Source organism: Collinsella aerofaciens, from assembly GCF_002736145.1.
GTDB classification, from domain to species: Bacteria; Actinomycetota; Coriobacteriia; order Coriobacteriales; family Coriobacteriaceae; genus Collinsella; species Collinsella aerofaciens_A.
Window position 1 is genome coordinate 1786962 of record NZ_CP024160.1, and the last position, 57671, is coordinate 1844632.

47 protein-coding genes, 1 tRNA gene and 1 pseudogene (1 of these 49 only partly in view) are annotated in these 57671 nt (G+C 61.0%); 40 read left to right on the forward strand and 9 right to left on the reverse strand.

Features of this window, described 5'->3' with window-relative positions:
- Positions 1-81 precede the first annotated feature (81 nt).
- From CSV91_RS07805 to CSV91_RS07840, 8 genes are all read left to right on the forward strand, one after another.
- The gene (locus CSV91_RS07805) at positions 82-1374 is read left to right on the forward strand and encodes a PTS sugar transporter subunit IIC (protein WP_089572595.1); all 1293 of its coding nucleotides are present in this window, start codon (positions 82-84) and stop codon (positions 1372-1374) included.
- A 48-nt stretch (positions 1375-1422) separates the two neighbouring features.
- A complete protein-coding gene (locus tag CSV91_RS07810) occupies positions 1423-1719 on the forward strand; it encodes a PTS sugar transporter subunit IIB (protein WP_089572594.1) in 297 nt (98 codons plus the stop codon).
- Between the two features lie 2 nt (positions 1720-1721).
- Positions 1722-2063, forward strand: coding sequence for a PTS lactose/cellobiose transporter subunit IIA (locus CSV91_RS07815; protein WP_089572593.1), 342 nt, complete (start codon positions 1722-1724; stop codon positions 2061-2063).
- A gap of 85 nt (positions 2064-2148) precedes the next feature.
- Complete coding sequence (locus tag CSV91_RS07820; protein WP_099432428.1) at positions 2149-3636, forward strand: glycoside hydrolase family 1 protein; 1488 nt, start codon at positions 2149-2151, stop codon at positions 3634-3636.
- 24 nt (positions 3637-3660) lie between these two features.
- Positions 3661-4569: an ROK family protein gene (locus tag CSV91_RS07825; RefSeq protein WP_089572591.1), complete on the forward strand. Its 909-nt coding sequence runs from the start codon at positions 3661-3663 to the stop codon at positions 4567-4569.
- A 615-nt stretch (positions 4570-5184) separates the two neighbouring features.
- The gene (purE, locus tag CSV91_RS07830) at positions 5185-5649 is read left to right on the forward strand and encodes a 5-(carboxyamino)imidazole ribonucleotide mutase (protein WP_006235810.1); all 465 of its coding nucleotides are present in this window, start codon (positions 5185-5187) and stop codon (positions 5647-5649) included.
- 35 nt (positions 5650-5684) lie between these two features.
- Positions 5685-6683 (forward strand): class B sortase, encoded by a 999-nt coding sequence (locus tag CSV91_RS07835; RefSeq protein WP_099432429.1) that lies wholly within the window; start codon positions 5685-5687, stop codon positions 6681-6683.
- 42 nt (positions 6684-6725) lie between these two features.
- Positions 6726-7142, forward strand: coding sequence for a molybdenum cofactor biosynthesis protein MoaE (locus CSV91_RS07840; protein ID WP_099432828.1), 417 nt, complete (start codon positions 6726-6728; stop codon positions 7140-7142).
- 90 nt (positions 7143-7232) lie between these two features.
- On the opposite strand, the gene CSV91_RS07845 is transcribed toward CSV91_RS07840, so the two are convergent.
- Positions 7233-8462 carry a putative ABC transporter permease gene (locus CSV91_RS07845; protein ID WP_099432430.1) on the reverse strand — a complete coding sequence of 410 codons (1230 nt, stop codon included), beginning with the start codon at positions 8460-8462 and terminating at the stop codon, positions 7233-7235.
- 284 nt (positions 8463-8746) lie between these two features.
- Between CSV91_RS07845 and CSV91_RS07850 the strand changes: the two genes are divergently transcribed.
- The 11 genes from CSV91_RS07850 (at position 8747) to CSV91_RS07900 (ending at position 18947) form a co-directional block, all read left to right on the forward strand.
- Positions 8747-10417: an amidophosphoribosyltransferase gene (locus CSV91_RS07850; RefSeq protein ID WP_099432431.1), complete on the forward strand. Its 1671-nt coding sequence runs from the start codon at positions 8747-8749 to the stop codon at positions 10415-10417.
- 157 nt (positions 10418-10574) lie between these two features.
- The gene (gene purM, locus CSV91_RS07855) at positions 10575-11678 is read left to right on the forward strand and encodes a phosphoribosylformylglycinamidine cyclo-ligase (RefSeq protein WP_099432432.1); all 1104 of its coding nucleotides are present in this window, start codon (positions 10575-10577) and stop codon (positions 11676-11678) included.
- On the forward strand, positions 11668-12369 hold the full coding sequence (purN, locus tag CSV91_RS07860) for a phosphoribosylglycinamide formyltransferase (RefSeq protein ID WP_099432433.1): 702 nt from the start codon (positions 11668-11670) through the stop codon (positions 12367-12369). Before purM ends, purN begins: the two co-directional genes overlap by 11 nt.
- Positions 12370-12521: 152 nt before the next feature.
- The gene (locus CSV91_RS07865; RefSeq protein ID WP_099432434.1) at positions 12522-12986 is read left to right on the forward strand and encodes a PTS sugar transporter subunit IIA; all 465 of its coding nucleotides are present in this window, start codon (positions 12522-12524) and stop codon (positions 12984-12986) included.
- A gap of 170 nt (positions 12987-13156) precedes the next feature.
- Positions 13157-14377, forward strand: a complete 1221-nt coding sequence (locus tag CSV91_RS07870; RefSeq protein WP_099432435.1) for a peptidylprolyl isomerase — start codon at positions 13157-13159, stop codon at positions 14375-14377.
- A 54-nt stretch (positions 14378-14431) separates the two neighbouring features.
- Positions 14432-14875, forward strand: coding sequence for a GatB/YqeY domain-containing protein (locus CSV91_RS07875; RefSeq protein WP_006235801.1), 444 nt, complete (start codon positions 14432-14434; stop codon positions 14873-14875).
- Between the two features lie 247 nt (positions 14876-15122).
- Positions 15123-15854: an amino acid ABC transporter ATP-binding protein gene (locus CSV91_RS07880; RefSeq protein ID WP_055251548.1), complete on the forward strand. Its 732-nt coding sequence runs from the start codon at positions 15123-15125 to the stop codon at positions 15852-15854.
- Positions 15855-15862: 8 nt separating this feature from the next.
- Complete coding sequence (locus tag CSV91_RS07885; RefSeq protein WP_099432436.1) at positions 15863-16738, forward strand: transporter substrate-binding domain-containing protein; 876 nt, start codon at positions 15863-15865, stop codon at positions 16736-16738.
- 25 nt (positions 16739-16763) lie between these two features.
- The gene (locus CSV91_RS07890) at positions 16764-17510 is read left to right on the forward strand and encodes an amino acid ABC transporter permease (protein ID WP_099432437.1); all 747 of its coding nucleotides are present in this window, start codon (positions 16764-16766) and stop codon (positions 17508-17510) included.
- A 3-nt stretch (positions 17511-17513) separates the two neighbouring features.
- On the forward strand, positions 17514-18152 hold the full coding sequence (locus CSV91_RS07895; RefSeq protein ID WP_055285379.1) for an amino acid ABC transporter permease: 639 nt from the start codon (positions 17514-17516) through the stop codon (positions 18150-18152).
- A 171-nt stretch (positions 18153-18323) separates the two neighbouring features.
- Entirely contained in the window at positions 18324-18947 is a 624-nt protein-coding gene (locus tag CSV91_RS07900) for a cytidylate kinase-like family protein (RefSeq protein WP_055251542.1), read from the forward strand.
- Between the two features lie 461 nt (positions 18948-19408).
- Here CSV91_RS07900 and gltA read toward each other — a convergent pair whose 3' ends face one another.
- The 5 genes from gltA to glmU all read right to left on the reverse strand — a co-directional run bounded on the left by gltA (position 19409) and on the right by glmU (position 25478).
- Positions 19409-20818: an NADPH-dependent glutamate synthase gene (gene gltA / locus CSV91_RS07905; protein ID WP_022094914.1), complete on the reverse strand. Its 1410-nt coding sequence runs from the start codon at positions 20816-20818 to the stop codon at positions 19409-19411.
- Entirely contained in the window at positions 20809-21648 is an 840-nt protein-coding gene (locus CSV91_RS07910) for a sulfide/dihydroorotate dehydrogenase-like FAD/NAD-binding protein (protein WP_006235793.1), read from the reverse strand. Before CSV91_RS07910 ends, gltA begins: the two co-directional genes overlap by 10 nt.
- A 383-nt stretch (positions 21649-22031) precedes the next feature.
- Complete coding sequence (pth, locus tag CSV91_RS07915; protein WP_172622468.1) at positions 22032-22661, reverse strand: aminoacyl-tRNA hydrolase; 630 nt, start codon at positions 22659-22661, stop codon at positions 22032-22034.
- A 224-nt stretch (positions 22662-22885) separates the two neighbouring features.
- Positions 22886-23872 carry a ribose-phosphate diphosphokinase gene (locus CSV91_RS07920; protein WP_089573682.1) on the reverse strand — a complete coding sequence of 329 codons (987 nt, stop codon included), beginning with the start codon at positions 23870-23872 and terminating at the stop codon, positions 22886-22888.
- Positions 23873-24065: 193 nt separating this feature from the next.
- The gene (glmU, locus tag CSV91_RS07925; RefSeq protein WP_099432438.1) at positions 24066-25478 is read right to left on the reverse strand and encodes a bifunctional UDP-N-acetylglucosamine diphosphorylase/glucosamine-1-phosphate N-acetyltransferase GlmU; all 1413 of its coding nucleotides are present in this window, start codon (positions 25476-25478) and stop codon (positions 24066-24068) included.
- 96 nt (positions 25479-25574) lie between these two features.
- Between glmU and CSV91_RS07930 the strand changes: the two genes are divergently transcribed.
- Positions 25575-26561: an energy-coupling factor transporter transmembrane component T gene (locus CSV91_RS07930; RefSeq protein ID WP_232049590.1), complete on the forward strand. Its 987-nt coding sequence runs from the start codon at positions 25575-25577 to the stop codon at positions 26559-26561.
- Entirely contained in the window at positions 26561-28072 is a 1512-nt protein-coding gene (locus CSV91_RS07935) for an ABC transporter ATP-binding protein (protein WP_099432439.1), read from the forward strand. The genes CSV91_RS07930 and CSV91_RS07935 overlap by 1 nt, the downstream gene beginning before the upstream one ends.
- A 26-nt stretch (positions 28073-28098) precedes the next feature.
- On the opposite strand, the gene CSV91_RS07940 is transcribed toward CSV91_RS07935, so the two are convergent.
- Positions 28099-28881 (reverse strand): helix-turn-helix transcriptional regulator, encoded by a 783-nt coding sequence (locus CSV91_RS07940; RefSeq protein ID WP_099432440.1) that lies wholly within the window; start codon positions 28879-28881, stop codon positions 28099-28101.
- A 200-nt stretch (positions 28882-29081) separates the two neighbouring features.
- Here CSV91_RS07940 and CSV91_RS07945 point away from each other — a divergent pair, with 200 nt between their 5' ends.
- From CSV91_RS07945 to CSV91_RS07965, 5 genes are all read left to right on the forward strand, one after another.
- Complete coding sequence (locus CSV91_RS07945) at positions 29082-30293, forward strand: MFS transporter (protein ID WP_157758014.1); 1212 nt, start codon at positions 29082-29084, stop codon at positions 30291-30293.
- A 2-nt stretch (positions 30294-30295) separates the two neighbouring features.
- Entirely contained in the window at positions 30296-31942 is a 1647-nt protein-coding gene (locus CSV91_RS07950; protein ID WP_099432442.1) for an amidohydrolase, read from the forward strand.
- Positions 31943-31956: 14 nt separating this feature from the next.
- The gene (locus CSV91_RS07955; protein WP_147579399.1) at positions 31957-33138 is read left to right on the forward strand and encodes an MFS transporter; all 1182 of its coding nucleotides are present in this window, start codon (positions 31957-31959) and stop codon (positions 33136-33138) included.
- Between the two features lie 55 nt (positions 33139-33193).
- Positions 33194-33655 carry a hypothetical protein gene (locus CSV91_RS07960; RefSeq protein ID WP_147579400.1) on the forward strand — a complete coding sequence of 154 codons (462 nt, stop codon included), beginning with the start codon at positions 33194-33196 and terminating at the stop codon, positions 33653-33655.
- 125 nt (positions 33656-33780) lie between these two features.
- Positions 33781-34479, forward strand: coding sequence for a DUF6580 family putative transport protein (locus CSV91_RS07965; RefSeq protein ID WP_232049591.1), 699 nt, complete (start codon positions 33781-33783; stop codon positions 34477-34479).
- A 286-nt stretch (positions 34480-34765) separates the two neighbouring features.
- On the opposite strand, the gene CSV91_RS07970 is transcribed toward CSV91_RS07965, so the two are convergent.
- A complete protein-coding gene (locus tag CSV91_RS07970; RefSeq protein WP_099432446.1) occupies positions 34766-35584 on the reverse strand; it encodes an exodeoxyribonuclease III in 819 nt (272 codons plus the stop codon).
- Positions 35585-35719: 135 nt separating this feature from the next.
- Here CSV91_RS07970 and CSV91_RS07975 point away from each other — a divergent pair, with 135 nt between their 5' ends.
- The 4 genes from CSV91_RS07975 (at position 35720) to CSV91_RS07990 (ending at position 40461) form a co-directional block, all read left to right on the forward strand.
- The gene (locus tag CSV91_RS07975) at positions 35720-36472 is read left to right on the forward strand and encodes an NAD-dependent protein deacylase (RefSeq protein WP_099432447.1); all 753 of its coding nucleotides are present in this window, start codon (positions 35720-35722) and stop codon (positions 36470-36472) included.
- Positions 36473-36567: 95 nt separating this feature from the next.
- Positions 36568-38310, forward strand: a complete 1743-nt coding sequence (folP, locus tag CSV91_RS07980; protein ID WP_099432448.1) for a dihydropteroate synthase — start codon at positions 36568-36570, stop codon at positions 38308-38310.
- Entirely contained in the window at positions 38311-39012 is a 702-nt protein-coding gene (locus CSV91_RS07985) for a hypothetical protein (RefSeq protein WP_099432449.1), read from the forward strand.
- A 252-nt stretch (positions 39013-39264) separates the two neighbouring features.
- Positions 39265-40461, forward strand: coding sequence for an ATP-binding protein (locus CSV91_RS07990; RefSeq protein WP_099432450.1), 1197 nt, complete (start codon positions 39265-39267; stop codon positions 40459-40461).
- A gap of 99 nt (positions 40462-40560) precedes the next feature.
- Here CSV91_RS07990 and CSV91_RS07995 read toward each other — a convergent pair whose 3' ends face one another.
- Positions 40561-41334 (reverse strand): type III pantothenate kinase, encoded by a 774-nt coding sequence (locus CSV91_RS07995; protein ID WP_157758015.1) that lies wholly within the window; start codon positions 41332-41334, stop codon positions 40561-40563.
- 196 nt (positions 41335-41530) lie between these two features.
- Here CSV91_RS07995 and CSV91_RS08000 point away from each other — a divergent pair.
- The 10 genes and pseudogenes from CSV91_RS08000 to CSV91_RS08045 form a co-directional block, all read left to right on the forward strand.
- A tRNA-Met gene (locus CSV91_RS08000) sits at positions 41531-41607 on the forward strand.
- Between the two features lie 314 nt (positions 41608-41921).
- Positions 41922-43039 (forward strand): annotated as a pseudogene (locus CSV91_RS08005) (IS1249 family transposase).
- 296 nt (positions 43040-43335) lie between these two features.
- Positions 43336-45366, forward strand: a complete 2031-nt coding sequence (gene bilR, locus CSV91_RS08010) for a bilirubin reductase, long form (RefSeq protein ID WP_232049592.1) — start codon at positions 43336-43338, stop codon at positions 45364-45366.
- A 449-nt stretch (positions 45367-45815) separates the two neighbouring features.
- Complete coding sequence (locus tag CSV91_RS08015) at positions 45816-46211, forward strand: helix-turn-helix domain-containing protein (RefSeq protein ID WP_089573462.1); 396 nt, start codon at positions 45816-45818, stop codon at positions 46209-46211.
- Positions 46212-46498: 287 nt separating this feature from the next.
- Positions 46499-49381, forward strand: a complete 2883-nt coding sequence (locus CSV91_RS08020; protein WP_099432454.1) for a proton-conducting transporter transmembrane domain-containing protein — start codon at positions 46499-46501, stop codon at positions 49379-49381.
- Between the two features lie 12 nt (positions 49382-49393).
- Positions 49394-49984: an NADH-quinone oxidoreductase subunit B family protein gene (locus tag CSV91_RS08025; RefSeq protein ID WP_099432455.1), complete on the forward strand. Its 591-nt coding sequence runs from the start codon at positions 49394-49396 to the stop codon at positions 49982-49984.
- A complete protein-coding gene (locus CSV91_RS08030) occupies positions 49984-50700 on the forward strand; it encodes an NADH-quinone oxidoreductase subunit C (protein WP_099432456.1) in 717 nt (238 codons plus the stop codon). Before CSV91_RS08025 ends, CSV91_RS08030 begins: the two co-directional genes overlap by 1 nt.
- 5 nt (positions 50701-50705) lie before the next feature.
- Complete coding sequence (locus tag CSV91_RS08035) at positions 50706-51794, forward strand: hydrogenase large subunit (protein WP_099432457.1); 1089 nt, start codon at positions 50706-50708, stop codon at positions 51792-51794.
- 7 nt (positions 51795-51801) lie between these two features.
- Positions 51802-52143, forward strand: a complete 342-nt coding sequence (locus tag CSV91_RS08040) for a 4Fe-4S dicluster domain-containing protein (RefSeq protein WP_099432458.1) — start codon at positions 51802-51804, stop codon at positions 52141-52143.
- A gap of 477 nt (positions 52144-52620) precedes the next feature.
- Positions 52621-57671: the 5' portion of a Spy0128 family protein gene (locus CSV91_RS08045; protein ID WP_099432459.1), read on the forward strand. It continues 1519 nt past the right edge of the window; only the first 5051 of its 6570 coding nucleotides appear in the window; the start codon lies at positions 52621-52623; its stop codon lies beyond the right edge, outside the window.

A 57671-nucleotide genomic window follows, 5' to 3' on the forward strand; every position in this document is an offset into this window, starting at 1 on the left:
GAGAGGTGGATGCGCTATCTAGAGGGGAAGATGCCGCACACGGGCATCGATAGAGTTCACTGCAAAGATTGGAGCTGAAACATGGCGGTATTCGACAAGATCCAAAACATAATGGATAAGACAATCGCACCTGTGGCAAGTAAGGTTGCTGACAGCAAGATGCTCGACGCCCTCATGGGCGGCATGATGTGCACGCTGCCCATGACCCTTGGCGTCTCGGTTATCGCGATTCTCATCAACTTCCCCATTCCGGGGTTCTCCGATTGGGTGGTTTCGAGCGGTCTCATGGCGACCGGCAACTCCATCCTCACCGTTACCATGAACATGATGGGTATATACATCTCCTTCTTCATCGGTTTGAGGTGGGGTAAGGTATGCGGCCTTAGCGGTTATACCGGTGGCATCGTGAGCGGCGCGGTGTTTTTGGCATTCATGCCGCAGCAATCGTTCGAGGATATTCCCATGGCGAGTTTCATCAACACGTCGTACATGGGATCGAACGGCATCTTCGTCGCCATTCTGCTTGGCCTGATCGTGCCGAAGGTGACAGCCATTTTGATGAGCAAGCTTGAAATCAAGCTCCCCGATATGGTTCCGCCCATGGTTGCAGACTCGCTGTCGCCGATGTTTGCCGCCATCGTGCTATTCACTGCGGTGTGGTTCGCCAAGTGGGGTCTTTCTTTCACCCCGTGGGGCAACCTGTTCGATATGATCAACACCTTGATCGGCACGCCGGTCACGATGGTCGGTGCCTCTCCTTTGGCCTATATCATCGTGTGCTCGCTGCAGTCGATCTTCTGGTTCTTCGGTGTCCACCCCAACGTGATGCTCAACTTCTACGCTCCGGTAATCATGGCTTGCAGCGCTGCTAACACCGAGGCCATCATCGCGGGCGAGGCACTGCCCTATGGCGCTTGGGCCGTCGTCGCGCTCGGCACCGCCATCGGTGGCCAGGCTAACGCCCTGGGCATCAGCATCTCGCTGCTCTTCACCAAGTCCGAGCGCTTCAAGGCGATTCGCGGCATCGCGCTTGTTCCGTCGCTTTTCAATATCTCCGAGCCGCTCATGTTCGGTCTGCCGGTCGTGCTGAATCCCACGTACTTCATCCCGTTCGTGCTGAACATCCCGGTCTGCGCCATCGTGGTCCAGGCGCTTTACGCCCTCGGTCTTGGGGCTGCGTTCAATCCCACGATTCAGCTTCCCTGGGTGCTTCCCCAGCCGGTCATCGCATTCATGCAGGGCGGCATCGGGTGCCTGGTGATCTCGGTTGCGGTTTTGGCGGTGTCGGTGCTCATGTATACCCCCTTCACCCTTATGGCTGATCGCCAGGCGTTGCGAGAGGAGCAGGCCGCTCTCGAGGAATCGGCCGCATAGGGATTTTCATATTCACACCATCATTTTCCATGAGGTTGGGAGCGTAGGATGAAACATATCGTACTTATGTGCGCCGCGGGTGCTTCGACGAGCATGCTGGTACAGCGCATGCAACAGGCGGCTGAAAAAGACGGTTTCGTGTGCACCATCGAGGCGCACCCTGTCAACCAAGCGGCGGAATATGCGGATAGCGACGTTATCCTGCTGGGACCGCAGGTTCGCTTTGAACTCAACAAGGTGAAGAATCAAGTGAACTGTCCGGTGGAGCCGATTGATATGACAGCGTATGGGACAATGAACGGCGAGGCCGTGCTCAAACAGGCTCGAAAGTTGCTGGGGGCATAGCCATGTCAGAGATCAAACAAGAAGCGATCGATCAGTTTGAAATGACGTGCTTCTCTATCGTCGCTCAGGTGGGGAGCGCGCGCAGCTGCTACCTCGAAGCGATAACCTGTGCCGAGAATGGTGATTTTGAGGCCGCCCGGAAACTTATCGACGAGGGCAACGTGGTGTTCAACGCAGGCCACGACGCTCACATGAAACTGCTTCAGCAAGAGGCCAGCGGCGAGGAGCTGCCGTTTCGCATCATCTTGCTGCATGCGGAGGATCAGCTCATGAGCGCTGAGGGCTTCCGTATCCTTGCCGAGCGCTTCATCACGGTCTATCAACGCATGGGTGCAAGCGCCTAACTGATTATCTGACGGGAAGCCGGGACTGCCATGCAGCCCATCTTCCCGTTTCATGAAGATGTTTTCACGATCGAGGAGGTACCCAATGGCATTTCCGGAAGGTTTCCTGTGGGGTGGCGCCACCGCCGCCAACCAGTATGAGGGCGGCTGGGAAAAGGGCGGCAAAGGACCGAACACCTCGGACGCCATGACCAGCGGTAGCCATACGGTGTCACGGCAGATAACGTGGCGTAATACCGCGACAGGGGAAACCGGCGCGCTTCCCGTGTATGCGGTTTGCGAGGAGGGACTTCCTGAAGGGCTGGAGGTGGCGGTGGTTGATGGCTACTACTATCCCAGCCACACGGCCACCGACTTCTACCACCACTACGCCGAGGACATCGCCCTCATGGGCGAGATGGGCTTCAAGTGCTTCCGCCTGTCCATGAACTGGGCGCGCATCTTCCCCACGGGCGAGGAGGCTGAGCCCAACACCGAGGGTCTAGCGTTCTACGACGCCGTGTTTGACGAGTGCACTAAGTACGGCATCGAACCGCTCGTGACGCTCTCGCACTACGAGACCCCGCTCGCGCTCGTGAACAAGTACGGCGGTTGGAAGAGCCGTGAGCTCATCGACCTGTTCGTGCGCTACGCCACCTGCGTCATGAAGCACTATCAGGGCAAGGTGAAGTACTGGCTCACCTTCAACGAGATCAACATGATGAGCATGGGGAGCTTCATGGCGGGCGGGCTTACGGATGGGAGCCCCCATGCGAAGGCCCAGGCGGCGCACAACCAGTTCGTGGCGTCTGCCCTTACGGTTCGGTCGGCGCACCAAATCTCCCCTAAGATCATGGTGGGTCAGATGCTCGCGTACAACCCCATCTACTCCTATTCCGCCGACCCCGCCGATCATCTGCTCGCCATGGAACGCGAGCGTGACGCGCTATGGTATGCCGACGTGCAGGTGGGCGGCCACTATCCCGCCTATCGCTTGAGGGAGATGGAGCGCGCGGGCATCAAGCTGGAAATGGGCGAGAACGACCTCGAGCTTCTCGCAACCTATCCGGCAGATTTCCTGTCGTTCTCGTGCTACGGAGGCTCGACGGTATCGTTGCGCCAGAAGGAGCTCGAGGTCGCGTCCGGCAATCTCGCTTTCGGCATGGTGAAAAACCCCTACCTCGAGACCAACGCCTGGGGCTGGGCGACCGATCCGTACTGCCTGCGCATCGCCTTGAACGAGCTCTACGACCGCTATCACAAGCCGCTTTGGATCGTGGAGAACGGTATCGGCTGGAGCGACGAGGTGAAGGCCGACGGCTCCATCCATGACGGCTACCGCATCGACTACCTGCGCAAGAACATCCAGAGCATGGAGGATGCCGTGGAACTCGACGGCGTGGACCTCATGGGCTACACCATGTGGGGCTGCATCGACCTGGTCAGCGCCGGCACGGGCGAGATGCGCAAGCGCTACGGCTTCGTCTACGTCGACCGCGACGACGAGGGCAAGGGCACGCTCGCGCGCAGCCGCAAGGACAGCTTCTATTGGTACAAGAAGGTCATCGAGAGCAACGGCGAGGACCTGGACTAACCCTATGGGACAGGGGATAAGATTATGGACTGCTATTTCGGTATAGATGCGGGCGGCACTCAGGTGAAATGGGCGGTGGTGAACGCCGACTACCACATTGAGGAGCACGGAAGTATCCCAACATGCACCTCGCCCGCCGACCAGGTTATCGAAACGTTCCGCTCGGTGATCGAGCCCCATCGCGCCCGGGTGAGGGGTGTGGGAATAAGTATGCCCGGAGTCTTTTCCGAAGGCGATTCCGATGGCGTGGTTGGGGGAGGCGGCGCCCTTCACTGTTTGGACGGATATCCGCTCGGTCGCATCTTGCGCGAGAGCACGGGGCTTCCCGTAACCATCGAGAACGATGCGATGTGCGCGGCACTGGGAGAATATGCCGTCGGCGCGCTGAAGGGGGTCTCCCTGGGGTTGATGGTGGTGATCGGTACGGGTCTCGGCGGTGCCATCGTTGTTGACGGTCACATCTTGCGAGGCGCGCACAATCTCGCCGGCACCGTGTGCTTTGTGAGCAACGATGTGCGCAAGCCCGTGACCTTTGGGTCGGTGTACGGTGATGTCACCAGCTGGCGGGCGCTCCGAGACCAGGTGTGTGCGGCGAAGGGGATTGATCCGACCGATGATATCGACGGATATCGGATTTTCTCTTGGATTGAAGAGGGGGATGAGGACGCTCGTCGCGGTCTGGATGCATACGCGTTGGTCTTCGACAATATGCTGATGGGGTTGCAGTCGGTCATCGACCCTGAGGTCATCGTGGTCGGCGGCGGAATCAGCGCCCGTCCCGAGCTGTTTGAGGCATTTGAGCGCATGATGGATCAGGCTCACGTTCTTCCCATCATACCGAGGCCCTGCATCAAGCCAGCACAGAACGGCAACGATGCCAATTTGCTTGGCGCTGTGCGCACGCTGCGCCGCTCGCTTGGCGAGTGCGATTGATTGGCGGCTGGTGGCCCGACTCGCGGCCTCCTGTCCTAAAAAAAAGAGTATGGGCTCCTTCGTTCATTCGAACGAAGGAGCCCACGTTTTGTAAGGGGCCTCCTGGCGAATTTTCATTCGCCAGGAGGCCTTTTGCTGTTGATCGAGAATGTCGCTGGACAGTTAGTTCAGATACGTATTTTTCAGAGGGTGTGTAAAGGCCGACCTGAGCCCGATTAGGCTGAATTTGACTTTCTGAACCGGTGGAGACGCTCATATAAGGGGGGAGAAAGGTTGTCATGGGGCTCAAAGTGACTTCAAACCACTCTATTAGCGCCAAGAAGCACGGCCAAAAAATACGTATCTGAACTAACTGTCCACAACCCTCCGCAAACCTTTCATTCCAACCCAAATCAGCCAACGTACGTCATGGCAATCCCCGGTAGGTCGAAGGTGCTCTGCGGCGGCCCGGCGTTTTCATCTGAACGACTTTGCGTAGCAACCGGAGTGAAGATGAAAACACCGGGCCGCCGCAGAGCACCCACAGACCGCGGGGACGGGAGCGGCTATACTACTCTCAGTAGTTAAGGGTCGCGGATCCGCCGCGTCGCCGCTCTCAACAGGAGGTCTTTGTTTATGGCAGATCAAAAGCCGGTTGTCGGGATCATCATGGGTTCCAAGTCCGATCTGGGCGTTATGGAAGGCTGCACCGCCGAGCTCGAGGCACTGGGTGTGCCCTATGAGCTCGTGATCGCGAGCGCGCACCGCACGCCGGCGAAGGTCCACGAGTGGGCTTCGACTGCCGCCGATCGCGGTATCAAAGTGATTATCGCCGCCGCCGGCAAGGCCGCCCACTTGGGCGGTGTCGTGGCTGCCTTTACGCCGCTGCCGGTTATCGGCGTGCCTATGAAGACGAGTGACCTGGGCGGTATGGATTCGCTGCTGTCGATGGTGCAGATGCCTTCGGGCGTGCCCGTGGCCTGCGTTGCCATCAACGGCGCCAAGAACGCCGCTATCTATGCCACGCAGATTCTGGGTGCTTGCGACCCCGAGTACCGCAAGGTTATCGAGAAGATGAAGCAGGAGATGGCTGACGCCTAGGCGTTCCGCCGTTTCACCGCAGTATAAGGAGAGCCATGTCCGATTATCAGGGAAAACGATTCAAGGCTTCTCAGATTCCCGATCCGTCGAAGCCGGGTGCCGCCCATGCGGCGCAGCAGGGTCGGACATCCTCTCCTCAGCAGCCGCGCGCGCCGCGCCCCGTGACACCGGCGACGCATCGTCGACAGGACGCGCCGGCCGCATATCGTCCTTCGTCTTATAGCTCCGCTAAGAAGCCGCCCCGGTCTTCATCGCATGCCGCGCCGTCGGATTACACCGAGCCGCCGCGCAAAAAGCGCCGCTCCATTATTCCCATTCTGCTCATCATCATCGGTATCGGCCTGATTGTCGCCGCCGCCGCTATCTTTATTAATGCCCAGATTGGCTATAAGCAGGCGAGCGATTCGTATCAGAAAATCGAGAAGCAATATGTAAGCGATAAGGACGCCAGCGGCGTGCCGATTATCGACTTTGATGCGCTTGCTCAGACGAACCCCGAGATTGTGGGTTGGATTTACGTGCCGGGAACCAACATCAACTATCCCGTGGTGCAGACCAACAACAACTCCAAATACCTCAACACGCTGTTCGACGGAACGGCTAACGCGTCCGGTGCCATTTTCCTGGATAGCGATGACACCGCGCCGGGAATGGTCGACCAGCAGACCACGATCTACGGCCACCATATGAACGATGGGTCGATGTTCAACGTGATTTCGGACACCACTGATCAGGCGACGTTCGATAGCATTGAATATGTGTACTACATCACGCGCGATGCGACGTATAAGCTGCGTCCGCTGGCGACCAAGGTGGTCGAGGACACGTATGCCAAGGCGCGCACGACCAATTTTGAGGGCGACGACGGACTCAAGAACTACCTGTCCGAGATGCTTGACGGTGCCTCTGCCGTGGCGAGCGATGCCACCGATCGTGCCGCTTCGGCAACCAAGGTCGTAACGCTTGTGACCTGTCGTTCGTTATCGCTGAGCAACACGCGCGCCGTTATGGTGCTCACGCCCGTTGATGAATAAATTGCCCGAGAGTAGCTAATTTGGGACGGTAAGGGAGAAATGATGCTCGAGAGTGGCAAATTGATGCCTTCGATTGATGCTTGGCTGCGCGAGGCCAAGGCCGATGCTTCGGCGGCAGGCTGCGGGATGTATCTGACGCATAACGGCGTGGTGCGCGCAACGCCCAAGGCCGAGGTGCGCGGAGTCGAGACCGATGGCGTGGCACCAGGCCACAGGGTGGGCGGCATGGTCTTTGACTACGACGCCGAAAAGGTACGGTCTGCTATCGAGACCACGCGCGCGATGCCGGGTATCGGCTATGTGCGCGTGTGGCTGGCAAGCGGCGAGCTTGCCGTAGGTGACGACATCATGCTCGTGCTCATCGGCGGGGACATTCGCCCGCACGTGGTCGATGCACTGCAGGCGCTCGTTGGCACCATCAAGAACGAATGCGTGAGTGAGGTCGAGCGCGAGGCGTAGAGGCTTGCGTCGATAGAAGGATCGTTTATAAAAATGCCCGCCGGTACGTGTGACACCGGCGGGCATTTTGCGTTTTGGGCGCGGTGGGCGCTACACGCGCGTCGCATCCTTGGGGCTCATGGTCATGCTCTGGAAGCGGTTTTCCATGTATTCGTTATCGAAGTGCTCTCCGTAGAACTGTGCGACGGGAATGTCCGGCTCCGTGCCGTTAACGCGCTGGTACCAGTAGTCGAGCGACTGCAGCGTCATGATGCCGTCGACCAGCATGATAACGGTAAAGATGACGGTGGCCGAGTAGCGGCTCTTCCAGGGGATCTTGTTGATAAGCTTAAGCAGCCTCGGCAGCAGCAGCTTGATCCAGATGAGGCCGCCCAGGCCCCACAGGCAGGCGAAGCCCGTGCAGGTGCGTCCGCCCGTGAGGACCACGAGCGGATCGGGCAAACCGAACAGCGTTATGTGCGAGTAGCTCCACGAGACCACGCCAAACGCGGTCTGCATAAACCAGCCCACGAACACCTCAAAGCTGGCGCCGAGCAGGGCGCTCACCAGGAAAATGATGATGGGGTTCTTTTTGTAGAAGCGGTTAAGCACCATGGTCATGAGCACGGCGCCAAATCCGTAGATGGGGCTGAAGGGGCCAAACAGCATGCCGGCGCGGTTCTGGTAGACGCCCGGGTCGCCGACCGTCATGTGCCAGATGTCCTCGGCGATCAGGCCGAGCACGCAGCAGACAAAGAATACCCAGAACAAGTTGAAATAATTGAGTTTGATGTAGCCCTCGCCGGTTTCATCGCGGCCGAGCATGCCCTCTGCCGCGGCGTCGCGGTCGAGCATCTCCTGCAGGCGGCGCTGCAGTTCGCGCTCCTGACGAAGCGTGGGGTCGACGGTTGCCGAAAGTGCAACGAGGATGCCGAGCTGGATCGCGGGACGCAGCAGGAAGGGCCCGATGCCCTGGAGCATCACGTCGACCAAAAGCTCGACGACGGTGAATGCAATAAGGATGTAGGACAGGCGGGCGGCGTTGCGGCGCTGGTTCTTGATAAGGTCCAGGCCAAAGATGATTAGGATGACGGCACTTGCCGCAGAGAGCATGATGCCGGCGACGATAAGGCCGACTGCGACGAGCGTGTTGTCGCCGAGGTTGGCGGCGGCGTTGCCGTTGATGAGCGCGGTAATGACCCGCCACATAAAGGCAGCGACCGACGGGAGCGTGCCCACGCCGGACAGGATGCACAGGACGGCGTACACCTTAATGATGAGGGGGATCTTCTTGACCTCCGTGGCGCTGGGGACGCTGGGGTCGAGTTCGTTTCGATCCATACATAACCTTTCTCGTTTTGACGTAGGTACAAGGATACGCCGCCGACCTGCCAAAAGACAGGACGAACGTCCCAAATGCAAACTTGTAATCCCCAACGGTGGACGCGGCGGCCATCTGGGGTCACGGGCGCTTGCACTGGACAGACCGATAAAATGTTTGGCAACAAAACTGATTATTAGCTCGGTGGGCTTTTAAAAAGCGCTGTTCATGCGCGGGAGTGCTTGTCTTGCCGTGCGTATAATAGGGCAGGTAACGCCAAATAACGAGGCTCTGAGGGGATGCCATGTCTCAAGAAACCATCCACGCGGCCGAGCGTGCCGCGGGACAGGTGAAGACCATGTCGACGTATGATCCGGACTCCGACCAGCTGCATGAGGAATGCGGCATTTTTGGTGTGTGGGCGCCCGATCGCGATGTGGCTCGACTGACGTACTTTGGTCTGCGCGCGCTACAGCATCGCGGCCAGGAATCGGCGGGAATCGCCGTGGGTGATGGCGGCACGGTTATGGTCCGCAAGGATCTGGGCCTGCTCGACCGCGTGTTCTCCAACGCCGACCTGTCGACGCTCTCCGGCCAGCTGGCCGTGGGTCATGTGCGCTACGGCACTGCCGGCGCCAAGAGCTGGGAAGCCTCTCAGCCGCACCTCTCTACCATCAATAGCGTCATTATCGCGCTCGCGCACAACGGCACCCTCGTCAACACCGACGAGCTGCGCCGTCAGCTGATCGAGCTGGGTGTGCCGTTCCTCTCCAATTCGGATTCCGAGGTCGCGACCAAGCTTATCGGCTACTTTACCCAGCGTACGGGCCACCTGCGCGAGGGTATTCGCAAGACCATGGAGCTCGTGCGCGGCGGCTACGCCATGACGCTCATCAACGAGCAGGCGCTCTACGCTTTCCGCGATCCGCACGGCATTCGCCCGCTCGTGCTGGGCAAGCTGGTGGACGAGGGCCTGGACCAGGCCGATGCCGCATCCGTTTCGCAGCTACCGTCGCAGGACGGCGCCGTGACGGTCGACGCCACCACCCATGTCACCCGCGCCGGCGGCTGGGTCGTTGCCTCCGAGACCTGCGCACTCGACATCGTGGGTGCCGAGTACGTCCGTGACGTCCGTCCCGGCGAGATCTTGCGCATCAGCGCCGAGGGTCTGGTATCCGAGCAGGGCGTGCCTGCAGCCGAAGAGCCCGCCAACTGCATCTTTGAGCAGGTCTACTTCGCCCGTCCCGACTCCATCATGAACGGCAAGAGCGTTTACGCCTGCCGTTACGATATGGGTCGTCAGCTGGCACATGAGGAGCCCGTCGAGGCCGACCTGGTCATCGGCGTGCCCGACTCCGGCCTGCCGCCCGCGGAGGGGTATTCGCACGAGAGCGGTATTCCCTTTGGCGAGGGTCTTATCAAGAACCGCTACGTGGGCCGTACGTTTATCGAGCCTACGCAGGAGTTGCGCGCCATGGGCGTGCGCATGAAGCTCAACCCGCTGCGCGACAACATCGAGGGCAAGCGCCTGGTCGTCATCGACGACTCCATCGTGCGCGGTACCACCATGGTGCAGCTCGTCAAGATGCTGCGCAACGCCGGCGCCAAGGAGATTCATATCCGCATCAACTCGCCCGAGGTCATCTGGCCGTGCTTCTACGGCATCGACACCGACGTGCAGTCGCAGCTTATCAGCGCCAACAAGACGGTCGACGAGATTTGCGAGTATATCGGCGCCGATTCGCTGGCCTTCCTTTCGGTCGAGGGCCTGCTTAAGGTCATGCCCAAGGGCGGTTACTGCGATGCGTGCTTTACCGGCCGTTATCCCGTGGCGATTCCCGAGAGCTTTGGCCGCGACAAGTTCATGGAGGGCTTTAAGCCCCGCAACCTGGATAAGCCGCTGCACTTTGACGACGACGCCGTGGTCGAGAAATACGACGACCGCAGCTGGGAAGAGAAGCACGGCGAGGCCTAAAACCTGCCATGTAGGGACAGGTTTATTTTGGTAGGTTTCACCTGCTGTTTTGTTGATATGACGGCGCGTGCTGTTATGGCGCGCGCCGAAATGAACGCAACTATGAGCACCGTTTGGCGCCCGCGCGGCGCCACGGTAGTGGGAGAGGAAGGCTCAGATGAGCGACAGCAAGCATGTGACGTATGAGGATGCCGGCGTCGATACCGCCGAGGGCGGCCGCGCCGTCGACGCGATTAAGCAGATGGTCAAGGACACCAATCGCCCCGAAGTTATCGGCGGTATCGGCGGCTTCGGTGGCCTGTTCTCGGCCGCCGCGCTTAAGGATATGGAAGACCCGATCCTGATCAGCGGTACCGACGGCGTGGGCACCAAGCTCGTGCTCGCCCAGATCATGGACCGTCACGAGACGGTGGGCCAGGACCTGGTCGCCATGTGCGTCAACGACATTTTGGCTTCGGGCGCCGAGCCGCTGTTCTTCCTGGATTACGTTGCCATCGGTCACATCGAGGCCGAGTACATGGCAAAGATCATCAAGGGTGTGGCCGACGGCTGCAAGCTCGCGGGCTGCGCGCTCGTGGGCGGTGAGATGGCCGAGCACCCCGGCGTCATGGCTCCGGCCGACTACGACCTTGCCGGCTTTACCGTGGGCGTCGTCGATCGTCCCAAGATGCTCGACCCCGCGAACGTCCGCCCCGGCGACGTGATTCTGGGCCTGCCTTCCACCGGCGTGCACTCCAACGGATACTCACTCGTGCGTAAGGTCATCGGCGTCGACGGCATCAAGCCGGGCACGCCCGAGGCCGCCGCTAAGGCCGAGGAGCTGAGCCGTCCGCTCGAGGAGCTCGGCGGTGCATCGCTGGCAGACGCCCTGCTGGCCCCCACGCGCATCTACGTCAAGCCGATTCTGGAGCTGCTGCGTGGCGGCGCCAACGTGCACGCCATCGCCCACATCACCGGCGGCGGCATCACCGAGAACCTCAACCGCGCGCTTGCCGACGACGTCGACGCCGTGGTCACCCGTAGCGGTGCCGAGATGGGCTGGGACGTTCCGCCCGTCATCACCTACGTGTCGCGCCAGGCCGAGCTCGCGCCCAACGAGGCGTGCAAGACCTTCAACATGGGCGTTGGCCTGTGCCTGATCGTCGCCCCCGAGGACGAGGCCGCGGTTACCGAGGCCCTAGTCGCGCTGGGCGAGAAGCCGTTCCGCGTGGGCGAGTGCGTCGAGGGTTCCGGTAAGGTCGTGTACTCCGATGAGCGCTAACGAGCAGATGGCTGCCGCCGAGGGCCTGGGCTTTGTGCCCTACACCCGTCCGACTGGCACCGATACCGCTGAGCCGCTCAAGCTCGGTGTGCTCATCAGCGGTTCGGGTACCAACCTGCAGGCGCTGATCGACCTGATCGCCGCGGATAAGCTCAATGCTTCGATTGAGCTTGTGGTGTCGAGCCGTCCTTCGGCCAAGGGTCTGCGGCGTGCAGAGCGTGCAGGTATCCAGACGCTTACGCTGTCCAAGGATGTCTACGCCGACCCCATCGCCGCCGACGAGATCATCGCGCACGAGCTGCTCGAGCGCGGTTGCGAGTATGTGGTCATGGCCGGCTACATGCGCATGGTGCACACGCCTCTGCTGGCGGCGTTTCCCAACCGCGTGGTCAATCTGCATCCGGCGCTGCTGCCGAGCTTTACCGGTGCGCATGCGATTGACGATGCCTTTGCGCGCGGCGTCAAGGTGACTGGCGTGACCGTGCATTTTGCCAACGAGATCTACGACAACGGTCCCATCATCGCCCAGCGTGCGCTGGCTGTTGAGGAGGGCTGGGATGTCGACACGCTCGAGGAGCACATCCACGCGATTGAGCACGTGCTGTATCCCGAGGTCGTGCAAATGCTCGCCGACGGCCGCGTCCACGTGCTGGAGAGCGGCAAGGTCGCAATTGACGCGCCTCGCGGCTAGCGGCGCACAGTACAATTTAGCCGAGTAGTCAGGGTGGTCATTGGCGCCAAGGCGCGCGTGGCCACCTTTTGTTTTGGGTAGTCATCGGGAACGGTCTTTAACGACTGGTCATTCAAGAACGTCGCAGGTGACTAGATGAGAGAGGTGAGCGCATGGCGGATAACGAAGCGCTGTTTACGCCTGAGCTGGTGTTTTTTGATTGGGAGTGTGCAACGCCGGATGAGGTGTTTGCGCGGCTCGAGGGCGAGCTTGCACCACGTGGCTACATTGCGTCCGGTTGGCTCGACGCCGTTCGCACGCGCGAGGATGCCTATCCCACGGGTCTTGCCATGCCGGCGGCAAACATTGCCATTCCGCATACCGATCCGGGGTTTGTGGCCAAGCCCTATATCGCGGTGGTGAAGCCCGCCGCGTCCGTGACATTTAACGCTATGGCTGGCATGGGCGCTCCGGTGCCGGCGCAGATCGTCATCAATCTGGGTATTGCCGAGCCGGGCGGCCAGGTCGAGGCCCTGCAGGCGCTCATGAACATCTTTATGGACGCCGATGCCGCAGCCGACGTGCTCGGCCAGACCACGCCCCAGGGCATGGTCGACGCCATCCGCCGCCACTTCTAAGGTGGGGCTGAGTCGGCACTTGGGGACTGTCCCTAACTGCCGGCTGCCAGAGCTGTCCCCTTTGCACCAAAATGGTGCAGATTAACCTGTCCCCAATGCACCAAGCGTGCCGCGGGGGCTGCGTTGTGACACAATGGCGTTTGTTCGATTCGTTATGCGAAAGGCCAACTATGGCAAATAAGAAAAAGAACTCCGAGGCCGCGCCGACGCCCGAGCAGCAGGCCCGCGCTGCCTCCAGCTCTCGCAAGAAGCAGCGCAAGACGTACGTGTCTAAGACCGTCAAGATCGTTCTGGTGGTCATCGGCGTGCTGGCGATGCTGCTTTCCGTCTCGGCGATGGCGTGCTCCGGCCTTATGTCGCAGGCCGAGGACACCTCGGGCTACAAGCTGACCGGCGGCGTTGCTGCTACTATCAACGGTACCAACCTCACCGAGGACACCGTGACCAAGCAGATCATGAGCATGCGCACGTCCTACGGCTACACCAAGGATGAGGATTGGGCGCAGTATCTGGTTGACAACGACCTCACTCCCAAGAAGTACCGCAAGCAACTCATCGACTCCTACACACAGCAGATTCTGCTTCAACAGGCACAGAAGGAGAACGGCGTGACGGTGTCGGATGAGGAGGTCGAGAAGGCTTGGAAGGACGCGTGCAAGAGCGCGGGCGGTGCCAAGGCCTTTAAGAAGACCCTCAAGACCTACGGCTATACCGAGGACACCTACAAGGACTCGCTCAAGGAGAGTCTGGCGCAGCAGAAACTTAAGGATGCCGTCGCGCCCACGAGCAAGCCCAAGGACAGCGAGATTGTCGATTACATCAACGAAAACCTGTCCAGCTACAATGACGCCCGCCGCTCGTCGAACATCCTGATCAAGGTTGATTCCGACGCTTCCGACGAGGACAAGGCTGCCGCCAAGGCCAAGGCGCAGGAGTGCCTGGACAAGATTAACTCCGGTGAGCTGAGCTTTGAGGACGCCGTTGAGCAGTACTCCGAGGACACCGGTTCCAAGGAGAAGAAGGGCGATGTGGGCTGGGATAAGCTCACCACCTTTGTCGACAGCTACCAGACGGCGCTCGAGGGGCTCAACAAGGGCGATGTGAGCGACGTGGTCGAGTCGACGTACGGTTACCATGTCATCAAATGCACCGACTACTTCCATGTCGATAATCAGGTTGATGACATCAACCAGGTGCCCAAGGCCATCAAGAAGTACGTTTCCAACGTGGTGAAGACGCAGGCGGCCAGCACCGCGTACAGCGAGTGGCTAGAGCAGTACAAGAAGGATGCCGACATCACCGTCAATCCCATGCCCAAAGACGTGCCATACAACGTCAGCCTGAAGGGCGTCACCAAGAGTTCGACCGACGATTCGTCGACGACTGAGTAATCATGGGGCGGTGCTCGCGCGAGTGCCGCCCACGCTATTAGAGAGGATTTGCAGATGACCAACGAAGAGCTGCAGAAGGAAATGATCGCGGCCATGAAGGCCAAGGACAAGGTTCGCCTGTCCATCATTCGCCAGGTCAAGGCCGAGGTGAAGAATATCGAGGTTAACGAGCGCCGCGATGTGACCGAGGAAGACGTCAACAGCATGATCAAGCGTCTGATCAAGCAGACGAGCGAGACGCTGGAGATGTCCATCAAGGCCGGCACCGACCAGGAGCGTACCGACAACCTGACCGAGCAGGTCAAGATTCTGGAGAGCCTGCTGCCCGCGCAGGTTTCGGGCGAGGAGCTCGAGGCCCTGATCGAGCAGGTTATCGCCGAGCTGGGCGCCACGTCCAAGAAGCAGATGGGCCAGGTTATGGGTGCACTCGGCAAGGCCACCGGCGGCAACTTCGATAAGCCGGCCGCGGCAAAGATCGTCGGAGCCAAACTCGCATAGGGGCCTAGCGGTACATAGTTGATGTCGAAGGGGCGTGACCATTGCGGTCGCGCCCCTTTTTGCTAGGCTGGGCACTCATTGGGGACAGACTTAAATGAGTGCCCAATGAGTAGGTACTCATTTAAGTCTGTCCCCAATGAGTGGGCGGAAGGTTGCGGGTTCTTTACGGGAATGTAGTGTGGGCTGCGGAAACGTGGTTCTTTCCGTACAATAGTTCAACTCGTGTAAACGCAGGGAAGGGACATTCATGGCAGACATGATCGAGATCAAGCATCTCAACAAGTACTTTGGCGACCTGCATGTGCTCAAAGATATCAATCTCACCGTCAAGCGCGGCGAGAAGCTCGTAATGATCGGGCCTTCCGGCTCGGGCAAGTCGACACTCATCCGCTGCGTCGATTATCTTGAGGAGCCCACGTCGGGCGAGGTCATCATCGACGGCACACCGCTCACCAAAAAGAATCACCTGGAGATGGCTCGCAAGTATAGCTCCATGGTGTTTCAGCAGTTCAACCTGTATCCCAACATGACGGTGCTGGGCAACCTGACGCTCGCGCCCATCAAGCTGCAAAAGAAGAGCAAGGAGGAGGCGACCGAGATCGCCATCGCCGCGCTCAAGCGCGTCGGCATGGCGCATAAGGCTGGCGAGTATCCGCAGAACCTCTCGGGCGGTCAGCAGCAGCGCATTGCCATCGCTCGTGCCCTGTGCACCAAGCAGCCCATCATCCTGTTTGACGAGCCGACCTCGGCGCTCGACCCCGAGATGGTCCAGGAGGTTCTGGACGTTATGATTGAGCTCGCGCAGGAGGACATCACCATGATCTGCGTGACGCATGAGATGGGCTTTGCGCGCCAGGTGGCCGACCGCGTCATCTTTATGGAGGACGGCCGCATTCTGGAGGAGGGCACGCCCGAGCACTTCTTCGATAACCCCGAGAACCCGCGCTGCCGCGAGTTCCTGTCCAAGATTCTGCACTAGGCGCGGTGATGGACATGACGGATATGACGAGGGCGGCCGTGTCGCGCCGTCACTTTTTGCAGCTGGCTGGCGCCGGCATGCTTGCGCTGACGGGGACCGCGCTTACCGGTTGCGGCAACTCTACCAGCGGCGAGGGCTCCGACAAGGGGTCCAAGCTTGCGGCCATTAAGTCGCGTGGCCATCTGAATGCCGGCGTTAAGAAGGACGTTCCCGGTTACGGCTATTACGACACCGCCAAGGGCCGCTTTGAGGGCATGGAAGTCGATTTGTGCTACCAGATCGCCGCTGCCGTCTTTGGCGTGAGCTACAAGGACGCCCGTGCCCAGGAGCTTGTCGAGTTTACCGACGTAACGCCCAAGACACGCGGCCCGCTGATCGATAACGGCCAACTTGACGTGGTCGCGGCGACCTACACCATCACCGACGAGCGCAAGAAGAGCTGGGATTTCTCGACGCCGTACCGCACCGACTACGTGGGACTCATGGTCAAGAAGCGTTCGGGCTTTACCTCGATTGAGGACCTGGACGGCAAGGTCATTGGCGTGAGCCAGGGTGCTACCACGCAGGGCCTGATCGAGCAGATGATCAAGGACAACGGCTTTAGCTGCAAGCCCGAGTTTAGGGCCTTTAGCGGCTACCCCATCATCAAGAGTTCGCTCGACGCCGGCAATATCGACGTCTTTGCCATGGACCGCTCCACGCTGGCCGGCTACATGAACGAGACCGTTGAGCTGTTGCAGCCCGAGGTCAAGTTTGGCGAGCAGGGCTACGGCGTGGCGACCAAGAAGGGCTGCGACCTTTCGGCTGTGGTCGATCAGGTGATTTGCGATCGCCTGGCCGATGGCTGGCTCGACCAAGAGGTCAAGACCTGGGGTCTTGTATAGGCGCATCGTCCAAGGAAGGAATCAAATGCTCGAAGGATTATTTGACGCCGACCGTTGGTCGACGACATTTCAAAACATGGGGCCCTTCTGGGAGGGCTTTGGCGTGACGCTACAGGTGGTCGTTGCCGGTCTGTTGCTGTCACTGGTGCTGGGTACGCTGCTGGGCGTGTTCTCTACCACTCGTTCGCGCGTACTGCGCGCCATAAGCCGCGTGTACGTGGAGTTTTACCAGAACACCCCGTTGCCCGTGCAGGTGCTCTTTATGTACATGGCCGGTCCGCAGTTTTTGCAGGCCATAACCGGTGCCGACCAGCCGGTGCGCATCGCGCCGTTCGTGCTGGGCTTCTTGGGCGTGGGCCTGTATCACGCGGCCTACATTTCGGAGGTCATCCGCACCGGTATCGAGGCGGTTCCGCGCGGTCAGATGGAGGCGGCCCAGAGCCAGGGCTTCACCCGTGCGCAGGCGTACTGGTACATCGTGCTGCCCCAGACGTTCAAGATCATTCTGCCGCCGCTGTGTAACCAGGCGCTCAACCTGGTCAAGAACACGTCGGTGCTGGCGCTTGTGGCCGGCGGCGACCTTATGTACCGTTCCGACAACTTTGTGAGTCTGTACGGTTATCTGCAGGGATACATCGTCTGCTGCCTTATGTACTTCATCATCTGCTTTCCGCTCGCCATGCTGGCGCAGTGGCTCGAGCGCCGCTCCAAGGAGCGTCCGCGCGGCGTGAGCCTGGCCGAGCTGGGGCTCGACAACGTAGAGGAGGCCTAGCGCATGGAAATCTTCAACGCGACCAACCTGCTCTACATTTGGGGCGGCTTTGTTAAGACCATAGAGATCTCGGCGCTGTCGATCTTTTTCTCGCTCATCTTTGGCACGGTGCTGGCGCTCGTTAAAAGCTATGCGCCCCGCCCGTTCCGTATTTTGGTGAGCGCCTATATCGAGCTGTTCCGTTGCACGCCGAACCTGCTGTGGATTCTGTTTATCTACTTTACGGTGCAGGGTTTGGACATTGTGATTTCGACCATCGCCTTTACGCTGTTTACCAGCGCTGTTATGGCCGAGATTGTGCGCGGAGGCCTCAACTCGATTCCGCGCGGCCAGTTTGAGGCAGCGCAGAGCCAGGGCTTTGGCTTCTTTGCCACCATGCGCTACATCATTCTGCCGCAGACGTTTAAGACGATCATTCCGGCGCTGTTTAGCCAGTGCACGACCGTCATCAAGGACAGCTCGTATCTTTCGGGCATTAACGTGGCCGAGCTCATGTACACGGCAAACGTCGTGATGGCCCACGCGATCGATCTGTCGCAGGTGCTTATGCTCTACGGCCTGGTGTTTGCGATGTACTTTGTGCTCAACTTTGGTATCTCGCTGCTGGTGAGGGCGTATCAACGCCGCATTGTGGCCGCATAGTCCTGCTTCCCCAAGCACGGCACCTTACCCCTCAATCGTCGCTTGCGTACATTTAGTACGCGGCGCTCCTCTTTCGGGGCAATCTGCCGCACTTGGGAAACCAGGACGGTCGTAAGTGACAAAATGGGAATCAGGAATCGCCTATTTCTCATTTGTTAGAAAGGAATCGCGATGAGCGATCTGGAGAATAAGAAGAATCCTGTGGTCATTACCATCGCGCGCGACTTTGGCGCCGAGGGCCACGAGATTGGCCGCATGCTTGCCGACGAGTTGGGGATTCCGCTGTACGATAACGAGCTGCTGGTACGTGCGTCGCTGCGCGCGGGCGAGTCGCTCGATAAGATGGCCGCCTACGACGAGCGTCTGGCTGTGGAGAACATGGCGTTCCTGCCCGACCGCTACGATGCGCGTTCGTACTCGGACAAGTTGTTCCAAAAGATGAGCCAGGTGATTTTGGACCTGGGCGAGACCGAGAGCTGCATTATCGAAGGCCGCCTGTCCGATTACCTGCTGCGTAACAACCCCAACCACATTGCCGTGTTGGTGACCGCACCCTTTGAGGACCGCGTCGAGATCGTGCGCAAGAAGCGCGGCCTTAACAAAAAGAAGGGCGCCAAGCTGGTCAAGCAGCAGCAGAAGGCGCGAGAGGCATTTTACAAGCGCTACAGTGCCGGCAAGTGGAAAATGACGAGCGGTAAAGACATCGTCGTCAACCGCGCCAAGCTGGGCCGCGAGGGCTGCAAAGACGTTATCGCCGCTGCCTACCGCTACAAAGTGGCCCAGCTCGAAGGCTAGCCGATCAAAACCACCACAAAGGGGACAGGCACCTTTGTGGTGGTTTTTGTTTTAGGCCGAGGGGAAGGCCTTGGCGGCAGTGCCTATCCTCGGCTTTTGCAAAATCTCGATCTGTAACACCAAGCCAGCGAAAATGGCTCTAACTGTTACAGATTTAGATGAATCGTTCGGCCGTCAGCCCAACGTCTTGATCTGTAACATCAGGCGGCATATTTGGTCTCTAACTGTTACAGATTGAGATGCAGCGTGGGCGGCCGGCACAATATCTCGATCTGTAACAACTGCAAGGCTCAACGGACTCCAGCTGTTACAGATTGAGACAAAACGACCAGACAAGCCCCAAGCCACCACAAAGGTGCCTGTCCCCATCGTGGTGGTTTGGACGGTCGGCATAGAAAAAGTCCCCGCCGGGCGCGTGCTCGACGGGGACTTTTCCGTTTGGTGGCTAGCGCTGCAGGTGATTACTCGCCCAGCAGGCTCTTGGTGATGGAAGCGGCGGCCTTCTTGCCAGCGCCCATCGCCAGAATGACCGTAGCGGCACCGGTGACGATGTCGCCGCCGGCCCAGATGCGGGGATCGGTGGTCTGGCCGGTCTCCTCGTCGGCGACGATGTAGCCCCACTTGTTGAGCTCCATCTTGCCGCCGATCTTCTTTGCGAAGGGGTTGGCGTTGGTGCCGATAGCCGAGATCGCGACGTCGCAGGGGATCTCCTCGATGGCGCCCTCGATGGGCACCGGGCGACGACGGCCGGACTCGTCGGGCTCGCCGAGCTCCATCTTCTGGACCTTGACGGCGCACACGGAGCCGTCCTCGCCGGCGACAAACTCGAGCGGGGAGACGAGCGGCAGAACCTCGACGCCCTCGGCCTTAGCATGGTGCAGCTCGGCGCGACGGCAAGGCATCTCGTCCTCGGTACGACGGTAGGCGATGATGGCGTGCTCGGCGCCCAGGCGCTTGGCGGTACGGACAGCGTCCATAGCCACGTTGCCGCCACCAAAGACGACGACGTTCTTGCCATGCTTGGTGGGGGTGTCGTACTCGGGGAACTTGTTGGCCTTCATCAGGTTCACGCGGGTGAGGTACTCGTTAGCGAAGAAGACGTTGGGCAGGTTCTCGCCGGGGACGTTGAGGAACTTGGGCAGGCCGGCGCCGGTCGCCACGTAGATGGCGTCGAAGCCCTGCTCGAACAGCTCCTCGGCCGTGGCCATGTTGCCCACGACGGAGTTGTACTCAAACTTGACGCCCATGTCCTCAAGGCCGTCAATCTCGCGCTTGACGACTGCCTTGGGCAGACGGAACTCGGGGATGCCGTAGACCAGCACGCCGCCGCCGGTGAAGAAGGCCTCAAAGACGGTAACGTCAAAGCCGTTACGGGCGAGCTCGCCGGCGCAGGTGATGCCGGACGGGCCGGAGCCGACGACGGCGACCTTCTTGCCGTTCTTGGGGGCCATCTTGGGCGTGGAGGCGAGCTCGGGGCGATCACCCAGGAAGCGCTCGAGCTGGCCGATGGCCACGGGCTCGGACTTCTTACCACGGATGCACTTGCCCTCGCACTGGTTCTCCTGCGGGCAGACGCGACCGCAGATGGCGGGAAGCATGGAGTCCTCGCGGATGGTATCGAGAGCGCCGCCGAAGTCCTTCGCGCGGATCTGCTCGATAAAGCGGGGAATGTTGATGTTGACGGGGCAGCCCTCAACACAGAACGGCTTCTTGCAGTTGAGGCAGCGCTCGGCCTCGGCCAGCGCCATCTCCTCGGTGAAGCCCTTGTCGACGGGGCGGAAGTCGCAGGCGCGCTCGGCAGCCGGCTCCTCGTTATCGGGGGTGCGGGGCGACTTCATATCGGCAACGAAACGACCGTTAACTAGTGGCATGCGCAGCTCTTTTCCTCATAGGCCTTGAGGGACTCGCCCTCTTCGGAACGGTAAGCGGCCTGGCGGGCACGAAGGTCATCCCAGTCGACCAGGGTGGCATCGAAGTCGGGGCCGTCGACGCAAGCGAACTTGGTCACGCCGCCCACCTCGACGCGGCAGCAGCCGCACATGCCGGTGCCGTCAACCATGATGGGGTTGAGGGACGCGGTGATGGGGGTGTCGTACTTCTGGGCGGTGAGGGTCGAGAACTTCATCATCGGAACGGGGCCGACGCAGAAGACCTGGCTCACGGCCTTGTCCTGCAGCAGGCGCTCCAGCGGAGCGGTGACAACGCCCTGCTCGCCGTAGGAGCCGTCATCGGTGGTGATATGGATGTGGTCCTCGTCGAGGAGCTCGCGGAACTGGTCCTCCATGAGCAGGAGGTCCTTGGTGCGGGCGCCCATGATGGCGTGCACCTCGTGACCGGTCTCGACCAGGTGCTTGGCGACCGGGAAGGCAATTGCCAGGCCGACGCCGCCGCCAATGACGGCGCAGGGGCCCTCGGCCATCTCGGTGGGAACGCCCAGCGGGCCCACGACGTCGCGCAGCGACTCGCCGGCCTCGTAGGTGGACAGCATCTCGGTGGTCTTGCCGATCACCATGAAGATGAACTCGACCCAGCCCTCGTCACCGTTCCAGCCGGCCAGGGTAAACGGGACGCGCTCGCCCGTCTCGTTGGCGCGAACCATGAGGAACTGTCCAGCGTGCGCATGTTTGGCGATTGCAGGCGCCTCGATGCGGAACTTGAACACCTTCTCCGAGAACTGCGTCTTCTCCAGGATCTTATACATAGAACCCCTCTCTTGTTAGGGCCGCCGAACCGTGCCTCCACGGAAATGGACGGTAGCCCGAATAAAACCGTACGCGCACAGGCGTTGTGCAGACATACGGTGCAAATTATACCCTCATGGCAATGTCGCTTACGTGTATCTTTGGCAGGCGGGAAAAGGGTTTATCCGGTTTATCCACTTCGACCTGCCAAATAGGGACAGGCTTATTTTGGTCGGTTTTATCAGGCAAAACGGCAAGGGGGGCCGGCCTCAGGTTGTGATGAGGCCGGCCCCCTTTGGGGCTCTATGTGTGTATGGCAGTGCGGGGTTTATTGCGATGCGGCCACCGGGGCGTTTCCGTAGATAAAACCTGCCAAAATAAACCTGTCCCTAAATAGTAGGTTTTAGTGCTTGCCGTTGGCGGAAGCGGCGCCGTTTACGTGATCGCGGGCGTAGATTACGCCGTGGACGATGGCCAGACCGGCGGCATCTGCGGCGCGGGCGCAGGTGTTCTGGAAGTCCTCGGCCTCGCGGGCGCGTAGCTGCTTGAGCACGTAATCTGCCACGGCCGTCTTGCCGGGAGGGTTGCCGATACCGGTGCGGATGCGACTAAAGTCGCGGCTGCCCATCTTGTCGATGATGGAGCGCAGGCCGTTGTGGCCGGCGTGGCCACCGCCCACCTTGACGCGCACGTCGCCGGCGGGAATGTCGAGCTCGTCGTGAATCACGAGCAGCTCCTCGGCCTTGATCTTGTACTCGCGGCAGAGCTTGGAGATGGGGCCGCCCGAGGTGTTCATGTACGACTGCGGCTTGACCAGCACGATCTGGCGCTTGCCACCCTCTTCCTCGGGATCGTTGATGTTGATGAGTGCGACCTCGGCGCCGGCCTGGTTTTTCCAGTACGTGACACCGGCCTGACGGGCCAGCTCATCGATCGCCTTAAAGCCGGCGTTGTGGCGGGTCTCGGCATATTCCTCGCCCGGGTTGCCAAGCCCGGCAACCATGCGAATCTTAAGCGGCTGTGCAGCTGCCATATTTGTCCTTCCGTTACATAAAAAGTTTAATCAACGACAAAGGCTACCACGCCCGCCGAAGGCGAGACTTCGTTTCAGCGAAATCCCACCAGACAAAAGCGCAGCCGCGGCAGAGCGAGCCGTCGGAACAGAAGAAACCCCCGCGCGACCTTTGCGAAGCAAGGGGGAGCGCGGGGGTTTCTTCTGTTCCGACGGCGATGCGCCGGGTTGCAAGGACGATGCGACTACAGCGCGAAGTCGCCGCCGACGAGCGTGGAGACGGGCTCCTCGTGGTAAACGGCGGAGATGGCCTGAGCGAACTCCTCGGCGACCGAGATGGTCTTGATCTTGCCGCCGACCTCGACGGGAATGGCATCGGTGACGACGCACTCGACGATGGGGGCGTCGTTCAGACGCTCGATGGCCGGACCGGAGAAGATGCCGTGGGTGGCGCAGACGTAGATGTCGCCGGCGCCCATAGCCTTGAGCTCCTTGACGTTGGCGCACAGGGTGCCAGCGGTGTCGATCATGTCGTCGTTGATGATGCAGGTCTTGCCCTTGATGTCACCGATGATGCCCATGACCTCGGCGGCGTTGTGGCGCGGACGGCCCTTGTGGGCGATGGCCAGGTCGCAGCCGAGCATGTCGGACAGCTTCTTGGCGGCCTTGGCGCGACCCACGTCGGGGGAGACGACAACCAGGTTGTCGGTGTCGAAGTGCATGTCGTTGTAGTACTGGCCAAACAGCGGCAGTGCGGACAGGTGGTTAACCGGGATATCGAAGAAGCCCTGGATCTGGCCCTGGTGCAGGTCGAGGGTGATGATGCGGTTGACGCCGGCGCGCTCGAGCAGGTTGGCGACGAGGCGGGCGGTGATGGGCTCACGCGGGCCGGCCTTGCGGTCCTGGCGGGCATAGCCGTAGTGGGTGATAACGGCGGTGATGGAGCGGGCGGATGCGCGCTTGGCAGCGTCGGTGGCGATGAGCAGCTCCATGAGCATGTCGTTGACGTTGCCGCCGGCCACGGACTGAATCAGGAAGACGTCGGCGCCGCGGACGGTCTCGTCGTAGCGGGCGTAAATCTCACCATTGGCGAACTGCTTTAGCGTAAGGCCCGAAAGCTCGACCCCAAGGTACTCAGCAATCTTCTGAGCGAGGGGACGGTTGGAGGAACCGGAATACACGCGGATGGACTTGCGCATATTCTCCGACTTCTCGGGATCATTAATCGGCATTACCCTTCTCCTTTATACATCGAATGCCATATAGATGCCTTGTTGCATTGTAACCGCGCGACGGGGTCTATCGAGTCTTGATAACGTCTTTACCGTCAACGGACACGAACCGACCACTCATCCGGTCGCGCAGGTCACGATAGAAAAAGGAGCCGTCCCCATGGGAACAGCTCCTTTCGTGCTTGGTAAAACGTTATACCTCGTCGTCCTCGTGCAGACGGCGGCGATAATCGGCGGCCCAGCCCTCAATATTTACCTGACGGGCGCGGCCCAGACCGAGTGCGTCGGCCGGGACCGGCTCGGTGATGACAGAGCCGGCGGCAACGAGCGCGCCGTCGCCGATCTGAGCGGGCGCGACCATCATGGTGTCGGAGCCGATGAAGGCGTCCTTGCCGATGACGGTCTTGTGCTTGTGCACGCCGTCGTAGTTGCAGGTGATAGAGCCCGCGCCCACGTTGACGCCGGAACCCATGGTGGTGTCGCCGATGTAGGACAGGTGCGGCACCTTGGAGCCCTCGCCGATCGTGGACTTCTTGATCTCCACGTGCGTGCCGGCCTTGGAGCCGTCGAGCATGTGGGTGCCCGGGCGCAGGTAGGCGCGCGGGCCGCAGTCGACGCCGTTCTCGATGACGGCCTCGATGGCGATGGTCTCATCGATGGTGCAGCCGCTGCCGACGGTGGTGTCGGTGAGGCGGCTGTTGGGGCCGAGCTGGCACTCCTCGCCCACGGTGACGTGGCCGATCAGGTGCGTCTGCGGCCACACGACGGTATCGCGGCCGATGGTGGCATCGGGGCCGATCCAGGCCTGCGTGGGGTCGATGAAGGTAACGCCCTCGGCCATCCAGTGCTCGTTGATGCGGTCGCGCGCGATGGCGGTGAGCTGTGCGAGCTGGATGCGGCTGTTGACGCCCAGGCCGTCGCGGTAGTCGTCGCAGTGGAAGATGGAAACAGCCTGGCCGTGGCCTTTGAGGATCTCGAGCATGTCGGGCAGGTAGTACTCGGATTGCGCGTTGTCGTTGCCGATCTCGTTAATGTGGGCGGCGAGCTGCGCGCCGTCAAAGGCGTAGCAGCCGGCGTTGCACTCCAGCAGCGTGGCGGCCTGCTCGGGCGTGCAGTCCTTCTGCTCGATGATGCGCTCGATCTGACCGTCGGCGCCCAGCTTGATGCGGCCGTAGCCGAAAGGATCGGGCGGGGTCATGGTCATGACGGTGCAGGCGAGCTCGCCGGTGGCGACGGTCTGCGCGAACTTGGCGACGGTGTCGGCGGTGATGAGCGGCAGGTCGCCGTTGAGCACCACGACGGGGCCTTGCGTGATGCCACAGGCCTCGAGCGCGACCTTCACGGCGTGACCGGTGCCCAGACGCTCGGTCTGCTCGACGCACTCGACCTTGGTGGCGCTGTTGGCGTAGGCGCCGTCGATGAGGGCGCGCATCTCGTCGGCGTGGCTGCCGATGACAACCACGACGCGGCTGCAGCCGGCCTTGATGGTAGCGTCGACGATCCACTGGACCATGGGCTTACCCAGGATCTTGTGCGAAACCTTGCAGTGGTTCGACTTCATGCGGGTGCCCTCGCCGGCAGCGAGGATAATTGCGGTTGCGTCCATGTGATCTCCTGTTACGTTATAGAGACGTGTGTTTGGAAACGATACACGGCGCAATATGATACCGCAGGCATATGTTGAGCGCGTAACGATTGACGCGTGACGGCCGATGTCGCTGCCGCCGGCGTGGCATTTGCGCTGGTTGTGCATGGCGGCGGCGCTGCGGCGTTGGCGTTTGAGCGAGGGATGGGGGTGCCCGTGGACATCATGCGAGAGGAATCGGGCAACGAGCCCGTCGCGGCATTTTCGATGTCGCATCCGGTGGTGCCGGCGCTCTACATGGTGCTGACGTTGGGGCTCACCATGTTCTCGATGCAGCCGGTGCTGATTGCGCTGTCGCTTGCGGGCGGGCTGGCGTACGGGCTTGCGACGCGCGGCGTCGCGCGCACGTTGGGGGCGCTTCGCTGGCAGCTGCCGGTGATTTTGATCATCGCGGTGCTCAATCCACTGTTTAGCGCCTCGGGCTCGACGGAGCTGTTCCGTATTGGCATGCGCGCGGTGTATCTGGAGAGCATGGTATACGGCCTGTGCATGGGCGGGCTGTTTGTGGCGAGCGTGCTGTGGTTTGAGGCTGCGGCATCGATGCTTGGCTACGACAAGGTGCTTGCGCTTTTGGGTAACGCCGCGCCGGTGATTGCGCTCATGATCTCGATGTGCATGCGGCTTATCCCGCAGTTTTTGCGCCGCGGGCGTACGGTACTGGCGGTGCAGGATGCGATTGATGTGCCTGGTCGCGCGCCCGCCGACCCCGTGCGTTCGCGTTTGCGCGCATCGAGCGTGTTGATGGGCTGGGGCATGGAAGATTCGCTGGAGCGCGCGGACGCCATGCGCTCCCGTGGGTGGGGCGCCGCGACGCGTCGCACGACGTACGCGCGGTATCGGCTGGGGCGCGGCGATGTTGCCGCGCTGGTTGGGCTTGCGCTGTTTGGCGTGGCCACGGCGGCAGCGGCGTGGACCGCGACGACGCAGTATTCGTTTTACCCGCAGCTATCGGCGCCGGCGCCGTGGCCAGGCTATGTTGTATACGCGGCCTGGATGGTGCTGCCCTGCGTGCTGCACGCGATTGACGAGAAGAGGTTTGGCTGATGGCTCGGTTGGATGGCCGCTCGGCGACGGACATAGCGTGCGACTCTGATGCGCCGGCGATTGAGGCGCGAGGCCTGAGCTTTATCTACCCCGGGGCTGAGGCGCCGGTGCTCGACGGTCTTGAATGGTCTGTTCCCCAGGGCGCGTTTGCGCTGCTTGTTGGTGGTACCGGTTCAGGCAAGTCGACGCTGCTCTCGCTGCTCAAACCCGAGATCGCGCCGACGGGTACGCGCTCTGGCGAGCTGCGCGTGCTGGGTGAGTCCATCGCCGACATGGGTGTGCGGGCATCGGCGGAGCGCGTGGGCTACGTGTTTCAAGACCCCGAGAACCAAATCGTGTGCGAGACCGTGTGGCACGAGATGGCGTTTGGCTTGGAAAATCTGGGCATGTCGCGCGACGAGATACACCGTCGCGTTGCCGAGACCAGCTATTTCTTTGGGCTAGAGGATTGGCTCCACCGTGATACCGACACGCTTTCGGGCGGTCGCAAACAGCTGCTGTCGTTGGCGGCCGTTCTGGCGCTGCGCCCGCGCATGTTGCTGCTCGACGAGCCCACGTCTCAGCTTGATCCGGTTGCGGAGAAGAATTTTCTGCACGCGCTGTTTCGCGTGAATCGCGAGTTGGGCTGCACGGTGGTCGTGGCAACGCATCAGCCGCGCCCGATGCTCGAGTATGCGACGTGCGCGTACCGGATTGAAGGCGGGCGCGTGTGCGAGGTGGCTGACATTGCCTCCTTGGGGCATCGTGAAGGGTTGTTTTCTGGCGAGGTGTCGGGGTGGGGCGCCTCGCGGCGTGCAAAAAACGGAGTTTTCATCAGCGTCGGTGGATGCCGAATACTCCCAAAAATGCACGCTGGGTCGGCTACCACCCTGACAGGGGGCTGGTTTCGCTACGATCGGGCGTCCGGTTGGGTGCTGCGCGGACTCGATGCGGCGTTCTCGGCTGGCGCGGTGCATGCGGTTGTTGGCGGTAACGGCTGCGGCAAGTCGACAATGCTTTCGGTGCTGGCCAAGACGGTCAAGTTACAGCGTGGGCATATGGAGCGCGGGGCGGCCTCGGCAGCGCTGCTGCCTCAGAATCCCAAGGCGTTGCTGGTTGCCGAGACGGTGCGCGACGAGCTGATGGAATGGGCTTCGACCTGCGGATATGACGAGGCTGCGGCGCGGGAGCGCGCGGCGAGCCTGGGGCTGTCGGGCTTGGATGGGTGCCACCCGTACGATCTTTCGGGCGGGCAGCGTCAACTGCTTGCGTTGGCAAAGCTGCTGCTGATCGGCCCCGAGCTGCTATTGCTCGATGAGCCCACCAAGGGTCTAGACCTGGCCAGCCGCCGCATCATCGCTCGCGCTCTGCGTGACCATGCGAAGTCTGGCGGCACCGTCATCATGACCACGCACGATCTGGATTTTGCCGAGCAGGTTGCCGATGACATTGCCATGATGTTCGACGGTGAGATTGCCTGCATGGAGCCGCCGGCCGACTTCTTTGCCGACAACGTGTTTTATAGGGCGTAGGTGCATCGACGCCGCCGCGCTTGGGCTTACTGTTTGAGTGCCGTGTACTGCTGAAGGAGCGCCATGAGCCCAACGCGGCTGTTGACCCGCGTCTTTCGAAAGATATTCTCCAGGTGCTTTTTAACGGTGCCGGTGCTGATACAGAGCTCTTCGGCAATGGCCGCGTTGTCCATGCCCGATAGCACACAGCGGCATACGTCGATTTCGCGCGCCGAGACATCGTAGTCATGGGCGAACACCACCTCAGATGAGCTGCGGTCGGCCCGGACGCGCCATTTGGATAGGCGATTGGTAAGGTGGGGCTCGACCAGCTCCAGAATCTGGACTTCGCGGTCGGTGAAGTCGCCTTCCTCTTTTTTGCGATTGAGATTGAGCGATCCCAAAAAGCCCTCATCGTTAAAGAAACTCACGTTGACGACATGACGGCCGCCAAGGTAGTCCTTCATATAGCTACTCTCGATATCGCCGGGGCTGAGCTGGTCGGATTCGCGCAGCACCGTCGAGCGCGTGAGGTTGCGATGCGCGACGATCATATCCTGTTGCCAGTACTCTTCGGTGTAGCGCTCGAGCATCCCGGCGGGGACGTCGATGCCGAGCGGGTCGAGAAAGACGCGCGTCTTCCATTCCTGCGGGGTGGAAACGAGGTCTTTGGAAAGATCGCTCAGGAAAAACGCTGCCGACTCGTAGGGGATAAGAAAACGCAACTTCTTGAGGATGGTCGACCGGAATTCTCGGTCGTTGTCGATGGAATTAATCGAAAGCACAAGATCGTTTAAGCAGAGCCACTCGGAATCGGACAGAAAGCTCAAGATGACCTCCGATGAAATTGCGTAGGGTTTAAGCTGGCGCTTTAGCTATTTAGCGTAGTGATACTACTCCTTTTTTCGCATGATGATAAGCCGGATGCCGAATGGTTTCGGTGAAGGGTCAATCGCAAAATGTGGGCACCGAAGAGCCAGGGCCCGGCTCTCCAAGCTGTCTGAATACTCGACTAACCAAAGGAGTCATCATGGAAGAGAAGCTTCCTTCATGGCGCTGGGCGATCGTTTCGGTCGTTTGCTTGCTGTGCTTTATGGCTAACTACATGCAGTACCAGGTCTCGGCGCTCGCCGTCGAGGTCATGCCGATGCTCAACATCGATACCGTCGGCTTCTCGATGCTGTTCCTCGTCCCCATGCTTACTGCTGTCTTCTTCTCGATTCCGCTGGGCGCCCTCGGTGACCGCATCGGTTCCAAGAAGGTCGTTGCGGTCTGCACCGCAATTTCGGTTGCCGGCGGCTTCCTCCGCTGCTTTACGCTCGACTCGTTCACGATGCAGATGGTGTCGATGTTCCTGATCGGCATGGGCATCTCGGCGCTCAACGCCAACCTCATCAAGGTGCTCGGCACGTGGTTCCGCGAGCAGACCGGCTTTGCCATGGGCTTGTTCTACGCCGCTTCGTGCGTCGCCATCGTCGTCGCCCAGATCTGCGCCGGCATGTTCGGCAGCGTTTTCAACTCCTACATGGTTGCCGCTGTCGCCATGACCATCTCCTGGGTCCTTTGGATCGTACTCGACCGTGACGTGCCCGAGGGTCAGCCGCTTCCCGAGCCCGAGCCCGTGCTCGACTACCTCAAGGTCGCCATCAAGAGCCCCGGCGTGTGGCTGATCTCCATCGGCGTTGGCTTTGGCCTCGCCTCCACCACTGCCTATGCCGGCTTCCTGCCCCAGGCGCTCCAGCTCGGCAAGGGCATCGATGCCGCTACCGCCGGCTTCATGGCCGCCATCGTCACCGTCGGCAGCTTCTTCGGCTGCATCGTGGGACCTGCTTTCTGCGACAAGCTTGGCAAGTTCAAGGGCTTCCTCATCGTCACCACGCTCATCGGCGCTGTCTCGATGTTCGTGACGTGGTACACCCCCGTCGGCTTCCTGCTGTGGGCGATCCTGGTCACCAACGGCTTCTTCACCGCCATCAACGGTCCGATCATGCAGTCCATGCCGGTTCTGCTCCCCGAGATCGGCGACACGTACGCCGGTTCCGCTGGCGGCATCGTTGGCACCATCTCCCTGCTCATGAGCTACTTCCTGCCCATCGGCATCTCCGCTGTCGCCGGCGCCGACTACACCATGAACATGGGCCTCGAGAGCCTCTGCTTCCTGCTTTCCGTGGTGCCGGTCTTCTTCCTGCCCGAGCTCGGCCGCAAGGCTATGCAGGCTGCCGCCGCTAAGGACGGCGAGTAATCATGGAGGCGGTGGTTCCTGCCGACATCGTCATTAAGACGACGGCGCTGTTTACGGCCGAGGAGCTTGAGCCCCATGCGGGATGCGTCGCGGTTCGCGGCAACGAGATCGTCGCCGTGGGCGCACCCGACAAGGTGCAGCCGTTTGTCGGTCCCGATACCGAGGTGATCGATGCGGGCAACAAGCTGGTCATGCCCGGATTCAACGATTCGCACATGCACTTTGCGCTCGGCTCCATCCAGAAAGACGAGGACTTCTGCTGCGATTTGATGTTCTTGCCGAGCGAGCAGGCCTGCGTCGATGCCGTGGCGAAGTTTGCCGCCGAGCACCCCGACAACCCGTGGATCTACGGCCAGGGCTGGTATTCGCCCGCATGGGAGGATCCGACTGATCCCGACTGTCGTAGCCTCGATGCACTCGACATCGATCGCCCGATTGTGCTTTCGGACTTTTCGATGCACGTGGTTTGGTGCAATACCGCCGCGCTCAAAGCGGTCGGCATCGACCGTAACACCCCGACGCCCGAGGGCGGCCTCATCCGCCACTTTGACAACGGCGAGCCCAACGGTTTTCTGTCCGAGCCCCAGGCGACGAACATTCTGCTCGATGTGGTGCTCAACAAGCCGGACCTCGATGCTTCGCTGCTCAAGTCGATGCGCAAGTTTAACAGGCTCGGCATCACTTCGATCGGCGACATGCATCCCCTGGGCGTGACTACGCCCGGCGTGTACGACATTTACGACCGACTGGCAAACGAGGACCTCAGCACGCTGCGCATTAGCTATTACTCTGCGCTCGATGCTCCCATGGCGGAGTCGCAGGCTCTGAGGGCGCGCCATCATGGCGAGCGCGTGCGCATGGCGGGCCTTAAGTACATCCTGGACGGCTGCCCCGAGGCCTATACGGCATACATGCACGAGCCGTATCTCAACGCCCCCATGGGCAAGGGCTTCCGCGGCGAGCCGGCGTGCAACCAAGAGACGCTCGACCGCATGGTGCTCGAGGCCGATAAGAACGGCTTTGACGTTCGCATCCATGCCATTGGCGATGCCTCGGCCACGATGATCATCGATGCCGTCGAGCGCGCCGAGGAGGCGTGCGGCGACAAGGGGACGCGTTTTGCCATCGAGCACACCGACAACCTGCAGTTTGAGGACATTGCGCGTATGAAGCGCCTGGGCATCAACGCCGCGATTCAGCCGCAGCATCCCATTGGAGGCCTTGGGCAGGGCGTGTACGAGGGCTCGCTCGGCGAGGAGCGCATGAGCCATATGTGGCGCTACCGGGAGGAGGCCGACGGCGGAATCCATCTGGGCCTTGGTACCGACTGGCCTGCGGTCATGTCGATCGATCCCATCGACACCGTATATGCCGCGGTGACGCGCAGCGAGTTCGATGGGCATCCGGCGGAAGGCTATTTCCGCGAGAACGCGCTGACGCTTGGCGAGACGCTCCAGGCGCATACGCTCGGCTCCGCCTATGTCGAGGGTTTCGAGCGCCGTCTGGGCAGTCTTGCCGCCGGCAAGCTGGCCGACATCGTTATCCTGTCGGGTAACCCGTTTGAGATGGACCCGATGGCGCTTCGCGAGCTGGAGGTCGAGACGACCATATTCGATGGGCGTATTGTCTATCGCAAGGACGAGGCATAGTTAGGGTGATTGACGTGAGCAAAGGGACGGTCGAGAAGTACGCGTTGCTGTTTGTGGTGTGCGGCGTCGTGTTTGCCGCCAACTACGCGCAGTACCAGGTGTCGGGGTTGGCGCACATGGTTGTGTCGAGCCTGCGGTTGTCGTCTGCCGAGTTTTCGGCTGTCCTGTTTGCCCCGTTTATTCCTGCCGTGGTGTTTGGTATGCCGGCAGGCGTTTGTGCCGATCGTCGCGGCGTGAAGGCGCTCGTGTTTTTCGCATCGGCGGTTTCTGCGGCCGCGGCGGTCGCGCGCGTCGCGTGTTCCTCGTTTGCGACGCTGTTTGCAGCGAGCATGCTGCTGGGCGCGGCGCCCTGCGTCATCAACGCCATTGCGTTGAAGGTGTTGGGACCTGCTTTTGGCGATGACACCGATCGCGCCATGGGGTGGTTTTATGCGGCGGGCTCCGCCGGCATTGCCTGCTCGCTTGCGACGTCTCCTCTCTTTGCGGCGGCTGGGCAGGCATACGTGCTCGCCGCTGTCTTGTTTGCGGTATTTGGGCTGCTGTGGCTGCTTGTCGCGCCGTCGGCGGACGCCGTGCGTGCAGCAAGCGATGGCGGCGCCGGTGACTCCGTGCCGATGGCGGGCGCTTTTGGAACGGTGGCCAAGATGCCGATGATTTGGCTTGTGGCGGTGCTACTTGGAGTCGCCCTCGCGTCGGCTACGGCGTACTCCGGTTATTTGGTATCGGCGCTCGAGGTTTCGATCGAGCCGCAAACCGCTGGAGTCCTGGCTTCGTTTGTAACCCTCGGATCGATTGTCGGGAGCGTGGTCGGCCCCTATATGCGCGCGCAGTTTAAGGACTACCGTGCATTTATGGCTTTGTCGGCGGTCGCCGGAGGCGTGCTCATGTGGGCTGGGGAAGCCTTTATTTCCACGTCTTCGATAGGGCTGATGTTTGCGATCGGCATCGCGAGCGCCGTTGCCGGGCCCGTCGTCCAGTCGCTGCCGTACATGCTTCCCGGCGTGCGCGATGGCCTTGCGGGAAGCGCCGGCGGTGTGGTGAGTACCGTCTCGCTGGGATTGACGTTTTTGATTCCCGTGGTGCTTTCTTGCTGCATTGGCGAGAGCTACGAAACGCTTCTTTTGGGATGCGCCGTTCTGTTTGGCGCCACGGCGCTGGCGTCTCCGCTTCTGCCCTCGCCCGATTCGCTTACGTAGTGCCACGCCCCCGTTTGTTCGATGCCGGTTGGCACAATACTAGGAGTTGATTTACTTGACGTTGAAAAAGAGCACCGTCGTGACGATCCTCAATGGCATCGTCAACCCTCTGCTCATGTGTTCGTTTTTGCCGATTATCGAGGGAAAAGCCGCACTCGATTTTCAAGGCGTCACGGGCTTTTGGGGACAGCTTGCCCTAGCCATTGCCATTGCGCAAATTGTGAGCTTTATGCCGCTCTTTGGTAAAACCGTCGGCATGTGCGTCGAGTTTTTTGGCTTTGAGCCAGGTACTCCCGGCGCGCGTGTCTGCGGAACCGTTGTGGGCGCTACGCTGCTCTTTTGCCTTATCGGACTGTTTGAGATTGCTTTTCAGACGGGCTTTGGCGTGGTCAATGGCATGCCTTATTTTTCGCGCTGGGCACGTCTTGTGACGGGTGGCTGGGCGTTTGTTGTTGTGGGCGGCTTGCTGTTTGACCCCTTTGCCGCGGCGCTTGCCGCTAAGGTGACGGGCGAATAGAGCTTGGTGCCGCTTGTGCAGCGGGTATAACAGACGAATGGCTGTCGGGGCCGACCGGGGGACTGGTCGGCTTCTTTTTTTACGCGTGCTACCATGTACGGGCATTTGTCTGATGGAGGCTGCCGTTGTCGCGTGCGTTGCAACATATGGAGATCCCGCTGCTCCTGGCGGTGCCGGTGGTGATGGCTGCTGCGCTGCCGGCGGGTATTGAGCACGCGGCGCTTGCCATGCTCGTTGTCGTGGCGTTGGTGCTTGTGCTGTTCTTTGCGGGTTACGAGGCGTCGCGCCCGGGCCTGCGCCAGATTATGCCCACGCTGGTGTTGGCGGCGTTGGCCGCGGCGGGGCGCATCTTGTTCGGTCCCATTCCCGACTTTAAACCGGTGAGCGCCATCGCCATTATCGCGGGGGCGACGCTCGGGCGCCGCAATGGTTTTATGGTTGGCGCGCTGGCGGCGCTGACCAGCAATTTCTTTTTTGGACAGGGCATGTGGACGCCGTGGCAGATGTATGCCTGGGGCCTGGTTGGCTATGTTGGCGGCGCGCTGGCGCATGCGGGTGCGTTCGACCGCGCCGACGGCACCGTGCGCATGCCAGCACTGCTGGCGTACGGCTTTGCGTCGGGCCTGCTCTATGGCGTCGTGATCAACGCGTATGACATCATTGGTTTTGTACAGCCGCTTACTTGGGCGGGTGCCGTGGCGCGTCTTGCCACGGCAGTGCCGTTCGATATTACGCACGGCCTTGCGACCTGCGTGTTTTTGGCCGCCTTGTACAAGCCTTGGTTCCGTCGCATTAACCGTGTCGTCGTGAAATACGGGCTGTAGGGCTGGTTGCGTCGGGGCGGGAATCAATACTGCCGAAGTGCCATTTCAAAACTATGCCGGTTTACGGGGCTAGATTGGCGCAGGCAGACCATGCCGGCTTTTTCGAAATAGAGCAAGCCGTTCACCTGCGGTTTTATTATCTCGGAATTGCGTATGGTTGGGGGTTCGCGATTCAGCCCCGTAAACCGGCATAGTTTTGCGCAGGCCGACTAATAATGACGGGCATCGCAGCCCTCGGAGAGCCAAAATGATCCGTTTCCCTCCGTCCCCAGGGGATCAGCTGGAGTTAGAGCTCCAACGTAAGGGTGACGGGGCAGTGGTCGCTGCCAAAGATGTCGCCGCGGATACCGGTGTCGCGTACGTTGTCGGCGATTGCGTCGCTTACCAGGAAGTAGTCGATGCGCCAGCCTGCGTTGTTCTTGCGGGCATTAAAGCGATAGCTCCACCAGCTGTAGACGCCCTCGACGTCGGGGTTTGCCGTGCGCCAGGTATCGGTAAAGCCGGCGTTGAGTAGCTCGGTGAACTTGCCGCGCTCCTCGTCCGAAAAGCCCGCGTTGCCGCGGTTGGACTTGGGGTTCTTAAGGTCGATCTCCTCGTGCGCCACGTTAAAGTCGCCGCAGGTCACGACGGGTTTGCCGGTCTCGCGCTCGAGCGCGTTCAAAAAGCCGCGGTAAGCATCGTCCCAGGCCATGCGCACGTCGATGCGGGCGAGTTCATTTTGGGCGTTGGGCGTATAGACGTCGACAAACCAAAACTTGCCGAACTCGAGCGCGCAGACGCGGCCCTCGGTTACGGCTTGGGCGACGAGTGCGGCCGCCTCACCCTCGCCGGCGTAGGGTAGCAGCGCGTCGGCGTGCAGCACGCGCAGTGGTTCCTGGCGGCTAAAGACCGCGGTGCCCGAATAGCCTTTACGCTCGGCGTAGCTCCAGGTTTGGTGATAGCCGGGCAGGTCAATATCGACCTGGCCTTCTTGCAGCTTGGTCTCTTGCAGCGCCAGGATATCGACGTCGAGTTCTTGTGCGATCTGGATAAAGCTCGGGTCCTTTTTGAGCACGGCGCGCAGGCCGTTGACGTTCCACGAGGCGAAAGTGTAAGTCTGAGGCATGGTGTCCTTTCGACGGGGTTGGCAGGCTTAAGATTAGCGCAACAGGGGCGGGGTGGGCTCCGCGCATGCTGACTTAAAGGCCGCATGTTGGGACGTCGCCCAACGCTGCCCGACTAACAAGGACGGAGGACTCATATGACGCAGGCAATATCGGACCCCAGGCAGGCCTCCGCCGCGCTGGCGGAGCTGTTCAATACCCACGAGCGCGTGGTGTTCTTTGGCGGCGCTGGTGTTTCCACGGCAAGCGGCATTCCCGATTTTCGCAGCGTGGACGGCCTGTATCACCAGCAGTTTGCCTATCCGCCCGAGACCATGCTCTCGCACAGCTTTTACGAGACACATTCGGCGGAGTTCTTCGACTTTTACCGCACCAAGATGATCGCGCTTAACGCTAAGCCCAACCGCTGCCACACCAAGCTGGCCGAGCTGGAGCGCGCCGGCAAGCTTGATGCTGTGGTGACGCAAAACATCGACGGCTTGCATCAGATGGCGGGCTCGCAGCGCGTGTTTGAGTTGCACGGATCGGTCCATCGCAACATTTGCCAGTCGTGCGGAGCGGTCTATAGCGCCGAGTGGATTTGCTCGCGCGAGCACGAGGACGCCGCGGGCGTGCCCGTGTGCCCCGCGTGCGGTGGTCGCATCAAGCCCGATGTGGTGCTCTACGAGGAGCCGCTCAACGAGCATGTGTTGACCGGTGCCGTTGCCGCCATCGCCGCGGCCGATGCCCTCATTGTAGGCGGGACCTCGCTCGTGGTGTATCCGGCGGCAGGCCTTACGCGATACTTTACCGGCGATACGCTGGCCATATGCAACCTTGCTCCCACCGATCAGGATGCAAATGCCGACCTGCTGATTTCTTGCGACATCGCGGCCGCGTTTGCGTTCTAGCCCGCGCGCGCGGATACAATAGAAAGACTGAGTGCAAAGCGACCCCGCCGCCAGCTCCCCAAGCTCGGCGGCGTGGGCATTTTAGGAGGATGTTCATGGCGAACGACAGCAAGACATGGCGGTGCGGAAAGTACGAGCTCAGCTTTGACCGTCCGCGCATCATGGGCGTCCTCAACGTGACGCCCGATTCGTTTAGCGATGGCGGGGAGCACTTCGACCCGGACGCCGCGATCGAGTATGGCCTGACGATGCTCGACGCCGGCGCCGACATCATCGACGTAGGCGGCGAGTCCACGCGCCCTGGTTTTACCCCGGTCAACCCCGACGAGGAGGCTCGCCGCGTGCTGCCCGTGGTGCGCGCACTGGCCAAGGAGGGCGCCATCGTCTCGATTGACACGCGCCACGTGGCGGTTGCTAAGGCGGCCGTGCGCTGCGGCGCCTCGATCGTCAACGACGTGACCGGCTTCACCGACCCCAAGATGGTCGAGTTTGTTAAGACGAGCACCTGCGGCGTCATCGTAATGCACGCCGGCGAGGTCGCCGCACCCGCCCGAACGCACGCGACGGTGCAGCTTGATACCTCGGCTGCGGCGTTTGTTGCCGAGAAGGCACGCGAAGCGGCCGCCGAGGCCGCGCGCGAGGCCGAGAAGCCAGCCCGTCGCCGTCGCGGCAAGTTGCTGGGCGAGCCTAAGCCGGAGGCCAAGCTTCCGGGCGGCGTGGTGCAGCCCTCGTTGCCGTTTGGTGAACCTGAGCCCGCGACCGAGCCCGCAAGCGAGCAGGAGGCGCCCGCCGCCGAGCAGGCTACTGCCGCCGAGGCCGTCGCGCCCGCGCCCGAGGCCGCGCCCGCAGCCACCGAGGCCGCATCGGAGCCCAATGACCACCTGGCCGCCATGATGCGCCGCAGCGCCCGCCGCGAGGAAGCCTACGTGCCCACCTCGCAGCTCCGCCGCTTCACCCTGCCCGATTCGGCGCCCATCATGCGCCGCGTCATGGGCTTTCTGTCCGACCAGGCCCGCGCGCTCATCCACGCCGGCGTGTCGCGCGACCGCATCTGCATCGATCCCGGTCCGGGCTTTGGCAAGACGGCCAACGAGGACATCGTCATCCAGCGCGAGACTGCCAAGATGGCGTCACTGGGCTATCCGCTCATGTGCGCCGTATCACGCAAGCGCTTTGTGGGCGCCGTCTCGGGCGTGACCGAGGCCGCCGAGCGCGATGCCGCTACGTTTGGCGTGTGCCTGGGCGCCATCCAGGCCGGTGCCAACATCGTGCGCGTGCACGACGCCGCGGGTTTTGCGCAGTTCCTGAACGGCTACTGGGCGGTTGCCAAGCCGCAGCCGCGCCGCGCGTTTGTGGCCGTGGGCTCCAACCTGGGGCATCGCTGTGACAACATCCGCGCCGCACGCGACATGATCGCCGAGATTCCACTCACCTGCGTGTCCAACTCCTCCAAGATCTACGAGAGCGAGCCGGCCTACGAGACACGACAGGACGCGTTTGCCAACGCCGTCATCGAGATCAAGACCGAGCTGGCGCCGCTGGTGCTGCTCGACGAGCTCATGAAGATCGAGGCCGAGCTGGGCCGCGACCGTTCCAAAAAGGCCAAGGCCAACGGCCCGCGCACCATCGACTTGGACCTGCTGTGGATGGACGGCGAGACCCACGGCGGCAAAAAGCTGCGCCTGCCGCATCCGCTGATCGGCGAGCGCGACTTTGTGCTGGTGCCGCTCGAGGATCTGATGCACGACCCGGCGCGGTTCTTCCGCTACAACGGCGTCGAGGTCAAGGAGCCCGAGGATCGCGTGGGCCATATCGTGGGCGAATTGGGGCGTATGTAGATGATCGAGATGAATACTGTTGCCGCCGGCACCGAGCTCGACGCGGCGCGTGACGCGGGCCGCGAGGGCGTGTCCGCGGGCTGGTGCGCGTGGAGCGCGGGCGATGCTTTGCTGACGTTTTCGCTGGTTGTGCGCCCCGATGTGAATATGCACGCCTTCCACGGCCTGCCGTTTGTGGCCGCGATGGGCATGATGGACGCGCTCGTGGGCACGGCATCGACGCCGGGCCTGGGGCTTGCCGGTAAGGTGGGTATCCAGTGGCCGAGTGACATCGTGTGCGGTACGCCTGCGTTTGAGACGTCACTCGCGCGTGTTGCCGTGAACGGCGGTGCCGGTGCTGCGGGCATGTTCGGCGCCGTGACGGTGGATATTGAGCGTTCGGCGCTGAGCGAGCTCGGTGTAGATGTGGCCGACGAAGCGCTGGTCGAGGCGCTGGCCGCGGCGGTGCTCGCTCGCGTTGGCGCCTGGGCGGTTGCCGCCAACACACCGCAGGGTGCCGCCGGCCCGCTGGCTCCGGTGCTGGGCGAGTATTTTGACATGGTGCCACTGCTGGGTCGTCAGGTCGCGGCGGTGTCGCCCAACGGTTTGCCGCTTGCGGTCGGTGTGTTTGCGGGCCTGGACATCTGGGGCCGCGCGACCATCAAGACCGATGCCGGCGAGCAGGAGTTTCCGCCCGAGGCCGTACGGATTCGCGGACTGTAACGCGTAGCGCCCGCGCTCAAAGATAACGATGACAACGAAGCCCTCCTCGGCCTGCACCGGGGAGGGCTTCGCTTGTTTGGGGAACGGGTTGCCAGCGCCCTATTCCTCAAAACTGAAAATCTTTCGATTTTGAGGAATAGAATTAAGCCAGCTCGGCCTTTAACGAGGTATATTCGTTGCAGAGTCTATTCCTCAAAACTGAATAATTTTCGTTTTTGAGGAATAGCGATAGAAGACCGCAGGGAGGCACCAATGAAACTCATCAATAGAACGTCATATATGGACACGTTGACGAGCCTTATTGGCGTACCGGATATCAAGGTCATAACGGGCATTCGCCGTAGCGGTAAGTCAAAATTGCTCGAGGCCCTCCGCGATTACGTGGAGGCAAATCTGTCCAATTCGAATGTCATCCATATCAACTACAACCTCGATGAGTTCGAGAGCCTGCTCGAATATCACGCGCTGCTCGCCTATGTAAAAGAGCATCGAGTGTCCGGCAAACAAAACTTTCTGCTTATCGATGAAGTTCAGATGTGCGACGGTTTTGAGCGTGCGATCAATAGCCTTCACGCATCCGAGCAGTACGACATATTCATTACCGGATCGAATGCCTTTTTGCTGTCGAGCGATCTGTCGACGCTCTTTACGGGGCGCACCTTCGAGATCGAGGTTTTCCCATTCTCGTTTGAGGAGTATCGTCTCTATGGCGACGAGGGCGAGGTCGACCGCGACTTCGGTGAGTACGCGAGAACCGGCGGTATGTCTGGCTCGTACCCTTATCCACTGCAGGAGCAGCGCTATCAATATCTCTCCAACGTCTTCAAGACGCTCATTGTGAGAGATATCGTGCAACGGCATAACGTGAGAAACGAATCGGCGCTGCTACGCATTGCCGATTACATGATGGACAACGTCTCCAACATTACGTCGGCGCGCAACATTACGGACGCATTAAATGCGGATGGGCTAAAGATTACGAACAAGACGGTCGGCACGTACATGGGGTACCTGTGCGATGCGTTTGCCTTCTATAAAGTTCGTCGATACGACATTCGCGGTAAGAAATACCTTAAGAGCGGCGAGAAGTATTACCTGGCGGACCATGCGTTTAAATATGCGCTTCTTGGTACACGTGATATGGATTGGGGACGCGTATACGAGAACATGGTGGCCATCGAGCTGCTGCGCCGCGGATACGAGGTATACGTCGGTGTGCTCTATAAAAAGGAAATAGACTTTGTAGCAATCAAGCGGAGCGAGAAACTCTACATTCAGGTGAGCGACGACATCAGCTCGGACAAGACATTTGAACGCGAGATTTCGCCACTGCTGAGCATTGGCGATGCGTATCCCAAGATGATTCTCGCTCGCACGCATCACGAGGCCACGGATCGCGACGGAGTGCAGATCGTGGACTTGGCGAGGTGGCTGTGCGGTGAGGCGTAGCAAAAAATCCTATTCCTCAAAACTGAAAAATTTTCGGTTTTGAGGAATAGGATTGGCGGCTGGTTGCTGCGAGCTGGCGCGCACGACTTGGCGCCCGTTCTACCCCTGCTCCTGCATGCGGCGGTAGATTTCGCAGATACCCTTGATGGTGAGCTGCCCGTCGACCACGTCGAAGGCATCGGTCGAATCGGCGACAATGCCGGCGAGACCGCCCGTGGCGATAACGGTGGCGTCCTCGCGGCCCAGCTCGCGCTTCATGCGCGCGACCAGGCCCTCGGCCATGGCGGCGGCGCCCATCACGGCGCCGACCTTGATGCACTCTTCGGTGTCGCGACCGATGGCGTGCTTGGGCGCCTCGAGCGGCACGCTGGCGAGCTTAGCGGCACGGGTGGCAAGCGCGTCCATGGAGATGCGGATGCCCGGCGCGATCGCCCCACCAATGTAATAACCGTCCTCATCGATGACGTCGATATTTGTCGCGGTGCCAAAGTCCACCACGATTGCCGGCGCGCCGTAGAAAGTCTCGGCTGCGACGGCGTTGGCAACGCGGTCGGCACCTACGGCCTGGGGGCGCGCCGCGCGCAGCTTGGTCACGGCGGCCGTCTGCGGCCCGATGACGATGGCGTCCGCCGCGATGCGGTCGGCCACGGCGTGCCACTCGCGCGAGAGCTGCGGCACCACGCCAGCAAAGGCAATCGCGTCGACCGCATCGAGTGAGAGGTCGTACATCTTAAAGAAGCCCATCAGGCGCACGTGGATCTCGTCGGCGGTATAGGAGCGGTCGGTGGGCATGCGCCACGACTGCACCAGCTCGTCTCCGTCAAACAGGCCCATGGCCGTCTGCGTGTTTCCCATATCGATAGCGAGCAGCATGTCTACTCCCGGTGTCGGCATAAAAGGACGCGCACCATTGTATACGTGCCGTCGACGGCGCTCGGCTGCGATTCGTTTACGGTGATGGGGGCCGAGGGGTTTAAATATGAAGGAATTATGCTCTACGAGATTTTCCTTGCCGTTTACCGAACTCCCGCGTAATATTCTTTCTTGCGCACATGAGGCGCCCAGACATTGCGGGGTGGAGCAGTCTGGTAGCTCGCCGGGCTCATAACCCGGAGGTCGTAGGTTCAAATCCTGCCCCCGCGACCAAGAACTTGCAGCTCGTCGGCCTAGCCGGCGAGCTTTTTTGTTATTCCGGGACTGTTCTCTCAGCCCAATTCCCAACCTCTCAAACAAAATCTCGATCTGTAACATCTAGACCCGATTTGGGCAGCTAGGGCTTATAGGACAAAATGTGTGTCCACTTTGGGGGCATCGGCGCAGGTCGATGCCCCTTTTTCAGCCGTTTAAATTCCGTGCCCGCTTTTAACCGCCCGGACAGAATGTGTGTCCGGTTGCCTATCGTTCCCGCAGGTAGATAACCTTTTCCGGAACCGTTAAACACCCTTTCGGAAGAGGTGCCCATGAAGGCCGTTTATTGCCCCTGCTGCGGCGGTCGGACCAAGCGCAACGGCAGGACCTCGTCGGGGTCCCAGCGGTGGAGGTGCACGGCCTGCGGCGCGTCGACGACGCTGAGTTACGACGACACGGCGGCGAGGCTCGAGGAGTTCCTCGGGTGGCTCCTCTCGAAGGACTCGCAGGCCGCGATGCCGGGCGGCGGGCGGTCCTTCAGGCGCAGGACGGCCGAGTTCTGGGAGGTCTGGCCCATGCCCGTCCCCGACGGCGAGCTCCACCGCGTGCTCTACGTCGACGGGATCTGGGTCGCGCGCGACCTCGTCGTGCTTATATGCTGCAGCGGCGAGAGGGCGGTCTCCTGGTACATGGCGAGGTCGGAGAACTCGAGGGCGTGGTCGGCCCTCATGGCGCCGATCCCGGCGCCCGAGGTGGTCGTCACCGACGGCGGGAGCGGGTTCGCCAAGGCCGTGCGCGAGACCTGGCCGCGCACCAGGGTCCAGAGATGCACCTTCCACGCCTTCTCGCAGGTCAAGCGCTACACGACGACGCGGCCGAAGCTACAGGCGGGGCGCGAGCTCTGCCTCATCGCGCGCGACCTCATGGGCATCGAGACGCCGCACCAGGCCGAGGTCTGGGTCGAGCGCTACCTCGACTGGTGCGGGTTCTGGGCCGACTTCCTGGAGGACAGGACCGTGGTGGACGGCAGGAGGGCCTGCACCCACGAGAGGCTGAGGCGGGCGCGCTCGTGCTGTCGTCGCTGGTGTCGGCGGGGACGCTGTTCACCTGCCTCGACCCCGCCCTGGCCAAGGCCGGACCGCTGCCGTCGACCAACAACATGATCGAGGGAGGGGTGAACTCGCAGCTGAGGGCCGTCCTGCGCAACCACCGGGGGCTGACGTCGGTCAAGCGCGTGAAGGCGGTGTTCCGGTGGTGCCACGCGCACTCGGGGGACGCGAGGACGGCGCGCGAGAAGCTCGCCGCGATGCCGACCGACGCGGACATCGACTTCCTGTTCAGCGTCTACTCCGCCTCGCCGTCGCGCGAGGACGGAGGGCCGGAGTGGGGCGACAGGGCCGTGTGGGAGGATCTCCACCACAGGGACCCGTACCCGTTCTGGCTGGATTAATGGATGGAAACGGATGTTCTATCGGGACACACATTTTGTCCTATAAGCCGCAGCTAGGTGTTACAGATTGAGATGTTGAGTCCCCGCCTGGACGGTTTGTCTAAATCTGTAACACGAGGGACGGATTTTGCCGCGTAACTGTTACAGATCGAGACAAACCGACGGGCCGCCCCGCTCCATCCACCTACCGCTACCTGCTATCCGCCGATTTCCGTTGTGCTGCTGTACCCCCATGCCATATCCTCTAGACAACTACGCGGCATCATCGTCGCCGCGCCTACAAGAGAGGAATGTCCATGACCGCACCTGCATCCAAGCTGCTCCAGCCCATTACGGTTGGTCCCCTTGAGCTCAAGAACCGCATTATGTTCCCGCCGCTGACCACCGGCTACGAGGAGCGTGACGGTTCCATCGGCGAGCGTAGCCTGGCCTTTTACGAGCGCCTGGCCCGTGGCGGCGTGAGCTACATCGTCATCGGCGACGTTGCTCCCGTTATGACCGCAAGCCCCACGCCCAAGTTGGCGACCGACGCTCAGATCCCCACGTTTAAGGCGCTGGCCGATGCCGTCCACAAGCACGGTGCTAAGGTTGCGCTGCAGCTGTTCCACCCCGAGTACGACGTGCCCGGTGTCGGCCGCATGGTCATGGGCTCCATGGCTGCCGCCAAGGCCGCGCAGGAGGCCAAGGCCGCCGGCGACGAGGAGACCTTTGCCGCCAAGATGGCCGAGTCCAACGAGATCCGCAATCAGGCATACGCCAAGCTGCACCACGACATGCAGCACTTTGTGAACGAGGCGAGCGTAGAGCAGCTCACCCAGATTAAGGAGGCCATCGCCGCCTCGGCCGCCCGTGCGCAGCAGGCCGGAATCGACGCCATCGAGGTCCACGGCGACCGCCTGGTGGGTTCGTTGTGCTCGGCTATCCTCAACCAGCGCACCGACGAGTACGGCGGCTCGTTCGAGAACCGCGTTCGCTACGCGCTCGAGGTCGTCGCTGCCATTAAGGAAGCCGCGCCGCAGCTGATGGTGGAGTACAAGCTCCCCGTGATTATGGAGAACCCCGACGGCACGCCGCGCGGCAAGGGCGGCCTGCAGCCCGACGAGGCCTGCGAGTTCGCCAAGCTGCTCGAGGGCGCGGGCATCGACATGATCCAGGTTGCACAGGCCAACCACACCGGCAACATGGGCGACACCATTCCGCCCATGGGTGCCATGCCCTACAACTGGACGCTGCCCGTGGCCGAGCGCGTCAAGGCCCTGGTTTCCGTGCCGGTGGCAACCGTCGGCCGTGTTGTCTCGGTCGAGGCCGGCGAGAAGATTCTGGAAGACGGCGCGGCCGACATCATCGCCTATGGCCGCTCGCTCATGTGCGACCCCGACATTGCGCTGAAGGCTGCCACGGGTGAGCCCATTCGCGAGTGCCTCAACTGCAACAAGGGCTGCGTCGACGCGATTCAAAACCGCAAGTACATCTCGTGCGTGCTCAATGCCGAGAACGGCGACGAGGCGACCGTCGCCATTAAGCCGGGCGAGGGCGACAAGAAGGTCGCCGTGGTGGGCGGCGGCATCGCCGGCCTGGAGGCCGCACGCGTGGCGGCCAAGCGTGGCTACGATGTGACCGTCTACGAGGCGAGCGACCATCTGGGCGGCCAGATTGTGCTGGCGGCCGCGCCTCCGCGCAAGGACGAGATCATGCGTTCGGTCGAGTACTACGAGAAGATTCTGCCCGGCCTGGGCGTGAAGGTCGAGCTCAACCATGCCGCTACGGCAGAGGACCTCAACGCCGCCGACGCCGCGATTGTGGCCGTGGGCGCGCACGACGTGGTCATCCCCGTTCCGGGCGCCGACTCAGACAAGGTCGTCTCGAGCTGGGACGTGCTGGCCGGCAAGGTGGAGCTCAGCGGGCGCGTCGCCGTCATTGGCGGTGGCCTGGTGGGCACCGAGACTGCCGAGTACCTGCTGCAACACGGCTGCGAGGTGGCGATCGTGGAGATGCTCGACAAGATTGCCGCAGGCGAGTCCGAGACCATTCTGCCGCTGATTATGAGCGACTTTGCCGCCCACAACGTGGAGCAGCACGTTAAGACCCGCCTGACCGCCATTACCGACGAGGGTGTGGAAGCTGTTCGCACCACCGAGGACGGTGCCGAGGAGCCGGTGAAGATCGCCTGCGATTACGTGGTGATGGCCGTGGGCTCCAAGGCCAACGCGTTTGACCTGGATGGCGTGACGGTGCCCGTGACCTGCGTGGGCGACTGCTCGGGCGAGCGCACCGCCGACATTGCGAGCGCCATTCGCACGGCGTATCACGCGGCCAACGAGCTGTAGTTGAACATCGCGGCCAGGCGGGACGGTAGCACGGATCCGTCTCGCCCGGCTGTGTCCCGTCGGGTGTCAACCGGGGCGGGGCCTGCAAGCGCAGCAGGCTCCGCCCTTTTTGTTTTGCTCCGGTGGATGGCAATGCGCGGTAATCATGAGGAGTAAGGACGTCTACTGCCTTGCCGATTACTCAAAATTATTGGGGGAGGGGTTAATAACTATATCCTCTATGCCAAAGGACATAACGAGATGCCAATTTTGTTGACAAGCGAACGGCGATTAGCTGCGAGTCAGCTACCAGCGTAAATAATCGATAAAGAAATGTCGTAAATTGGTGCCAAATGCCCAGATAACACCGCGTCTATTTTAATTAACTGCTTTGAGCAAACAGTAAAATGCTACTATCTAACTTGCACGTAAGAAAGCAGATTAACGGTTAAGGCTAAGAAGTGGCAGGTATGTCGGAAGCAACTAGGACTCGCACGCATGCGCCCGAGGTTAGGCAGCGCGCCGTCGAGATCCTCCAAGAGGGGGTCGGTCATCGCGCCCTCGCCGCGGAGCTTGGCATTCCCCAGGCCACGGCTCGTCAGTGGGCCCGCGCGTATGCCGTGGGCGGTGCCGACGCCGTTCTCAACGCCGGTTCGCATCATCACACCTATTCGTACGAAGTTAAGCTCGCCGTGGTCAAGGACCGCTTGGAAAACGGCTTAACGGTTCGCGAGGCCATGATCAAGCACAAGATTCCCAGCGAGTCTTCGGTCAAGGCTTGGTGCCGCCAGTATCGCGAGAGCGGTGAGTCCGCGCTGGTTGATAAGCCGCGCGGTCGCAAGCCGCGCGTTAAAAAAGCGGAATAGCGAACGGGATGGTGCGCCCACAGGGGCGCATTTTTCTTGCCGCGCCAACTTTTTGGACCGTCGTGAGCCTACTGGAACATCCTCCAAAGTGGTTAATAAACCGCGCGCAGTGGCCCGTGCGCCCGCCGCCGCGATAGGGGGAGCGTCGCCTCTCTGCTCCAAAGCGGACAGACTCCTTACCCCGTACGCCTAAAACTCCCCAGTTGACCGAAAACCCGCCGTCGCTACTCCTCAACTGAGCTATAACGTTAAACAATTGCAGCGTTTTTGCATGGGGGAGTGATGGTATGACGCTACTGTATTTCCTTACCCTGTTTCCGCTGGTACCGGCGCTGGGCATGCTGCTCGCGCGCGGTGACCGCGCCCGCGATGCGGTGGGGCTCATAGGTTCCGGCATTATTATGGCGGTGACAGTTGTAGTCGCCGTCATGTTTTTTGGCACGGGTCCGCAGAGCTTTGAGGTTGCCCCCGGCACCTCGCATGTGCTCTCGATCATCAGCTCCGCCATCGACGCCATCCTGTGCGCCGTCATCCTGTACAACGCGTTCAAATATAGGAATGCGCTCACCACGGTGCTCGGCATAGTCCAGCTGGTGGGCTCGCTCGCCTTTGCAGCCATGGCGCTGCCCGCGGCCGAAGCCGTCACGGCGACGCCGCTCTACCTGGACTACATGAGTGTAATCATGGTGCTTGCCGTCGGCATTGTCGGCAGCCTTATCTGCGTGTACGCCCTGGGCTACATGAAGGACTTCCAGGCCCACGACGAGCACGAGGCTGCGCTGCGCGGGCAGACCGCGCCCGACCGCCGCCCGCAGTTCCTGGCGCTTATGTTCCTGTTCCTCTCGGCCATGTTCGTCATCGTGACGAGCGACAACCTCGAGTGGCTGTTCTGCGGCTGGGAAATCACCACCGTGTGCTCGTTTCTTATGATTGGCTACACGCGCACGCCCGAGGCCATCAAGAACGCCTTCACCCAGATCATCCTCAACATGCTGGGCGGCATCGCGTTTTTGGCGGGCCTTATGTTTCTGCACGTCAACGGCATGCCGCTGACCATCTCGGGCATGATCGAGCTTTCCGGCGCCGGAACCGCGCAATCCGCGCTGCTGGTGATGCCGGTCATTCTGTTGTCGCTCGCCGCGCTCACCAAGGCCGCACAGATGCCGTTCCACACCTGGCTGCTCGGTGCTATGGTTGCCCCCACTCCTACGAGCGCTCTGCTGCACTCGTCCACCATGGTCAAAGCCGGCGTGTTCCTGATGGTCAAGCTGAGCCCGCTCTATGCCATCTATCCTGTGACCGGCTTTATGGTCACGAGTGTGGGTGCCGTCACGTTTTTGCTCGCTGCCCTCATGGCCATCTCGCAGAGCAACGCCAAACGCGTGCTCGCGTACTCCACCATTTCCAACTTGGGCCTCATCAGTGCCTGCCTAGGCGTCGGCGCGCCCGAGGCTGTGTGGGCCGCTATCTTCCTGATCCTGTTCCATACGGTGGCAAAGTCGCTGCTGTTCCTGTGCGTGGGCACGGCCGAGCATCATATCGGCAGCCGCAATATCGAGGACATGGACGGCATGTTCAGCCGCATGCCGCACCTGACGCGCCTGATGATGCTGGGCATCATGGGCATGTTTGTGGCGCCGTTTGGCATGCTCGTGTCCAAGTGGGGCGCCCTGGTGGCGTTTGCGCAGACCGGCAACGTGCTCATGATCATGGTGCTTGCCTTTGGCTCGGCCGCGACGTTCTTCTTCTGGGGCAAGTGGCTTGCCAAGCTTTCGGGCGTCGACCCCACGGCCCAAAACGTCGAGGTCAATGTCCATAAGACCGAATGGATGGCGCTCAATACCATCGCCGCGCTGCTGATTCTGTGCTGCGTGGCGTTCCCGGTTATCTCGAGCGGTCTGGTGTCGCCTTACTTGGCCATGGTGTTTGGCCGCGTGCCGTACGTTATTGGCAGGGACTCCATGTATCTGATGGTGGTTATCGTGGCTTTTATCGCCGTGGTGCTGCTGACTTCATTCCGCGTGAGCAACAAACCGCACGTAAACGTATATCTTTCGGGTGTGGGAACCGACAATTACCGCCATTTCCGCGGCTCGATGGGACACGAGGTGAAGGCCGAAAAGCGCAATTGGTACTCGGAGGACGCCCTTGGCGAGAAGCGTATTGGCCCCGCGGGTAGCGTCGTGTGCTGCAGCATTATCTTGTTTGCGCTGCTGTGTTGCGCGTGGATTGGGCCCGAGCGGCTTGCCATGAGCGCGCCCTCGGTGTTGCGCGGCAAGTATTTTGAAGGTTCGGGTGTCGTGGGCATCTTTATTGGTACCGTGGCGTTTGCCCTGCTGGCGCCGCTTGTGGGCGGCCTGGTCGACGGCCTTGACCGTAAGCTTTCGGCTCGCATGCAGGGCCGCGTGGGTCCGCGCCTGCTGCAGCCCTTCTACGACGTTGCCAAACTGCTGCGCAAGGCCCCTGCCAGCGTAAACACCATGGACGATACCTATATGGCATGTGCGCTCATCTTTACCGTGGTAGGCGGCGGCATCTTTGTGTCGGGTTCCAACACGCTGCTGTGCGCTTTTATGGTGACGCTCGCCGCGATCTTTGTGGTGCTGGCGTCCGCCTCGACGCAAAGCCCGTTTGCGCAGGTCGGCGCCGATCGCGAGCTGCTGCAGGTTATGAGCTACGAGCCCGCCGTTCTGCTGATGAGCGTGGGCCTGTACCTCGCCACCGACAGCTTCGATTCCATCGCCGTGACGGGGCAGTCGGCCCCCATCATCGTGTACAGCGCGCCCATTTTCCTCGCGCTGCTTGCGGTGCTCACCATCAAGCTGCGCAAGTCGCCGTTCGATCTTTCGTACTCGCATCACGCGCATCAGGAGATCGTCCAAGGCGTCGCCACCGAGATGAGCGGCGGCACGCTGGCCAAGATGACCCTTATGCACTGGTGCGAGACCGTGCTGTTTTTGATGTGGGTGGGCATGTTCTTTGTTTGGGACAACCCCGTGAGCTGGGTCGTCGCCCTGGTCGTGATGGCTGCGACGTATTTTGTCGAGGTGCTGATCGACAACACCTTCGCGCGCAGCACCTGGCGCAGCTGCTTTAAGCTCGGCTGGGGCGTGGCGCTGGTGTTTGGCCTGCTCAACCTTATGCCCATCCTCGTCGACGTATTTATTTAGGAGGCGGCATCCATGGATCATAAAATGTCGCGCTCGCCGTGGGTTATTCATTACGACGGCTCGAGTTGCAACGGATGCGATATCGAGGTGCTGGCCTCGCTCACGCCGCTGTTCGATGCGGAGCGCTTTGGCGTGGTCAACACCGGCAACCCCAAGCATGCGGATATCTTTTTGGTGACGGGCTCGGTCAACGCTCAGAACCTGCCCGTCGTGCGCCAGATCTACAACCAGATGCTTGAGCCCAAGTGCGTGGTGGCGTGCGGTATCTGCGCGTGCTCGGGCGGCGTGTTCCGCGATGCCTACAACGTGATCGGCGGCGTGGACCGCGCGATTCCCGTGGACGTGTACGCGCCCGGGTGCGCCATTCGCCCCGAGACCGTGATCGATGCCATCGTGGAGGCGTGCGGCATCCTGGATCAGAAGGAGGCCGTGATGCGCGCCGGCGGCGATCCACTTACCGTGGGCGGTGCCGCTACCTGGGACGGTGGCGTTGAGCTGGGCGAGGACGGGTTTGTGGCCGCGGGGGCCGGCGACGCGCCCGCCGCTGGCGACGCCCCTGCTGGGACGCCCTCCGCGTCCGTCGCTGCAAAGGAGGCCGAGTAATGCAAAAGGCTATCTATACCACCGTCGGGATCGACGAGCTCCTGCCGCATGTCCAGGCGCTTAAGGGCGTCGGTGCACGCTTCGTGCAAATGCACGCCGAGCGCAGCGTCGACGACGGCTCGTATCGCTTGGTCTATACGTTTATCAACGTTCGAGCTGCTCAGGAGCATATTGCGCAGGACGGCAGCTATGCGATTGAGAGCCTGGTAGTCGAGGGCATCGACCAGTACCAGGAGATTCCGTCCATCAGCTCGTATTACCCCGCGGTATTCCCGTTTGAAAATGAAGCGCACGATCTGTTTGGGCTTGCCATCACCGACATGCAGATCGACTTTAAGGGCTTTTTCTACCAGGTCTCGACTGCCGAGCCCATGAGCGTTATCACGCCCGAGGTGAAGGCCGCGCGCGAGAAAGCCATGAAGGTCCGCGCGGCTGCCGAGGCCAAGGCGCGCAAGGCCGCTGCCGAGAAGGCCGCCGCGGCTGCGGCTGCTGCAGGGGAGGGCGTTGCGGGCGCCGGCGATGCCGCGGGCGCCGCTGCTCAGCCCGCTGCGGCTGCCGGCTCCGATACTCAGCACGATGAGGCTGCTGCGAAGGCCGCGCTCAAGGCCGCCGAGATGGAGGCAAAGCTCGCCGCCATGGATCCCGAGAAAGCGGCCAAGGTCCGCGCGGCGCTTGCCGCCAAGGCCGCCCGCGACAAGCAGAAAAAGGAGGCGTAAGGTCCATGGCACATCGCTCCGTTATTCCGTTTGGCCCGCAGCACCCGGTGCTGCCCGAGCCGCTTCATCTGGACCTGGTGATCGAAGACGACCGCGTCATCGAGGCAATTCCGCAGATCGGCTTTGTGCACCGCGGACTCGAGAAGCTCACCGAAAAGCGCGACATGCATCAGTTTGGCTACATCGCCGAGCGCATCTGCGGCATCTGCGCCGTGGGCCATAGCTGCGGCTACGCCAGCGCCTGCGAGCGTATGCTCGGCATCGAGGTGCCTGGTCGCGTGCAGTATATCCGCACCATTCTGCATGAGCTTTCGCGCATTCATTCGCATCTGCTGTGGTTGGGTCTGCTTGCCGATGCCTTTGGTTTTGAGGCGTTGTTCTATCGTTCGTGGACCCTGCGCGAGCAGATTCTCAAGATCTTTGAGAGCACGTGCGGCGGTCGCGTGATTCTGTCGATTAACGAGATCGGCGGCCTTAAGCACGATATCGAGGACTCCGAGCTGGCGGGCATTGTCCAGACACTCGATGCCATGCGTCCCGACTACGAGGCCCTGGTGCATACGTTTTTGGACGATGACAGCTGCGGCGAGCGCCTGCATGGCGTGGGCGTGATCAGCAAGAAGGACGCGCTGGAGCTTTCGATGGTCGGCCCGTTCGGTCGCGCCTCGGGCGTGGACTACGACGTGCGCATGTTTGGCGATGGTGCCTATGCGGATCTGGCTGCGTTTGAGCCGATTGTCGCTACCGACGGCGACTGCTACGCTCGCTGCCAGGTGCGCTGCGCCGAGGTCACGCAGGCCATGGACATCATTAAGGAGCTTGTGGGCATGATTCCGCACGACGGTATCGGCGGGCGCACCAAGCTCACGCCGGCCGACGGCGCACGCGGCGAGGTTGTGATTGAGCAGCCGCGTGGCGAGGCGTACTACTATGTGCGCGGCAACGGCACCAAGAACTTGGACCGTTTCCGCGTGCGCACGCCGACGTCGCAGAACCTGGCGGGTCTGACACATGCGCTGCAGGGCGTGCTCCTTGCCAGCGTGCCCATGATTATCCTGACCATCGACCCCTGCATTAGCTGCACGGAAAGGTAGGCAAGGCATGAGTTTGCTGACATTTGCCAAGACGGCCTTGGGCTCTATGGTCAAGCAGCCGGTCACGGTGTGCTATCCGCAGGAGAAGCTGACGGCGCCCGAGCGCTTGCGCGGGCACATCGTCAACGACATGAACGTGTGCATTTGCTGTGGCATGTGCGCGCGTCGCTGCCCGGCGGGTGCGCTCGCGGTCGATCGCAAGGGAGGAACGTGGTCGATTGACCCGTATGCCTGCGTGGTATGCGGCGAGTGCATCGAGAGCTGCCCCAAACACTGCCTGACTATGGACACCGCCCGCACCCCGGTTGCGGCGGATAAGACTCCCACGGTAGAAACCAAGCTGGAATAGAGCTGGAATAGAGCTGGAATAGGGGCCGGTGGGGCAAGAATGCCCTACCGGCCCCGCGCTTAAACGAGCGGTGGAGCCGCCGCGAACAAAACTATGCCGGTTTACGGGGCTGGAGAGCGAACCCCCGACCATACCGGAAATCGCGAAATCAAAACCGCAGGTAGACGGCTTGCGTTTTTCAAAAAACGCGGGCATGGATAAGGGTTCTGACTTTAGCCCCGTAAACCGGCATAGTTTTGAAATGGCACCGTATCAGTAGCAGCCTCTGATCCCCCGGGACGGAGGAAAACGGATCATTTTGGCTCGTCGATCTCGAGTCGCATCCGTTTTCCTGCGAAAACGCTGTGTCTCAACTTTGGTGAGACATTTGTCTCACATCCAAAACCGAATCTGGAACATGTGTCACCTGCCCTAATTGTGTCTCATTCCGTAACTTTAGGCTGATGCAAGGTCTGAGACCGCGAGAAGGGAGACGCGATGAGTAAGTACACGAGGGGTCTCTTGGCGGTGATACTGGCCGTAGTGCTGGTGTTGCCGGCTGCAGCATTTGCCATGCTGCCCGAGGCCAACGCCAGGTCCAGCACCGGAATGGACGGACCGACGGCGAGCAAAAAGATAGTCGACCCCGACACTACCGGCCGCTGGCAATACTGGGCGTCGGGCGGCGAGCAGGACCAGACGACACGTTATGTAGGCCGAATCTGGACGGACAAGACGGTCGAGCCCGCAGAGGACGAAAAGTCCGACTTTGTGACAACGCTCTCCACGATGTCTTCGACTTCTGACACAACGTCGCTGGTCACTAAACCGCTCGATATCGTGATGGTGCTTGATGCCTCCGGGTCGATGGATGAGAGCATGGGCGGCAACGATCAGACCAAACGCATCACCGCACTTAAGAACGCTGCCAGTTCCTTTATCGACGCCATTGCCGAGCAGAATGCAAAGATCGATGCTTCCAAGCAGCATCAGGTTGCCATCGTAAAGTTTGCGGGAAGTAGGGCTGATTGGGTCGGCAACGACACGTATTGGGAGTCGGGGTATAGGTACAACTACTCGCAGACCATGAAGAAGCTGACGCCCTGCACGGGCGATGACGCGACGAGCCTTAAGAGTACGGTCAACTCCATCAGTCCTAATGGCGCCACGCGCGCCGACTATGGCTTACAGCTGGCTGATGGGGTATTTTCGTCTGGTCGCGCCGACGCCAAGAAGATCGTTGTCTTCTTCGCTGATGGTTCACCTACGAGTTCTAGTGGATTCCAAGCAAGTGTTGCCGATAGCGCCGTCAAAAGCGCCAAGAGTCTCAAGAATAAAGGTGCCGACATTTATACGATCGGCATCTTTAATGGTGCGAATCCCGCTGCCGATCCTACGAACTACTGGACGAGCAACGAAAACAAGTTCATGCACGCCGTGTCGAGCAACTATCCAAACGCCACGTCCTATACAACCAATGAGCTTGGTAAGCGCACCGAGAATTCCGATTTCTACAAGGCTGCGTCGAACGCCGATGAGCTCAAGAAGGTGTTTGATGATATCTCGAGCTCTATCACCTCGGGCAAGGGCTCTCCCACTCAGATCGAGGATGGTTACGACGAGAGCAAGTCCGGCTACATCACCTTCAGTGATGAACTGGGCGACTTTATGCAGGTCGATGCGTTTGTTAGCGCTCAGATTAATGGCGTCACCTTTGATGGGGCGACCAAGACAACCAAGGGCAATACGGACACGTACGAGTTTTCGGGCGTGGCCAGGGACCTGGTCATCACCGTCGAGCGCTCTGCCAATGCGCAGCAGGGCGATATCGTGACGGTCAAGATTCCCGCATCGCTGATTCCGCTGATCCGCTATCACGTGGACATGGAAAACGGGATCTTTGAGCGCACGTCGCTCAATGACATCAAGCCTATTCAGATTAAATACACCTCGAGCGTCAAGGACGCCGCGCGTAACAACCTGTTTACGCCCGATGACGGACTCAAGAAGTATATCGAGAAACATAAGGGTGCCGACAACCAGACGGTCTACTTCCTGGCCAACAAGTGGTCGGGCGCCGAGCTGGGCGATGTTGTCGCCGAGTTTGAGCCCGCCGATACCAACAGCTACTATTACTTCCAAAAAATCACGCCTATCTACACGGACAAGGAATGCACCCAGCGCGCGACGGTAAAGCCGCAGGGCAACGACGTCTATTACTACAAGGACGAGTTTGTGGCGATGGGCGCAAACCGCAAGCCGAAGGACGACTATGCCGTTGTGGAGTTTGAGGGGCACGAGATCGCCAGCTACGACGGCGCTCTGGTCAAAGATGACGGCTATTGGTCCTTTAATAAGGGAACCGCGCGCTTGGCCTATATCGACCAGCTGCATACCACCAAGGACGATGTGGAGGCGAACGGCAACAAGACCGAGACCGCGCGCGACGTGCTTAACCCCAGGTGGAATGACCTTTCCTCCGTTGCGACTTCCACGCACGTGCATTCGCACCTGGGCAACAACGGCAAGATTATCTTTAGCCTTGCAACCAAGCCGACAACGGTGGATACCAAGACTGACTTTGGTCTGACCAAGGTGCTCGAGGGCCGCAAGTGGGCGGATACGGATGCGTTTGAGTTTGAGCTCTCCGCGACGTCCGACAACAATGCCCCGATGCCCGACCCCGCGACCGTAACTGTGACCAATGCCGATCTCGACAAGGGCAAGGCAGCCATTAACTTTGGCAAGATTACTTATGCCGAGCCGGGCGAGTACACCTATGAGGTCCGCGAGGTCAAGGGCGACGCCGGTGGCATTACCTACAGCAAGAACGTTGCCACGTTCAAGGTGACTGTGACGGTTAACGCCAGGGGCGAGCTTAAGGCCGACGTTGAAAAGATCTCGGGCGAGACCGAGTTCAAGAACACCTATAGCGTGAAGCCTGTCGAGGACCAGATCACCGCGACCAAGGTCCTGACCGGGCGCGGGCTCAAGGACGGCGAGTTCTCCTTCGAGCTCGTCGAGGGTGACAAGGTCGTCGCCAAGGGCACTAACGCTGCCGACGGCACGATTGCCATGGACAAGATCACTTACGACAAGCCCGGCACCCACACCTACACGCTGCGCGAGAAGCTCCCCAACGAGGCGGGGCTGAGCAACGGGATTACGTACGATAAGACGAACTACACCATCAAGACGAGCGTCATCGACAACGGCGACGGCACGCTTAAGGTGACCCATGCGCTCGAGGGCACCAAGCCGGCACGCTTTGAGAACAAGTACAATACTGCTCCGAATGAGTCTAGCGTCACCGATCAGATTACCGCGAAGAAGGTCCTGGACGGGCGCGACCTCAAGGCCGGCGAGTTCCGTTTCGAGCTCGTCGAGGGTAACGATGTCGTCGCCAGGGGCACCAATGCGGCCGACGGCAAGATCACGATGGACAAGATCGCCTACACCGAGGCCGGCACCCACACCTACACGCTGCGCGAGGTCAAGGGCGACGCCGACAACGGTATTACCTACAGCACCGCTGAGTACACCATCGTGACTACCGTCACCGATGACGGCAATGGCAAGCTTGCGGTTAAGCATGAGCTGCAGGGCGTCGAGAAGGCTATCTTCGAGAATGCCTACAGCGTTACTCCGAATAACTCCAGTGTCACCGATCAGATCACGGCGACCAAGGTCCTGACCGGGCGCGATCTCAAGGAAGGCGAGTTCTCCTTCGAGCTCGTCGAGGGTAACGATGTCGTCGCCACCGGCAAGAACGATGCCGACGGCAAGATCGTCATGGACAAAATCACCTACGATAAGCCCGGCGAGCACACCTATATCCTGCGCGAAGCCAAGGGCGCCGAAGGCAACGGCATTACCTACGACAGCACGACCTACACCATCGTGACTACCGTTACCGATGACGGCAATGGTAAGCTCACGGTCAAGCACGAGCTGCAGGGCGCCAGCGAGGCGAAGTTCAACAACAGCTACAAGCCGAATCCTGACGAGTTTAGCGTCACCGACGAGATCAAGGCGAACAAGGTCCTGACCGGGCGCGACCTCAAGGAAGGCGAGTTCTCCTTTGAGCTCGTCGAGGGCGAGGGCAAGGACGCCAAGGTCGTCGCCAGCGGCAAGAACGCCGCCGACGGCAAGATCACGATGAGCGCCGTGAAGTACGACAAGGCCGGAACACACACCTACACACTGCGCGAGGTCAACGGCGGAACCATCAGCAAGGGCATCACCTACAGTGACACCAAGTACACTATCGAGACCACCATCACGGACAACGGCGATGGTACGCTCAGCGCCACACATGCTCTGAAGGACGACGCCGAGGCTGCGACCTTCGAGAACACCTACAGCGTGACCCCGCTCGACACAGAGCTCGACTTTGGCCTGAGCAAGGCCATTGACGGCCGCGACTGGACGGACGGGGACGAGTTCAGCTTTACCATCACCGCCCCCGAAGGCACCCCGCTGCCCGATCCCGCAACCGTAACCGTGAGCAAGAGGGACGCGAAGGACGGCATCGCCGCCATCAAGTTCGGTAAGATCCACTACGCCGCTGCCGGAACCTATAAGTACGAGATTCGCGAGAACGCGGGCAGCACGGTCGGCATGACGTATGACGCGCATGTCGCAACCGCCGAAGTGACCGTGACCGAGGACAGCGATGGCACCCTGACCGCCAACGTCACTAAGAAGGAAAACGGGCGCTTTACCAACATGTACCGCACTGAGCTCGATTACGCCGCGGCCGGCGGTCTCAAGCTCAGCAAGACCCTCCGCGGACGCCCCATGACCGAGGGTCAGTTCACCTTTACCGTGACGCCCGCCGATGTGGCTTCTGCCACCGCGCTCGGCCTGCACGAGGGCGCCAACGTGTACAAGTCCCCTGCGACGGCAGAGGCAACGGTCGGTCGGATTGACATTCTGGCGGGCCATGAGGTCAAGTTTACGCAGGCTGATGCCGGCAAGACCTTTACGTACACCGTTGCCGAGAAGAATGACGGCCAGCCCGGTTACACCTACGACGATGCCGAGCGCACGGTGACGATCGCTATCGCCGACGACACCGCCGGTACGCTCACCGCCACGACGACCGTCTCCGGCGGTCCCGAGGGCACGCTGGTGACCGAGTACAAGACCGGCGCGGCTGCGGTCGAGAGCGCCGTGGTCCCGTTCGTCAACAGCTATAGCGCTACGACCGATGCACCTGGTGGCACCGTTGCTCAGGTCGTTGCCGCCAAGACCCTGACCGGTCGCCCGATGGCCGACGGCGAGTTCTGGTTCGGCATCGCCTATCAGGGTGAGCTTGTGGGTTATGAAAATCTCAAGCCCAATATCGGCGGGCACGTGAGCTTTGATGCGCTGCACTACGACACCAAGATGCTTGCCGATCTTGAGTCTGCCGGGCTTGCTCATCGTACCGACAAGGACGGTAAGCTCGCTTGGACCATTAACTACACGGCCTACGAAGCTATACACGGGCTGCCGAACGGTGTTTCCGCTACAACGTGGTACTTTGGCTTTAAGGTTATCGTCGT

Excerpts from the sequence above, each read along its gene's own strand:
- CSV91_RS07805 (WP_089572595.1), top strand. The coding sequence starts at position 82 with ATGGCGGTATTCGACAAGATCCAAAACATAATGGATAAGACAATCGCA.
- CSV91_RS07810 (WP_089572594.1), top strand. The coding sequence starts at position 1,423 with ATGAAACATATCGTACTTATGTGCGCCGCGGGTGCTTCGACGAGCATG.
- CSV91_RS07815 (WP_089572593.1), top strand. The coding sequence starts at position 1,722 with ATGTCAGAGATCAAACAAGAAGCGATCGATCAGTTTGAAATGACGTGC.
- CSV91_RS07820 (WP_099432428.1), top strand. The coding sequence starts at position 2,149 with ATGGCATTTCCGGAAGGTTTCCTGTGGGGTGGCGCCACCGCCGCCAAC.
- CSV91_RS07825 (WP_089572591.1), top strand. The coding sequence starts at position 3,661 with ATGGACTGCTATTTCGGTATAGATGCGGGCGGCACTCAGGTGAAATGG.
- purE (WP_006235810.1), top strand. The coding sequence starts at position 5,185 with ATGGCAGATCAAAAGCCGGTTGTCGGGATCATCATGGGTTCCAAGTCC.
- CSV91_RS07835 (WP_099432429.1), top strand. The coding sequence starts at position 5,685 with ATGTCCGATTATCAGGGAAAACGATTCAAGGCTTCTCAGATTCCCGAT.
- CSV91_RS07840 (WP_099432828.1), top strand. The coding sequence starts at position 6,726 with ATGCTCGAGAGTGGCAAATTGATGCCTTCGATTGATGCTTGGCTGCGC.
- CSV91_RS07845 (WP_099432430.1), bottom strand. The coding sequence starts at position 8,462 with ATGGATCGAAACGAACTCGACCCCAGCGTCCCCAGCGCCACGGAGGTC.
- CSV91_RS07850 (WP_099432431.1), top strand. The coding sequence starts at position 8,747 with ATGTCTCAAGAAACCATCCACGCGGCCGAGCGTGCCGCGGGACAGGTG.
- purM (WP_099432432.1), top strand. The coding sequence starts at position 10,575 with ATGAGCGACAGCAAGCATGTGACGTATGAGGATGCCGGCGTCGATACC.
- purN (WP_099432433.1), top strand. The coding sequence starts at position 11,668 with ATGAGCGCTAACGAGCAGATGGCTGCCGCCGAGGGCCTGGGCTTTGTG.
- CSV91_RS07865 (WP_099432434.1), top strand. The coding sequence starts at position 12,522 with ATGGCGGATAACGAAGCGCTGTTTACGCCTGAGCTGGTGTTTTTTGAT.
- CSV91_RS07870 (WP_099432435.1), top strand. The coding sequence starts at position 13,157 with ATGGCAAATAAGAAAAAGAACTCCGAGGCCGCGCCGACGCCCGAGCAG.
- CSV91_RS07875 (WP_006235801.1), top strand. The coding sequence starts at position 14,432 with ATGACCAACGAAGAGCTGCAGAAGGAAATGATCGCGGCCATGAAGGCC.
- CSV91_RS07880 (WP_055251548.1), top strand. The coding sequence starts at position 15,123 with ATGGCAGACATGATCGAGATCAAGCATCTCAACAAGTACTTTGGCGAC.
- CSV91_RS07885 (WP_099432436.1), top strand. The coding sequence starts at position 15,863 with ATGGACATGACGGATATGACGAGGGCGGCCGTGTCGCGCCGTCACTTT.
- CSV91_RS07890 (WP_099432437.1), top strand. The coding sequence starts at position 16,764 with ATGCTCGAAGGATTATTTGACGCCGACCGTTGGTCGACGACATTTCAA.
- CSV91_RS07895 (WP_055285379.1), top strand. The coding sequence starts at position 17,514 with ATGGAAATCTTCAACGCGACCAACCTGCTCTACATTTGGGGCGGCTTT.
- CSV91_RS07900 (WP_055251542.1), top strand. The coding sequence starts at position 18,324 with ATGAGCGATCTGGAGAATAAGAAGAATCCTGTGGTCATTACCATCGCG.
- gltA (WP_022094914.1), bottom strand. The coding sequence starts at position 20,818 with ATGCCACTAGTTAACGGTCGTTTCGTTGCCGATATGAAGTCGCCCCGC.
- CSV91_RS07910 (WP_006235793.1), bottom strand. The coding sequence starts at position 21,648 with ATGTATAAGATCCTGGAGAAGACGCAGTTCTCGGAGAAGGTGTTCAAG.
- pth (WP_172622468.1), bottom strand. The coding sequence starts at position 22,661 with ATGGCAGCTGCACAGCCGCTTAAGATTCGCATGGTTGCCGGGCTTGGC.
- CSV91_RS07920 (WP_089573682.1), bottom strand. The coding sequence starts at position 23,872 with ATGCCGATTAATGATCCCGAGAAGTCGGAGAATATGCGCAAGTCCATC.
- glmU (WP_099432438.1), bottom strand. The coding sequence starts at position 25,478 with ATGGACGCAACCGCAATTATCCTCGCTGCCGGCGAGGGCACCCGCATG.
- CSV91_RS07935 (WP_099432439.1), top strand. The coding sequence starts at position 26,561 with ATGGCTCGGTTGGATGGCCGCTCGGCGACGGACATAGCGTGCGACTCT.
- CSV91_RS07945 (WP_157758014.1), top strand. The coding sequence starts at position 29,082 with ATGGAAGAGAAGCTTCCTTCATGGCGCTGGGCGATCGTTTCGGTCGTT.
- CSV91_RS07950 (WP_099432442.1), top strand. The coding sequence starts at position 30,296 with ATGGAGGCGGTGGTTCCTGCCGACATCGTCATTAAGACGACGGCGCTG.
- CSV91_RS07970 (WP_099432446.1), bottom strand. The coding sequence starts at position 35,584 with ATGCCTCAGACTTACACTTTCGCCTCGTGGAACGTCAACGGCCTGCGC.
- CSV91_RS07975 (WP_099432447.1), top strand. The coding sequence starts at position 35,720 with ATGACGCAGGCAATATCGGACCCCAGGCAGGCCTCCGCCGCGCTGGCG.
- folP (WP_099432448.1), top strand. The coding sequence starts at position 36,568 with ATGGCGAACGACAGCAAGACATGGCGGTGCGGAAAGTACGAGCTCAGC.
- CSV91_RS07985 (WP_099432449.1), top strand. The coding sequence starts at position 38,311 with ATGATCGAGATGAATACTGTTGCCGCCGGCACCGAGCTCGACGCGGCG.
- CSV91_RS07990 (WP_099432450.1), top strand. The coding sequence starts at position 39,265 with ATGAAACTCATCAATAGAACGTCATATATGGACACGTTGACGAGCCTT.
- CSV91_RS07995 (WP_157758015.1), bottom strand. The coding sequence starts at position 41,334 with ATGCTGCTCGCTATCGATATGGGAAACACGCAGACGGCCATGGGCCTG.
- bilR (WP_232049592.1), top strand. The coding sequence starts at position 43,336 with ATGACCGCACCTGCATCCAAGCTGCTCCAGCCCATTACGGTTGGTCCC.
- CSV91_RS08015 (WP_089573462.1), top strand. The coding sequence starts at position 45,816 with ATGTCGGAAGCAACTAGGACTCGCACGCATGCGCCCGAGGTTAGGCAG.
- CSV91_RS08020 (WP_099432454.1), top strand. The coding sequence starts at position 46,499 with ATGACGCTACTGTATTTCCTTACCCTGTTTCCGCTGGTACCGGCGCTG.
- CSV91_RS08025 (WP_099432455.1), top strand. The coding sequence starts at position 49,394 with ATGGATCATAAAATGTCGCGCTCGCCGTGGGTTATTCATTACGACGGC.
- CSV91_RS08030 (WP_099432456.1), top strand. The coding sequence starts at position 49,984 with ATGCAAAAGGCTATCTATACCACCGTCGGGATCGACGAGCTCCTGCCG.
- CSV91_RS08035 (WP_099432457.1), top strand. The coding sequence starts at position 50,706 with ATGGCACATCGCTCCGTTATTCCGTTTGGCCCGCAGCACCCGGTGCTG.
- CSV91_RS08040 (WP_099432458.1), top strand. The coding sequence starts at position 51,802 with ATGAGTTTGCTGACATTTGCCAAGACGGCCTTGGGCTCTATGGTCAAG.